Genomic DNA, 57,079 nt, shown 5'->3' on the forward strand with positions numbered 1-57,079 from the left:
CCGCGTCCGCGCACGCCGCCCTCGAATCCACCGACCCCGCCGACGGCAGCGTCCTCAAGTCCGCCCCCCGCGCCGTCACCCTCACCTTCTCCGAATCCGTCGCCCTGCTCGACGACTCCTTCCGCGTCTACGACCCCGACAACCGGCGGGTGAAGACGAGTTCCGCGCACCACGCGAAGGACGCCGGGGACACGGCGAGCGTCACGCTCCCCGCCAAGCTCGGCACCGGCACCTTCACGGTCGCCTGGCGCGTGGTCTCGGCCGACAGCCACCCGGTCTCGGGCGCCTTCACCTTCTCCATCGGCAAACCCTCCGCCACGACCACCCCGATCACCACGGCCCCGACCGAGGACCCCCTCACGGGCAGCCTGTACGACATAGCCCGCTACTTCGCGTACATAGCCGCGGCCCTCCTCATCGGCACGGCAACCTTCGTCACCCTCTGCCGCCCCCCGAACCCGGCCGTCCTCAACAAGCCGATCCTGATGGGCTGGTGGACCCTGCTGGCGGCCACCGTCGCCCTCCTGATCCTCCGCGCCCCCTACGAGGCGGGCACCGGCCTGGCCACGGCCTTCGAACCCTCCGCGATCCCGAAGACGCTGACTTCCCGCCCGGGCCTGGCACTTGCGGCCCGGCTCGTCCTCCTCGCCGCAACAGCCGCATTTCTCCTACGACTTCGGGGGCGGGAGCGGTTCGGGCGGGTGGCCCTCGGAACGGGTGCCGCCCTCGCGGTCGGGCTGGCGCTGACCTGGGCGTCGGCGGAACACGCGTCCGCCGGGATCCAGGTGCCGGTGGCGATGACGTCGGCGGTCCTGCATCTGCTCGCGATGTCGGTGTGGCTCGGCGGCCTGACGGCCCTGCTCACCGTCCTCTACCGCTCGTCGGACCTCGACGCGGCCCCGGTGGCCCGTTTCTCCCGCCTCGCCTTCGCCTCGGTGACCGTCCTCGTCGTCACCGGCGTCTACCAGTCCTGGCGCGGCCTCGGCTCCTGGAATGCCCTGACCGGGACGCCGTACGGCCGCATCCTGCTCGTGAAGCTCGGCGCGGTGACGCTGCTGCTCGCGGTGGCGGGGTGGTCCCGGCAGTGGACGGGGCGGATGGTGGGGGCGGACGTGCGGCTCCGGGTGCCGGAGTTGGTGCGCGCGGGGGCGGACGGGGCGTCGACTCCAGCGGGTGAGGGTGACGCTGTGGCGGAGGGTGGTGAGGACTCCCAGGACCGGTACCGCCGCGGCCTCCGCCGCTCGGTGCTGTTCGAGGTCGGCGTCGGTGTCGTGGTGTTGGTGATCACCACCCTGCTGACCAACACCCTCCCCGGCCGGGCCGCGGCGGACGCGCAGCGGACGGCGACACCGGCCGGCATACCGGCGGCCTCCGTCACCACCGTCCCCTTCCACGTCGGCAACGCAGGCGGCAAGGTGCAGATCACCCTCGACCCCGGACGCGTCGGCGAGAACTCCGTCGAGGCGGTGGTCTACGGCCCCGACGGCGGCTTCGCCACGGTCCCCGAACTCCGGCTCTCCTTCACGCTCCCGGCGCAGAAGATCGGTCCCCTCGACGCCGACGTCAAGGACGAGGGCGGCTATTGGGGGACCAACACCCTCAACCTGCCGATCGCCGGGACCTGGACCATGAAGGTCACCGTCAGGACGTCCGACGTGGACCAGGTGAGCGTGTCCCGGCAGGTGCGGATCGTGCGATAGGCGAGGCGATAGGCGGTAGACGGGCGGGATGCGGGGTCACGTCGTCTGCTTGCCGGCCCGCCACTCCAGCGCCTGGGGTTTCTCGGTGAACTCGATCAGGTGCTGGCCGGTGAACGGCTTCAGCGCGTCCCGTACTTCGGCCGGGGTGGCGTAGAAGAACTCCTTGCGGCTGTTGACCTGGTTCACCCGGCGCGGGGCGAACTGCCGGTGGAGTTCCGACTCCAGGCCGACCGCGTCCTTGCTGAAGATCAGCGCGTGGACGTCGAAGCGGAACGGCACCGCGGCGCCGCTCAACTCGTAGATCCGGTCGAGGGGTTCGAGCCTGCGGGTCATACCGATCTTCACGACCCGGTCGCCGAACGCGCCGACGTTCGAGATGACGTAGACATAGCCGGTGCGGATGTTCGCCGCGCGGGTCTCGACGTCCTGCAACGCGCCCTCGATCTCGGCGAGTTTGGCCTCCATCTCCGCGACGGCCGCCTCGTCGCCGCGCTCGCGCAGCCGGTCCAGAGCCGCCTGGTAGTGGCCGAGCTCCTTGTTCAACTTCTCGCGCTGGCGGTCGAGTTCGCGCTGGACGGCCGCCTCCTCGCGCTCCTTGGCACGGGCCTCGCGCTGGGCCTCCTTCTCCTCGTCCTTCTTCTGCAGGAAGTCGGAGGTGAGCTCCAACTCCCGTACCCGCGCGTTGTGGTACTCGTCGCTGATCCGGATCTGCATGGTGGCGCCGAGTTTGGCGATCGTCTCGCGGCTCTTGTAGAGGCGGTCGACGAGCGAGCGCAGCCGGTGCGGGCGCATGGTCCGCACCGCGTAGTCGGCCTCGGCGTTGTAGGCGCGCAGCATCAGCTTGGAGAAGTCGCGGACCATCTTCTGGCCCTCGCGCGTGGAGCCGTTGACCGTCCAGCCCGTGATGGCGAGGACGGCCCGGTCGGTGCGGGCGAGGTTCTTGATCTCGGTCTGCAGGGTGTCGAGCCGGCTGCGGTAGGCGATGGCGTCGTGCAGGGCGTGCCGGTAGGCGTAGACCCCGGCCTCCTGCAGCATCGCGGTCTCGTCGGTGACGACGATCCGGGCCTGCAGCTCGGCGAGCCGCCGCTCCCCGTCGAACACCTCCTTGCGCTGCCGGTCGGCGTCCTTGCGCGTCCGCTCGGTCTCCTTCGCCGTCCGGCGCGCGTCGTCGAGGATCTCCTTGGCGGTGTCCCGGGAGTCCTTCAACACCCCCTGCGCCTCCGCTGCGGCCTCGGCGGCGAGCCGCTTCCGCAGCTCGGCGGCCTCCAGCTCGGTCCGCCGCACCAGGTCGGCCACCTGCACGGCGTCCAGCCCCTGCGTCCGGGTGATCCAGCCCCGCAACTCGTCGGCCTCGGAGAGGGCGTCGGCACGGCGACGGCCGAAGAGGCCGCTTTTACGGGGCGCGGGTACGGCGGGAGCGGTGGGGGAGCCGGGGAAGTCGGGTGCGCCCGGCTCCGGTGCGGCCGCCGTCACGGTCCCGGGCGAAGCCGCCTCCGGCACCCACAACTGCCAGCCCTCCGGAGGCGTCGGCCACGTCGGGTCGGGCACCCACTCCGGCGGCGGCGCCCAGCCCGGAGGCGGCACGGGCCAGCCGGGCGGCGGATTGAACCGGTAAGCACTCATTGACCCCACCCCTGGCCCGGACGACGGAGCCCCGTTCCACGTCGTCGGAAGATCCCGGCACATACGGAGAGTCACACTCTGTCGCTGTTCCGCGACCAGCTCACCCGAGAGTTTCACCTCGTGATCATTCTGTGACCCTGCGTGAGGCCGAGCCGCTCCACCCAGCCCGATATCGCGGCCGCGATCAACTCGGGCTGGTCCTCCGGGGTGTGATGGCCGGCGACGGCGTCCGAGTGCTCGATCTCCAGGGCGGCGATGTTCGCCGCGCACCAGGCGATGGCGTCCTCGTCCATCATCGTCCCCGCTCCGGGCGTGAACGTGAGCAGCAGCTTGGGTACCTCCGGGCTGGCCGCCAGCCACCGGTCGTAGGCCTCGATCCTGGTCACGACGTCGGCGGGTTCGCCGCCCAGCGGCATCGAGCGCGCCCAGCGCAGGAGGGGGCGGCGGCTCTCGCGGGTGGGGTACGGCTTGCGATAGGTGGCGAGGTCGGCCGGGGTGAGGGGGGTGGCGGAGGCGGCGGGGAGTGCCTGTTCGATGAAGGCGTTCTCGTCGAGGATCATGGCCTCGCCGACCCCCTCCGTCTTGATCGCGCGGAACAACTCCCGGCCCCCTTGGGGGAATTCCGCCCAGCTCATCGGCTTGACGATGGTCTCGGTGAACGCGATGCCCCGCACCCGGTCCGGATGACGCGCGGCCCGGTCGAAGGCCAGGGCGCCACCCCAGTCGTGCCCGACCAGCATCACGTCCCGCAGCCCGAGTGCGTCGAACCAGGCGTCCAGGTACCGGGCGTGGTCGGCGAAGGAGTACGCGATCTCCGGCTTGCCCGAGTCGCCCATGCCGATGAGGTCGGGCGCCAGCAGCCGCCCGGAAGCGACACCCGGCATGACGTTCCGCCACAGGTGGGACGAGGTCGGGTTGCCGTGCAGGAACACGATCGGCGCCCCGGTGCCCGACTCCCGGTAGGACATGGTCGAGTCGAGGACGCGGGTGGAGTGGGTTGTGGTCATCGGAACGCCACCACGTTCCGCTCGGCCCATCCCGCGAACGCACCCGGCGCCCGCCCCAGGACCCGCTCGACGTCGGGACTCACCCGCTGCTCCTCCTCGGTCGGCCCGCCGAGCAGCGCCAACGTGCCCTCGACCACCGGCAGTGGCATGAACCGTGCCATCAACTCGTGGGCCTCCGCGCGCGTTTGCTCCGCGAAGGTCACCGGCTCACCGAGCGCGGCCCCTATCGCCGCCGCCCGCGCGCGGGGTGTCGTCGGCGCCGGGCCGGTAAGCGTGTAGGTCGCGCCGGTGTGCGTGCTCGCGTCGGTGAGCAGGACGGCGGCGGCGACCGCGGCCACGTCGTCCGGATCCACGAAGGGCAGGCCCACATCACCGAAGGGCGCCGCTGCCGTCCGCCCCGCGCGGATCGACTCGGCCCAGGCGAACGCGTTGCTGTCCAGCCCGCCCGACCGCAGGATCGTCCAGTCGAGCCCCGACTCCCGTACGGCGGCCTCGAATCGGCGCGGATGCGCGTACGCCTCCGGACGGGTCCCGGCGCCCTGCGAGGACAGCAGCACCACCTTGCGGACACCGGCGGACCTGGCCACGTCCAGAATGTCGTACGGCCGCTCGCCCGCGACCAGCAGGAACAGCGCCTCGGCTCCCTCGAACGCGCCCCGCAGGCCGTCCGGTTCGGCCAGGTCGGCGGCCACCGTGCCCGGTCCGCTGATGTGCCGGGCCACTGCCGTCACCGGGACCTGGTCCTCCGTGAGGATCCGCACCAGCGTCCGCCCCACGTTCCCGGTCGCACCCGTCACCACAATCATGCCGTTACCCCCGTCGTGTATGAGTTAGTTGGCTGACTAACTCCGTCGGGAAGAAGCTAGCACGATCGACCCCTCGGTTGTCTATAATTAGTCAGATGACTGACTCAAAGGATTCCCGGCCCGCCCGGCCCGCCGCCGCGGGCAAACGGCAGCGCCTGACGACCGCCACCGCCCGGGTCCTGCACGAACAGGGCGTGGAGCGCACGACCATCGCCGACATCGCCCGTGCCGCCGACGTCCCGACGGGCAACGTCTACTACTACTTCAAGACCAAGGACGAGCTGATCGAGGCAGCCCTCTCCGAGCACACCGGCAACCTGGAGACCCTGACCGCGCGGCTCGACCGGCTCCCCGACCCGCGCGAACGCCTCAAGGCCCTCGTCGGCGGCTGGGTCGAGCAGAAGGACACCGCGGCCCGCCACGGCTGCCCCATGGGCACGCTCGCCGTAGAGCTGGACAAGCGTTACGAGGACGGCCTCGATCTCGCCGCGGGCCAGGTCATACGGCGGTTGGTGGACTGGGTGACGGAGCAGTACCGGCAGCTCGGCGCGGCCGACCCCGAGGGCCGTGCGCTGGCCCTGGTCGGCGCCTATCAGGGCATGTCCTTGCTCTCCAACGCCCTGCGCGACCCGGAGATCATGACCCGTGAAGGGGCCCGGCTCATAAGGGAGTTGGACGCCCTGGACGCGGTGTGAGGAACGCCTACCGCTGTCCCCGGATGCGGTGCGCGACCTCGCTGTTCTCGGTCTCCCACCAGGGTCGTACGAGATCGGGCCCTTCAGTAGAAGTCCCTGTTTCAGCCCCCGTCGCAGTCCCCGTCGAGGCCTCCGCCGGCGTCGCCCGGACCACTTCCAGTTCACTGTCCAGTCGCCGGTCCAGCGCGACCGTCTCGGCGCGTTCGGTGCGGGCCCACTGGACGAGGATCGCGAGGAGGAAGGGGAGGGCGACCAGTTCGGCGATGCTGACCATCGCGCCGCCGCCGAGCTGCTGGTCGTGCTGGACGTCGGGGGCCCAGGACGGGGAGTGGCTCAGGTACCAGGCCCCGGCGATCAGCGTGCCGTGGGTCATCACCACGATCCCCGGCACCGCGTCGATGATCCCGTCGACGAACACCAGCCCCGCCCGCACCGGATGCGTGCACCACGCGGGCAGCGCCTCCTCCCGCGTGAGCACCGGCAGTACGAACAGGCTCCCGGCCAGCAGCAGATGGAGGTACATCAGCTGGTGAAGCCAGTTGTCGGCCAGGGCGGTCTCGAAGTACGGAGTGAAGTAGATCGTCAGCTCGGTCGCGAGCACCAGGGCCGTGCTGACCAGCGGGAAGGTGAGCAGCCGTACCAGGCGGCCGGTCAGCGCCCCTTGCGCGCGGGCGGCGCCGCGTTCGGGCAGGGCGCGCAGGGCCAGCCGTAGCGGATCGCCCAGGGCCAGGCCGAGCGGGGCGATCAGGTCGAGGAGGATGTTCTGGACGGCGGCGGGCCAGAACAGCACACGGTCGTACACGGCGAGCGCCGACATCGTGGCGACCACGAGCGTGCCGAGGCCGAGCAGCGCGAACGCGGCGGTCCGCGCCACCGGCCAGGCCTCGCCGCGCTGCCGCAGGCGCAGGACGCCCCAGCCGTACAGGCCGCCGAGGAGTACGACGACCAGCAGCGCGGGGACGTCCGCCTGCCACGAGGAGAACAGCCGTCCCATGGTGAGCTGCGGCGGGGTCTCCATCGCGATCTACCTCCACGGGCGGGCGGGCGGTTCTGTCGGATCTGCCGCAGCACTCTATGCCTCGGAGTACCGCGGCGAGGACCCGCCCCCGCGCGCCCGTGGCACTACAGCGACTGCCGCATGATCCAGTCCCGGATGCCGGGGATCGTGTACGCGATCTGCCAGGTACCCACGTGCGCGCTGGTGGTCGAGCCGGACGGTACGGTCGTGCCGGTCTTGAACGCGGCGAAGTTCACCGGCGTCCGCTGGGCCTTCATGCTCCGCACGTCCGCCGCGAACTCGGCGGCGGTGGACTGCCCGTCCCACAGCGCGGTGCTGACCTTCGTGCCCTGTTCCTGGATGACCTCGGTGATGGCCTGCTCGCCCGGGTACGCCTTGGTGTCGTCGGCCGAGACGAGGATCCACAGGTTCTTCTTGGCGAGGGGTACCGCCTGTGCCTCCGGCCACTGCCCGGCCACGATGAACGCCGCCGCGAACAGGTCGGGGTACCTGATGTTCAGGCCGAGGGACATCATCGCGCCCATCGACTGACCGGTCGTGTAGCGGCGGTCGGCGTCGATGCTGTACTGCCGCGTGACGGACTCGACGAGGTTCGCGGTGGCGTCGAAGCGGGTCGACGGCTCGTAGTCGTCGTCGATCACCACCGCCCCGTACTCGGGCGCGAGGACGAACGCCTCGTGCCGGGCCTGGTCCTCGGGGCTCGCCCAGCACACCGCGCCGAGGCCCTGCACGAGCGGGCCCTCGGTCGCCACGTTGACCACGCTCGCGTCGTGCCTGAACAGCACCAGCGGGTAGCTCTTGCGCGGGTTGTAGTGCTTGGGGACGAACAGGTTGTACTTGAGGGTCTGGCCGGTCGCCGGGTCGTCGAAGGTGAACTGCTGGAAGTCGTCGACGATCAGGTTCTTCACCGCGTCGGTCGTCAGCGCCGTAGTACTCGCGGGGTACTGCCTGCCCCGCGTGGTGGTGACCGTGCCGGCCTGGGTGAGCGTGGCTTTCGCGGCGACGATGGTTCCGCCGGGGGTGCTGTCGCCGACCTTCGGGCCGCCTCCGCCGGGGGCCTGACCGGAGCTGGACGACGAAGACGCCGTAGGGGATGCGCTGGGTGAGGAACTGGACGCGGTGCCGGAACCCTCCTGGGTCACCCACAGCGCCGCCGCCTTGTCGTCCGGGGACAGTTCGACGATGACGTAGCGGCCGTTGCTGCCGTGCGCCGCGAGGTCGGCGGAACGGTTCGGGTAGACCTTCGTGACCGTGCGGCCGGTGACCTTGAACGTGGACGTCGACAGGGCTGTTCGCGGTGGCGCTCCGGACGTGGCCGGTGGCCGACGTCGTCTCGCTCACGGCCTCGCCCTCGGCCTCCTTCGCCGTGCACGCGGCCGTCGCGCCGAGCACGGCCAGGGTGCCGACGGCACCGGACCCCACGATGAACCTGCGCCGGTCGACCACGACGGACTCCTTCTGTGTTGCCCGTATTGCCTGTGCTTCCCCCCTTCCCTCGCCTACCTCACCCCGGCCCCGGGTGACTCGTAACGGGAGCCGTCGACAGCAATCGATATATCGTGATAGGCCTGGAACGTATCGGCGATACAACAACTGGAGTGATGATGCCCGCGCAGAATTCCACCAGCCCCCTGCGGGACCCTCAGATCACGGCTGTACTGGACCGACTGCGGACCGAGAGCCGCCGCCCCGCGAACGGCGGCCCGCGTGGCGGCGCGGACACCCGCGATCCGCACGCGTACGCCGACATCGGCTTCTCGATCCACGCCGATCAGGGCGACCTCATCTATCTGCTCTGCCGGGCGATCGCCGCGACGAGGGTCGTCGAGTTCGCCACGTCCGTCGGCGTGTCCACGATCTACTTCGCCGCCGCCGTGCGCGACAACGGCGGCGGGACGGTGATCGGCTCCGAGATCGTGCCGGAGAAGGCGGCCACCGCCCAACGCAACCTGGCCGAGGCTGAGTTGGACAAGTACGTCGACCTGCGCGTGGGCGACGCCCGGGAGACGCTGCGCGATCTCGGCGGCCCCGTCGACTTCGCGCTCATCGACGGCTGGCCGATCAGCGACGGCGGCCCGACCCTGGCCCGCCAGGTGATCGAGCTCATCGCACCCCAACTCCGCACCGGCGCCTTCGTGATGAACGACAACGCCGAACCCGACTACCTCGACTACATCCGCGACCCGGCCAACGGCTTCCGCTCCGTCACCCTCCCGCTCAAGGGCTCAACAGAACTGTCCGTGAAGGTGAGTTGAGGTTCCCGGGCGACAGCTCACCTCAGCCGATCGCGTTCCTACGACGGCGCACGCAGCGCGTCCACCGGCTCCATGCGGGCGGCGCGCAGCGACGGATACAACCCCGCGAGGAGCCCGACGAGCGCACCGGCGAGCGGCGCGCCCAGCGCGAGCCGGAGGTCGAGCACCGGCGTCCACTCCTTGAACACGGCGACGCAGACCACGACCGCGATGCCCAGGGCCGCGCCCACAACTCCCCCCAGCAGCCCGATGGTTGTCGACTCCAGCAGGAACTGTCCGGCCACCTGCCGCCGTGACGCGCCCAGCGAGCGCCGTAGCCCGATCTCACCGACCCGTTCCATCACCGTCACCAGCGTCACGTTGGCGATGCCGATCGCGCCGACCACGAGGGAGACGAGGCCGAGGACGAGGAAGAGGCTGTTGGCGTCGTTCTGGACGCCGGCGCGGGCCTTGGAGAGGTCGGGCGGCGCGACGACGGCGAGCGAGTCCTGGTGCCCGGGCGCCAGCGCGATCGGTGCCTGCCGCGCGACCTGTTTGGCCGCGCCCAGCGCCGTGTCGACCAGCACGCGGGTGATGTTCCGCAGCCCGATCCGGTCGGCCGCGGTGGTGGGCGGCACCAGCACGGCGGTGGACAGCCGCGCCTCGCGCCGGATCCCGCCGAGGATGCCGATCACGGTGTACGACTGCCCGCGGAAGAAGACCGCCGGCGCGTCCTCCACCCGCTTGATGCCGAGGAGTTGGGCCGCCTGGTCGCCGAGTACGACGACGTGGTCGCGCCGGGCGATGTCCCCGGCGTCGTAGAACCGTCCCGCGGTCATCCGCCCGTGCACGGCCGCCGGCAGGCCCGCCGAGGCGGCGACCACAGCGAGGGTCTGGCCGGACAGGTCGCCGGGCGCGCTCACGTCATTGGCCCGCACAAGCACGCTGTCGGTCGCGTCGGAGTCGGCGAGCGCCGCCACCGACTCCACCCCGGCCAGCCGCGCCACGGCATCGGTCCCCGACCACGGCACCAACGGCCCGGCGTCCTCCGCACCGGGCAGCGGTTCCGGCACGGTCACGGTCACCGAGGTCGCGGTGAGCGCGTCGAAACGGCCGACGATCTGGTTGCCCGCGGTGGACGCGACCCCGATGGTGATGACGAGCGTGGTGATGCCGAGGACCGTGCCGAGCGTGGTCAGCGCGGACCGCACCGGCCGGGCGAGGACCCCGGCGAGGGCCTCCGTCCACAGGTCCCGTGGATCCATCCAGGGCCGCTCGACCCGCGCGGAACCCTCCAACTCCCTTTCTCCGACGCTCACTTGACCTCCTCGGCCAGGCGCCCGTCGGTGATACGAACGCACCGCCCCGCCCGACGGCTGACCGCCTCGTCGTGGGTGATCACGACCAGGGTCATGCCCTGGGCGCACAGGTCGTCGAAGAGTTCCAGAACGGACAGGGTGTTCTCGGTGTCCAGGTTGCCGGTCGGCTCGTCGCAGAGCAGCAGCGCCGGGTCGCTGAGCAACGCCCGTGCGATGGCGACCCGTTGACGTTCCCCGCCGGACAGCCGGTCGGGCCGGAAACCCACCCGGTGCTCCAACCCCACCTGCTCCAGGGCCTGACGGGCGCGGGCGAGCCGCCCACCCCGCCCCCGTTCGGGCCGCGGCCTGCGGTACGCCTCGGCCAGCATCACGTTCTCGTCGACCGTCCGGTACGGCAACAGGTGGAAGGACTGGAACACGAACCCGATGCGGCTTCCCCGCAGGGAGGTTCGTTCGAGATCGCCGAGCCCGGTGGTCTCCACCCCGTCCAGCAGATACGACCCCGCCGTGGGCCGGTCCAGCAGCCCGAGCGTGTTGAGCAGCGTCGACTTCCCCGAACCGGACGGTCCGACGATGGCCAGGTGTTCGCCACGCCGTACGGCCAAGTGGACGTCGCGCAGGGCGTGCACGGGCGGATCGGAGGGGAACGTCCGCTCCACACCGGTGAGTTGGATGACGGTATCGACCTCGGCATCGACCACGGTGTCGGTCACTCGCCCACCACCACCCTCTCGCCCGCCTGCAACGCGCCCCCGTCCGGCTTGACTTCGACGATCCCGGCGGCGGAGAGGCCGACGGTCACATGGACGTCGGTCACGGTGGCGCCACGCTCGACCTTGACCCGGGCCCGACCGTCGGACGAGGTGTGGATCGCGGCCATCGGCACGGTGAGCACTTTGCCGTCCGAGGCGCCGACCTTGATGGTCACCTTCACGGCGGCCTCGGCCTCACCGGCGAGTGGCCCGGGTTCCGGGACGGTGATCCGTACCTGGACGGCGGCGGTGGAGTCGGCGGCGGAGTTCGCGTCGTCGGTGGTGGAGGGGGTCGTAGCGGCCGAGTCCGTGGCCGCTGAGGAATCGGAACCGTCCGCTACGACGTCCACCGTTCCCTGCGCCGACTTGCCGTCCGCCGTGGTCAGTTGGGCGGTCATGCCGTGGCGGAGGAGTTGGGCGTCGGTGCCGGGGACGGCCGCCTGCACCACCACGTCGGAACTGGTCACCGTGCCGATCTGGGCGGACGGGGTGTCGCCCGTCTTCACGCTCACCTTGTCCAGCCGCGCGGGCAGCTTCGGCAGGAAGACGACCTCGCCGGCCGGGACCTTCGTACCGTAGGTGGCCTTGAAGCTGCTGAGCGCGTCGTTCGCCAAGTCGAGTGCCTTCTGGGCGGACTTGACCTGGATCTCGTGGACCTGCTTGTCCGTGCTGGACTGAGGGCTGGGGGTGCTGGACGACCCGGTCTCACTGGAACCGGCCGCTCCCGCACCACTGTTGGTCGTGAGGAGCGCCTCCTGCGCGGCGGAGACGGCCTGTTCGAGCGAGCCGAGCTGCTGCTGATCGGTGGGGCTCGGCTCCTGGGCGTCGTACCCCTCGCTCTTGTACCAGTCGGCGACGGCGGTGGCGGTCCCCTGCCCGTACGTCCCGCTGGTGCCACCGGGGTCGAACCCGAGCCGCTTCAAGGCTTTCTGAAGCTGCGTCACATCGTCGCCCGAAGTGCCCGGCCCCAGTGCGCGGTACATCGGTACGGAACCGCCGAGCGCGAACACCGGACGGCCGTTGACCGTCATCAGGACGTCGCCTTCCTTGATCTCCGTACCGGCCACCGGCGCCTTGGTGACCCGTTGTTCGGCACCCTCGCCGTCCGCACCGGCGGACGTCCCGCTGCCGACCGGCCCGGCCAGCGACAACGGCCGCGGTGACGCGAACTCGACCGACCCGGTCGCCACCACACTCGCGGTGAGCGACTGCCGTACGACGGCGACCGTCACCGGCCCGGCCTTCGGCGCCTGGTGCGCGGCGGCGGCGTCCGCCGGCGACTGCACCTGCGTACCGGCGAACCACCCACCCGCCCCGACCAGCACGACCGCCGAGACGACGACCCCAAGTCGCCTACGACCGCTGCCGATACGGCTGCTGATCCGGCTCGGGCCCTCTTCCTCCGGGCGGCTCATCCGTTCTCCCCGTAGTAGGGCTTGGCCTTCTCCTTGGGGAAGTACGCGGCGCGGAACTTCTTGCCGCACTCCAGGTCCTTGAGGGCGATGCCGATGTCCTTGTCGAGGAGGGGCAGCGCGTCCTCCTTGCTCAACGACACGAAGTTCTCCGGCAGTTGGCGGGAGATGTCGAGGCGGACCATGGACACCATGCCGGTCGGCTGGGTGGTGCTGACGGAGATGCCCTGGCCGGTCAGGCAGCTCGCGAACTGCTGGGCGAGCTGGACGAGTTGGGCGTCTCCGTTGAGCGCGAGCCCGTTGGCGTGGTTCTGGTCGTCGCGGGCCTGCTCCGCGTTCTTCTCGGCCGCCGCGCTGAGCGCCGGCCCGTGCGCCGCGGCCCGCCCCGTCTCCGTGCACCCGCCGACCTTCTCCTCGGCCTTGGTCTTGGCCGGGGGACCGGTCAGCGCGATGTCGTACGCCTTCTTCTGGGCGTCGGTCAGACCGTCCTCGTCCTGGTCCTGGGGTGCGGTCCGCTTGGCCATCGCGGCCTTGCTGAAAGGGACGTTGGGGTCGTTCGGGTAGACAGCGCCCGCGTAGTACCCGAAGCCGTACTTCTGCCGGAACTGCTTCGCCCGCGCGTAGTCCTCCCCGTCGACCGCGGAGAACGGGTCGGCCACGGTCGAGGACCGCACGTGCGGGGTGTAGGTGAAGCCCTGTTTCTTCATGCAGACCGCGATGGCGTTCTCCTGGATGTACTCCTTCTTCGTCGCGTCGTCCACGCCGTCCGGGACGGTGAGCTGGGTGGCGCCGTTGACGGTCGTGGTGGCCGCGCTCGCATCCGAACTCCCGTTGCTGGAGGATGACTTGCTGTCGGAGCCGCCGCCGCAGGCGGCGAGGAGGGGGAGTAGGCCGAGGGTGAGGGCCAGGGCGGACGTACGTATTCCGGGCGCGCCAAATTTAGGCATGCTCATGCCATGTGCTCCTTCGGGGGTGATCAAGGTGTGGGTGAGGGGTGTTTCACTCAGCCGGCGATGTCAGGTTCAGCCGCCGCCGTTTTCCTTCACGGCGTCGAAGATGCGGGGGTCGGTGGCGAGTTGGGTGAGCGGACCCGTGCGCGGACCACTGCCGCTCCGGCCGGTGGCGGCCTCGTCGAGCGTGCCCGCGATCACTGTCACCGTCCATCCGCCCGGGGTCAGATAGGTGACACCGGTGGCCAGATGTCTGTCGGCCACGTAGTAGATCAACAGGCTGCCCGACCCGCGCTCGGTCAGGGAGCACCGGGTGATCAGGCCGTTCCACGGGGAGGCGAGCACCCGGCCGTTGCTGTCCAGGCAGGCCCGGGTCGGGCGGGAGTACGACGGGTCCGTGGCGGTCCGACTGACGCTCACATAAAGGTCGTTCACGCTGCCGTCGGCGGTGGTCATCCTGAAGTACCGTCCGGGACGCAGGGGTTGGCGCGGTTGCTCGGCCGAGATGGTCGTGCCGGTGCCGTTCTCGGCGGAGAGGATCGACCGGACCAACTCCAGTGACGGAGACCAGACCGACGGCTGCCCGGCGGGAAGCGTCGGCGCGGGTTCCGGCCGGGGCGAGAGCAGCGCGTGCCCGCCGAGCACGATCACCCCGGCCATGACGGCGGCGCTCAGGGTCGCGCCGACCCGCCGCCGCCGACGGATCCGCGCACCGCGTGCGACGGCGCCCGGCACCAGGTCGGGCATGGGCGGTTCGACTCCGGAACCCAGCCCGCCCAGGGCATCGGCCAGTGCGGCCTCGTACGCGTACTGGTCCGTCCGGTCCGTCCGGTCCGTCCGGTCCGTCCCGTCCGTGTGGTCTGTCTGTTCCGTGAACTCGTCACCGGCCTTCCCGCTCATGCTCACCACTCCGCCCGCAGATAGCCGGTTCCAGTTCCCGCGCCGCCAGGTCCGAAGTCCTTGCCGGAGTCGGCCAGGATGGTGCGCAGGGTGCCGAGACCCCGGGAGGTCTGGCTCTTCACCGTGCCGACGCTGCACCCCAGCGCCGCCGCCGTGGCCTCCACGCTCTGGTCCTCCCAGAACCGCAGCACCAGCACCGCCCGCCCACGCGGCGGGAGTTGGCGGAGTGCGTCGAGCAGGGTCAGCCGCAGATCCGGATCGGAAGCGGGCGCCACCACGTCCTCCTGGTACGCCCCTGTACCCGTCCGCTCCCACCAGCGCCGTCGCCGGGTCTCGTCGATGAACGTCCGGTACAGCACCCGCCGCGCGTACCCGTCCGGCGACTCCAGCTGCCGCACCCGCCGCCACACCGCGTACAGCTTCGCCAGCGCCGTCTGCGTCAGGTCCTCGGCCAAGTGCCAGTCCCCGCACAGCAGATGAGCCGTACGCCGCAGATGCGCCTGCCGACTACGAGCGAAGTCGTCGAAGTCGAGCCCGGCACCACGGGCATCACCGGCATCGGAGACTTCCTGCCAGACCGGCGTCCGGATCACAGGACACCTCCGCCCGGCACCGGCGCGGCGCGCGGTGAGAAGTACTTCATGCCTGAGGAACGGGGTGCCGGGCCACGGAGGTTGTCACGTCCCGGGAAACTTCTTCGACGACAAACACAGCGGCAACGGCGACAATGGATCACCGCACGGGACAAGCGGGACAACAGCGCAACCGGACGAACGGACAACGGGGTGGCAGTGGTGGACAGTTCGCCGAGCGGAAGACCGTTGCCGACTGAGGTGCGCATCCGCGTGGCGGTGTGGCAACGGATAACTCCCCTCCTGCCCATGGCCGTTATGACAGCGGTCCTCTTCACCACAGCAGGGACGGAGATGCCACCGCCGGGCGGAGTCCCCGGCGTGGTGGCGTTCTGGGCCGTCCTGCTGTTTCTGGGCGCCGTCCTCCCCTCCCGCTTCGGCATCACCCTCACCCCGTCCGCGGCAGTGGTCCACAACGTGCGCCGCCGAACAATCCCCTGGGCCGACATCCAGGCCATCCAGGTCCAGTCCACCGCGGGCATCAAGTCGATCGTCCTCCACGAGGCGAACGGCCGCAGCACCGAACTCCGGGCACCCACCACCGGATTCCTGTCCTGGGACCGCCACTTCGAGAAGAAACTCCACACCATAGACACCTGGTGGCAGGCCCACCGAGGCCCCGACTGGACCCCGATCCCACCCCCACCGGCCTGGTGGAACACCCCACCGACCTCGGACCGGAACCCGTTCGCCCCACCCAAGTAGCCTGGCCGCGAACGGGGTTGAGCCGGCGGCACGAGGTGTCCAGCTCCGCGGAACGCTTGCCTGGCCAAAGACAGGGCGACGACCCTGCCGCCGGGCGGGCATCATTCGTAGCGTGGACGATGTACGAGACGGTGTCATAGGCGTCTGGCGGGTCAGCCGGTCCGACCGGCTCGGGGGCTACCTGCTGGCCGTCGGCCCGGCGTGCGGGTCGCTGTTGACCTGGTGGGGTGTTCTCTCCCATCCGGACAGGGAGAACGTGGACTCCGCCGGTACAGCGACCGCCGTCGCACTGGGCTTCGCTCTCTTCGCCTGGTGGCTGCTGCTGCGCGTACGTCTGGAATTCACCACGGACATGATCGTCATGTCGAACCCCTGGGGCACCCAACGCCTGCCCTGGTCGCGTGTCAGCGCGGTGACCCTCGGAAATTGGGGAGCGCGGTTCCACACGAAGGACGGCTTCACGTACACGGCGTACGCTCTGAGCGACCTGGCGGGCTGAACTCGTCAGGACGACCGGTTCGCCGACGTGAAACGAATGTCCGACGCCCAACTCCGGGGCGGACAGCCGCTGTAGGAGTCCGGGGCGCCGATGCGATGACGCGGAGATGCGCGAACTCGGTGAACTGATCAACGTCGGGGATCCGGCCTGGCCGCCCTTCCTTGCGGAACTGTCCGACTCCGACGGACCAGTTGAGATTCTTCCCGCCGACATGGACACCGGCGGAAGCCCGGACGATGCCGCCCACGAAGGATTTCCCGGCCTCGCGGAGATCAACGAGATGCCCCCGAAGTTCGACCCCGCATGGCAGCCGGACGCAGGTCTCGTGGTCGTGCACGATGTACTGGGCGGGGTCTTCGCCAGGGCACCCGCACGCGGCAGATCGGCCGGGAGACGGCCTTTGTGGATGAGCCACTGAGGTATGTGTCGGCCTGGTGGAATTCGGGGTCGTGAGGAGAGGGACGCCGAATTCCCGCAGGATCAGCGCTTCTTGGTCATCTTCTTCTGCGGCGGGGTCCAGCACCTCGGTGCAACTGGCAGCGGGAGTAGCCGATCATCGCCGGTTTCTGGCACCGCTTGCCGGTCTTGGTATCGGTCGACCCGCACTTGACCTGCTTACCCCTTCGTCCTCCCCTGTCCGGCCGAAGGCTTCGCATCCGGCTGAAGCTTCAACGCCGGCCAACGATGAAGGGCCCTGCTGCGAACAGCGGGGCCCTTCGGCATCGTGCCCGGTGAGGCGCTGGCAGGGGATACGAGATTGGAATTCCTGAGGGTTTGGTTTGCCCCCGACGCACTTTCCCGCTGTCCTCGCGGCCGTACAGGGACGTTCGTGGAAGTTCAGTCGGCAGGTCGGACGGGGTGCGCGTACAGAGGCGAATGGGTGCGACCGTCAGCACACTGGGCAACAACTGGACGCCAGGGTTACGTCAGATATGCGACGGAGAACGTCCCTTGTGTTGGTGGGACTTGCTGCGATGTGGTCGAGTACGGCCGCCCAGACGTCGGGGCGTTCGATCTGCCGGACGATCACCTCTGGCGCCATGGTGTCTGCCTGGTTCGGGATTGGCCGTGAGCCGATTGCTTTGCGGTACTCGGTTGCCGTGATCCTTTCCCGACCGCTAGCCGCCGCAGCATCGATCATTGTGCGAAGGACATCCCATCGCTGGTGGTCAGGCATGCCAGAGCGCTGGTAGCCGAACGCAGCTTCACGTAGAACTGAACCGCCCCGGGTTCGATAGAGATCTCAGATGATGGTTGTGACCTGGGGTTTCGTGGATTCCATGTAGTGGTTGGCTTCGTACTCGACGGGCGGAACGTGCCCTATCTCACCGTGGAGTCGGCGGTGGTTGTACCAGTCGACCCATTCTGCGGTGGCCAACTCGACCTGGGAGAGCGACTTCCAGGGCCGTCTGGGCTTGATCAGCTCGGTCTTGTACAGGCCAATCGTGCTCTCCATCAGGGCATTGTCGTAGGCGTCGCCGACCGATCCGATCGAGGCGGCGATGCCGGCGGCGTCCAGATGCTCGGCGAGCCGGAAACTCGTATATTGCGACCCGGCATCCGAGTGGTGGATCAACTCGCCTGGCTGAACTGGGTGTTGGTCGCGGTCACGTTGCCACACGGCCATCTGCAGGGCGTCCAGGACGAAGACCGTTTCCTTCACGGTGGCCGCGGACCAGCCGACGATCCGGCGGGAGAACGTGTCCACGACGAAGGCGACGTAGACGACTCCGGCCCAGGTCTTCACGTGGGTGAAGTCCGCGACCCAGCAGCGGTTGGGGGCGTCGGCGACGAAGTCGCGGTCCAGCAGGTCCGGCGCCCGTTCGGCCTGCCCGCCGGGCAGCGTGGTGATCACCTTCCTGCCGCGGACGGCGCCGGTGATGCCGAGTTCGCGCATGAGGCGCTCGACGGTGCAGCGGGCCACGTCATGTCCCTGCCGGTTCAGTTCGCGCCAGATCTTCCGGGCCCCGTAGACGCGGTAGTTGGGCGTGTGGACCTCTTGGATGCGCTCCTTGAGTTCCTCGTCGCGCACGGAACGGGCGGAGGGAGCTTCGAGGCGTTTCTTGTGGGCGTAGTAGGTGGAAGGGGGCGATCTTGCAGTCGTGCTCGGTGAGCGTCCTGCAGATCGGCTCGACGCCGCCGAAGCGGTCCCGGTGCTCGTCGATGAACGCTACGAGCGTGTGTGTGGCCGGTCGAGCTCGGCCGCGAAGAAACTCGCCGCGGCCTTCAGGATCTCGTTGGCCCGCTTCAGTTCGGCGTTCTCCTTCTTCAACGCCTTGAGCTGGGCGGACTCCTCCGTCGTCGCCCCCGGACGTGTCCCCGTATCGATCTCGTGCTGCTTCACCCAGTTCCGCAGCGTCTCGCGGGAGCCGATGCCGAGCTTCTCGGCCACCGCCTGCAGGGCGGCCGTCTCGTTCGGATAGTCGTCGCCTACCTCGGCGACCATGCGCACCGCGCGACGGCGGAGCTCAAGCGGGTAACGGGAAGGTCGTGCCATGACTCGATCCTTTCATCAAATCGAGTCTCCATTCGAACCGGGGCGGTTCATGGATCGGTCGAGGAATCCTGCCAGGTACGGCGATGCGGTAGGTCGCTAACCTCGCGCTTTCACCGAGCGGACGAGGGATGAGTGGCCAAGTAGGGAGGAAGGGGCGTTGAGCTGGGGTGACAGGTTAATACCGTCTCGTTGCAACGTCCTGTCGCTCTTCACTCTGAAAGTGTTCCCGGCCAACGCCCACTCGCGTGCGAGTCAGGCAGTTCCGGGTATCTACCGTTGCTTGGCCAGCATCCGCGCCGCTTGCGAGAAGCAGATCAACGCAAAGCCGAAGCCGACAGCCAAGGCGGCATCGCCCCTGCCCGCGTGCCCTCCCAGCAGAAACCAGGAACCTCCTGCAACGAGGAGGAGGGCTCCCGTTACCAGCAAGCCAATTGTGATTCTGCGGTCGTTCATCTCGGGCCTCGCGCCTCGTTCATCGTCGTGCCCAACAAGTGGCCAGAAAGGTGAAGAGTACTGCTGAGCTGCAACGATGGGACTTTCGAGGGTCCTGTCAGCTGCGAGGAAAGAAGCACTCTCCAGGTGAAGAAGCGTAGCGGGTCGTATCCGCGTGTTCGTGTCGAGGGCGGCGTTCGTGGGGTGGTCTCGCAGGCCGGGGCGGTGCTGCTGGTCGAGACAGTCCGCAAGTCCGGCCTGGACACCGCGATATCGGCTGCACTGGCGCCGTGGCGCAAGCCGCGGGCAGTGCACGATCCGGGGAAGATCCTGCTGGATGTGGCCCTGGCCGTCGCGCTCGGCGGGGACTGTCTGGCCGACGTCGGCATGCTGCGGGCCGAGCCCGACGTGTTCGGCCCCGTTGCCTCCGATCCGACGGTCTCCCGTCTCGTCGACGCTCTCGCTGCAGCCGGCCCGAAAGCTCTCACCGCGATCCGGTCGGCGCGGGCAGAAGTACGGTCGCGGGTCTGGGAGTTGGCCGGTGCGGATGGTCCGTCCGCCGATGGCAACGTGATCGTGGACATCGACGGAGTCCTCGTCCTGGCGCACTCCGAGAAGCAGGATGCCACCGCGACCTGGAAGAAGACCTTCGGCCATCACCCGTTCGTCGCGTTCGTCGCCCACGGCGAGACCGGCTCCGGGGAACCGGTGGCCGCGCTGCTGCGGCCCGGCAACGCCGGCTCCAACACCGCCACCGACCACATCGAAACCGCCCAGCTCGCCCTGGCCCAACTGCCGAAACACCTGCGGCGGGGCCGCCAGACCTTGATCCGCACCGACTCCGCCGGCGGCACCCACACCTTCCTCGACTGGCTCTCCCGCCGGGGCCGGTGGCTGTCGTATTCCGTCGGAATGACCATCACCGACGCCCTCCACCAGGCCGTCCTGAAGATCCCGAAGAAGGCATGGACACCCGCCTACGACGCCGACGGCACCGAGCGGCCCGGCGCCTGGGTCGCTGAGATCACCGACATGCCCGACCTGAGCACCTGGCCCACAGGCATGCGGCTGATCGTCCGCAAGGAACGCCCGCACCCCGGCGCCCAGTTGCGCTTCACCGACCTCGACGGACTACGGCTGACCAGTTTCGCGACCAACACCAACGGCGGCCAGCTCGCAGACCTGGAACTGCGTCATCGCAGACGGGCCCGCTGCGAAGATCGCATCCGAAACGCCCGCGCCACCGGACTGCGCAATCTGCCCCTGCACGACACAGCCCAGAACCGGATCTGGCTGGAGATCGTCTCCCTCGCACTCGACCTCCTCGCCTGGATGCCGATGCTCGCGTTGACCGGCGATGCCCGCCGCTGGGAACCCAAGAAGCTCCGGCTGCGGCTATTCTCCGCCGCCGCGCAGCTCGTGAACACCGGCCGTCGCCGCTGGCTCCGCCTGCCCGCCCGATGGCCCTGGACCGCCGTCATCAGCCACGCGATCGTCAGGCTCCACGCCCTGCCAAACCCCGGCTGACTAGCCACATCGACCGTCCCGACGACCCGCACCACCACACCGGCGAAGTGGAACCCGGCGCCCATCCGACGCGAAAGCCGGACCCTCGGCCTGCCCCAGCCCGAAAAGACCGCACCACACAAGCACAGAGTCCCCGTCAGTAAACCGACGAGGACTCATGAACGATCGAGGCTAACTTTCGTCGCCGATTCGGCCGTGATTTTGTACTGCCGGATCGGCGACGCTTCTTTCTCGCCAGACCGCAATTACTGGTGCCGTTCAGTGGCTGCCCGGATGGCTTGGCGTATTCCTAGATCTACAGCGCGATCGTCGGCCAGCTCGGCGAAATGACGTGCGGAATCCGGATGGTCACGAAAGGCAGGAGCCACGATCCTTGCGACGTCTCCTCTCAGCGTGCGCAGCCAAGGTCTAATGGCGTCTTGTGGGCGCCACTGATCCCAGTTTCCGTCCCACTCGCACATGGCACGGATGGATTCATCGAGGAGGTCCCATTCATCGCTACTGGCCGCGCCGATAGCTAGTCCGTGAAGCCAGGTGACGGCACGTGCTGCTTCAGCAAATTGCACCAGGTTGGTTCCGTTACCATCCACGTGCTTGGCCAATGCTCTCAATAGAGTAATGGCTTGCCTGGAGTTGCGAGACATCGATGGTACTGCGAGCTTTGGTTGCAGCCGAGGCAGAACATCTAGGTACAGTCCGTAGTCGTCCGGGTGGCTAGCGATGAGTTCAAGGAACGCGTCAGTGGTATGAGATTCTCCGGAGTTGGCAGCATCAAGCAATGTTTCGGCACGTGCTACGGCTGGCTCCTGAGGTTCGCTGAATTCACGATCGATGAGGTCTAGCAGCTCGTCGATGCTTTGTGGCCTGCGCTCGGCTTCCTGCTGTGTCGAGGCTCTGACGATGTTCCTCCAGGGCCCGGGTGGAGGAAGCAGTTCAACATTCGTTTGGGGCATCTCGCCGGTGAGAGCCCATGCGATCACTCGCCCGAGGCTGTAGATGTCGCTGGCCGCCGTGGCGTCTTCGTGAGGCTTTATAAAGAGCTCTGGGGCTGCGAATCCTTCGGTGCCAATAAAGTGGCCCGTCCGGCCGACTTTGGTCGTTTGCCCCCGCGGCCGCCGCACCACTCCCCAGTCTGCGAGGGTCCACCGGCCGTCGAGGAGGAGCACATTTGAGGGTTTGATGTCGCGGTGCATCCAGCCTTGTTGGTGCGCCTTAGCCAGAACGGAACCCATGGAACTTATCAGCTCGCGCAGGTGATCAGATTCTCGCAGTTGTTCACGCTTCTCCTCGGCCGTCGCTTCAGCCAGTGGCATAATGAACCATTTATGGTCCTGCTCGAAATCAAGGATCGGCATATAGTTCGGGTGGTTATTTAGTAGCTCGGCTATATCGATTTCTCTGCGCATTCGAGCGCTGGGGTTGTCTCGCTGAGACAGTCGCCGCTTGAATGCGACTTCGACGCTCGAAGTCTTATGTGAGGCGCGGAATACCGCTGCCTGGCCGCCTTCTTCGATGGGGATACGGTCAAGGCTGTAATCCTTCTTTATGCCCCGCCCTTCTCGAATCACCTCTCGGTAACGGTCAAGGTGCGGTGGAACTTTTGTCAGATCCCCCCACAACTTCAGGAGGGGGCTGAAGGAGTGCGACAGTACTCTCTTTGTGAAGCCCTCGATGAAGCCCTCGATGGACATATCGGTGCGAGGTTCGTAGAGCGATGGATTCTCTCCATTGGTGGAGGAGACGTAGGCGATTGTGTCGTAGAGTCCGTCGCTGTAAAACTGTGCAAAGGTCTCGGCTAGCCGTTGCTTGTGTGACGGTCCGCTGCGGGCGGCACCGCTTTCTCCCGGCCTTAGAGTGGGGGCGTTTACGCGGTCGCTTTCTTCAAGGATGAAGAAGAGTCCGAGGTAAGGTTGAAAATCGTCATCGTTGTGCTGCCTGACGGAAAAGGCCGTCGAGGTCAGTTCTTGGATTCGATTATTTATATTGTTTCTGGCGCTTGGACCGCCGAGCTGGGTAAATGTGGCGGCTGCGAGCGGAATCCCGTCCTTGCGCACCACCAGGTCCCAGGCCGAAGCACTCAGGCCGTACGCTCCCGGCAGCGTGGCATCGCGGCCGACCTGGATCCAAGAGCGATCGATACCACGCTCGACGAGGGCTTCGATCACATGCTCGGTGAGACGGGTCCAGGGGTGCCGCACTGCCGCGGCACTGGCTAGGGAGCCATCCGGTCCGGTAGCGGTGAGGCGTACTTCGCGACGCCTACGCTCCTCTGCCCAGAAGTTTCGAGCTGCCTCCCTTAGCGTCTCGGCCACCTGGCTACCCCCGCTCAGTGTTGATCGCGACCGTCGCCCAAGAGGCTACAGACGAGGGCTGACACTGGCCCGGGCCAGGGGGCGCTCAGGGGCCAGCCATGTATCGGGCAGAGGGTCAGAACTGTTCGTCTGTGCGCAGCTGGCCGGCGTTGACTGAGGGGATCCCCAGCGCCTTCATTTCCGCGAGTCGACCGGTGATTGCTGCGGAGAAGTGACGCCAGTCCAACGCTTCCTCGGGCTCTCCAGGGCTGGGGTTGTCCCTGGAGGAGGTGATGTAGCAGGCCGTGTTGTAGAGCCCTTCATCCAGGAGCCGCTTGCAGAAGATCGCGAAGCGGTCTTGGTAAGAAGTACCCTGCCAGATTTCCTCCGGGGGGTACGCGGGGTTTGAGGCCAACCGAACCGCGCTCCTGGACTTGGGGTGGTCTTCCATGATGAAGAAGTAGCCGAGCCAAGGTCGTGATCCGGGGTACCACTCCGTGAGGGCTGCACGTTGCAGGTCGATCGCGCTCCCTAGAGCTTCCTCGACCCGGTTGTTGTAGTTGTTCCCGAAGGAGGGGCCACCGAGAGCCTTGAGTTCGAAGGCGGCGATGAGGGTGTCTTCGTGGGCGACGACTATGTCCCACTTCTTCAATGGGCGGTAGTAGCCCGGAAGTTCGAGATCCTTGTCTACGCGGATCGCTTCCTTGGGGTACCCGGCGTCCAGGAAGAATTTAGCTATCAGACCGGCGATGCTGTCGAAGTGCTTACCGCCACGGACGGATCCCGCAGTGCCGGCGCCAACGGCATCCTTGATGGCTGACAGATCGTTCTGTGATGCCTTGGCGCCCCAGTACTGAGCGATGGCGTCCTCGAAGTCTTGGCGGGTGACCGTCAAGATCCGTTCCCTCCCTAGTCGGGCAGCTCGACGAGCCCGTAGACACGCAGGGCGGCCTCGGTGGCAGCCTGCACGTCGCGCTTGTCGAACGCTTCCGCCAAGGCCGCTTTGTCTTTCTCGCTGATCGCTTCCGGATCGGGCACACGAATCTTGCGGAGGTATTGCGCCTGGAAACGGAGCGTTCCCCCTCGCATCTTGACCGCGTACGCCTCCACGAATGCTTCCGCGACTTTGGACAGCAGCAGACCACCGAGTACCCGCATGTCCCAGACGTCCGAGACGATGAAGTACAGGTTGTGGTGAGGGTACAGCTGACCTTCGTCCAGGACCGGATGGATCGTCAGCTTCATGTCCGGAAACAGTAGCTTGGGGCGTCGCGTCAGGCGGTGGTCGACCTTGTCAATCGTCTTGAACCAGCGCTTGGGCTGCTTGACCGCGATGTAGCGCTTCCGTAGAGCGGCGCCGTGCTCCTCGAAGTACGCGGCGAGCCGCGGGTAGGCGGAGAGCTCGACCAAGTCACCTTCGGCCGTCCATGGGTTGACCAGGTAGGTACCGTTCCAGTCCAGTGTGCCGCTCGTGGTGTCGCGGACCATTGCCATGGGCAGCAGCCGTTCGCTCTCCACTAGGTCTTGGTCCCTCGTGAGGAAGACCTTGTCGGCGCCGGTGGCGATGCCGATACCGACACGCGTCCCGGTCTTGCCGTCCTCCAACAGCTGGAAACGCTCGGTGAGTTCCTCCAGAATCGCCAGCCTGGCTGGCGAGGCCGCCGGCCACGAGTCCTCGTCCGGGAACCAGTGCGGCATGCGGGTGGCCTGGAACGCCGCGGTGGTGATCGACTCTGATGAGTCCATCGCGTACCAGTCGGCGAACTCGCTGGCCTGCGCTCTGCCGAACACCCGAGTGGTGTCCGCTGCCACCGCCTTGCCCTGGGATCGGTTCGAGATGATCGTGATCGCTGGGTAGGCAGAAACTTGGTCGTCGAAGGCGTCGACCTCATGCATGACCAGAGCCACGTCCATGCTGAAGCTCTTGGTCACCAGCTGCCGGAGCTGGCGGCCGTATTGGTTGCGCATCCATCGGTCCGCACAGATGAAGCCCAGCTGTCCTCCTGGGCCTAGGCTTCGGAGCGCGACTTCGAAGAAGCCGACGTAGATGTCTGCACGGCCCCCCATGGTGGGGCATGCGTGACGGTAGACCGCCATTCTGTCGGCGGGGACGTCCTCCAGGCGGATGTAGGGCGGGTTGCCGACCACGTAGTCCGCGTGTTGGGTCGCTTCGGGCTGAAGCAGGTAGTCACCTTGGTCGATCCAAGATGCCGCTACCTGCTGGGCTTCCGCCGGTTGCCAGCCATCGTCGACCAGTTGCTTTTCGACAACTGTGCGGCTCTTTCGGACGTTGCGTTCCAGCAGATCGAGCGCGCGTACAGCTCCGCGTGCGTCACTGATGGGACGACCCTGCTTGCGGCAGGATGCGCTAATCCGTGACGCGACTGCTCCCAAGAATGCTCCTGAGCCGCATGCCGGCTCTACGAGCTTCACGTCGCAGAGGCCCTTGTCTGGCGTGTATCCCACGAGGTCGAGGATCAGGTCCACAACCCAGCGGCGGGTGAACACCTCACCGTGCTCCACGGCCTCGGCGGGGACTGAGGGGAGGGCGTGGAGAGCGGTGTCGAACAACAGGGGAGTGGCCACGTCTTGACATTACTAGGGCGGATCTCGGCCACGAGAGTTATCCACAGGTCGGCCCGCATGCGTCGCCGCTACCAGCATTTGACCGACCGCCTCTCTAAGGAAACAGCGGCCAAGGCCGGCGGGCTGCTTTGGACCCGGGCTGGCGAGCCACCCACGGCCTGATCCCACTGGTGCAGGTGGGCCATGCGGAGCGCGCCCGCAGCCCTACGAACTTTGAGGTCCGGCGCCCTTAGGCTTGAGCCTCTTATGCCTCCACGGTGAATGCCGCTTCGTATCCGTCGTCGATTTTGATGTCTTCGTACACAACGGTCTGGCATAGGCGGTTCCACCGGTTTCCCAGCAGAACAGCAAGTCCCATGGGGCAGGCGAGGAAGAGGTGCATTCGCCGGACCTTGCGGGTGGAGCGGCGGAGGTGGTCGCGGATGCCGACCGCTAGGGCGTTGGCGGCGGTGCTGTCGGGGATGGAGCCGTCGTTCGCTGTGCCGCTCGGCGGGGTGAGGACAATCAGCTTGCCGACAGGGAGGTTCTGTTCGCGCAGATACTCCAGGACGTCCTCGGTGGGGTTCATCGCGACGGCGATGGCGACGGCGATCTCGCCACCTTTGCCGATCTCGTGCTCGATGGCTCTCGGGGCCATGGCCGTCTCGAAGGGGTCGTTGGTGGACCAGAGCTGACTGCCGGCCCTCCCGCGTTGTACTGCCGCGAGGTCGGTGCCAGTGACCATGCGGAAGGTGGTGCCGACCAGGAAGGCAGGCGCGAGACGGATGCTGCCGGTGACGGAGACGGCGGTTGTCCCGGCGGGCAGACGTCCTGGTGCGGTCTCGATGTCTGCCTGCAGCTGGGCCCAGGTGTTCGGCGATAGGGGACGGCGCTTGGTGTAGTCGGAGTCGCCGTCGAAGCGGTCGACCCAGTCGATGGCGTGGTCGGCGTCCGGTGCTAGCGGGTCCGGCTTGAGAGTGGCGATCGACAGGACGGCCCGGGCGGGGCCGGCCTTCAGATTCAGCTCAGCGACGCCGGCCTCGATGACTGCCAGGGTGAGTTCACGTCGGCCGTCGCGGACCATTTTGGCGACCCAGCCGGCTCCCTCTTCAAGTGCCCGCTGGTCATGGCGAAGCCCGGTAACGGCCATCAGGAGTCGAAGATTCTCTTGATACCAGACCATGTCCAGAGGCAGGTCAAAGCGCAGCACCGACAGGAGGTCGATGAGCTCGGCCTCGGTCAGCCCTGCCTCCTTCGCCCACCGGGTACGAGCCTTGGCTCGGTCAGACCTGGCTCCGCCGACAGCTGCTTTGGGCATCAGGAGGCCGGTGCGGGCGTCGCGGTGGGCCACCAGGCCGTCCTTGGGGTCGGCCGCCCGGTTGGTGACCAGGCGCAGGTCGGCGCTGCCACCGTCCGAGGTCAATACCTTCCACGTCTTGGCGATCTTCCTGAGGATCGACGGGCCACCGGTGACGCTGGGCTTGGTCAAGTACTCCTCGTTGACCGGCGTGGCGCTGTCGACCGCGTACTTGACCTGCTTGTGGGTGTTCGGGGGAATGTCGCGCAACAGGACGACATCGTCGAGATTGCCCGCACCGTCGAGCTCGACGCCGATAGCGCGGACGGGGTTGTGCGAGCGGGCGGCGTTCTCGCGCAAGAGGGTCAGGCAGGCTTCCCAGGCGACGAGCCATTGGTAGTAGTCGCCGGTTGTGCGGACGCTGGTGGGGCCGGGGGCGGGGAGGTGGGCCATCAGCGCTCCTCGGTGAAGATAGGGGTGGGCTCCAGGTTCTCAGCAAGGACGAGCAGGTCCTCGTCCATGACGGGTCGGTCTGGGAAGGCGCGGAAAACTGCTGCCGGGACCAGGCGCTGGGTGAGGTCGGAGAAGGTGTAGCCGGGGCGGTCCGCGGTTGGGCCGGTGAGCTCGACGACCTTGCGGACGGTCTCCGGCCGGATGCCGAGTCCGTCGAGTGCTTGGGTGAGGACCGCGTGGCGCTGCTCGTCGCTGGGGCGGGCGAAGGTGAATGTGGCCGCGGCGCGGCGCATGACGGCCGGATCGAGAGCGCCGACCCGGTTGGTGCACAGCACGATGACGACTGGGAGCGCGGCGCCGGCCAAGCCGTCGATGCCGGCCAAGAACGCGTCGACGCCGGCCCGATCCTCATGGTGCATCTGCTGGGCCTCGCGGGACTGCACCAGGGCGTCGGCCTCATCGACGACAAGAATCTGCACTGCGCGTGCTCCCTCAGGGCCCGACGCGCGCTTGCCCATCGTGTGCATGTGGGTAAAGGCGTCTCCAATGAGGGAGGTCATCTCGCCGACCAGGCCGCTGCCGCGGGTGGCGAGCTTGAGCCGGTACAGGTACACCGGCAGATCGAGCCAGTCGGCGAGGTCGCAGCCGAAAGATTCGGCCAGGGCAGACTTGCCGGAGCCGACGTCGCCGGCGAAAACGAACAGCGGCGCCCTGTCTGCGAACAGAGCGAGAGCGGCGACATTGCCGCCGTGGTGCTGCGCGGCCCAGGACCGAAGTCGGCGCGGGTCCGCGAGGAGCGAGGCTTCTTTGCGTAGGCGCAGCTTCGTCTCGTCCAGGCCGACCAGACGGTCGTAGCGGGCGCGGCGGGTGGGCTCTGGCAACTCGATGACGGGGTGGAACAGGTCGTCCTGGCTGGTCACGTGCTCGTTCTCCTGCGGATAGCGCTGGACTAGTAGGCGACGTAGACGTCGCGTGAGACGCCAGTGCCGTTGCGGGCGTAGCCGTGCCCAGTGGTGCTGGTGCCCGCGACGGCACTCGGGGCGGTGCCGGTCGTCCGGGAGATCGGCAGGGCCTCCTTGACCCCGGTCTGCTGGCTGCTGGTCAGGAGCCAGAAGGTGGAGCTGTAGTTCAGGAAGCTGTGAAAGGTGTAGCCGGCGAGGTCGACGGGGTCCGGGAAGCTGCCCGGTCGGGAGTCGATGAGCTGGCCGCCGGCCGTGGCCTTGTAGCGCAGGCGGAACTTCCAGGCGTTGGCGGCGGTGTCACGGAAGCCGTAGTCGACGGTGTCGAGATATCCGTCTCGCAGAAGCAGGGTGACCTCTTCGGCGAACTTCTCGATCCGCTCGTGGAAGGGCTCGCCGTAGAGGTTGTACAACAGGCGCAGGTCGGCGGCGACTCTGCCTCCGACGTAGCGGGCATCCGTGATCGTGAACGAACCGGAAGCGGATCTGGAGTACGAGCCGGTCATGGTCACTCTCCCGGGAAGGTGGGGCCGAACAGCTCGCGCCAGAGGTCGAGCGCCTCACTCTTCGTGGCCGCGTAAGCGGCCGTCGTGAGGGTGTCGAGGGTGGTCTTGGCGTGGTTGACCAACCGCTGGCGGTCGAACTCGGTGTAGCCGCGAGCGACGTTGTTCTCCGGGTTGACCGGGTCCCAGACCTGGATGGGGTCTGTCGTCGAGCTCACCTCGTCGGCCGTGTAGTAGTCGGTGAAGACGATCGGTGTCTTCAGGCCGGTGCGGACGATGTAGGAGAGCACCTGCTCGATTGCCTGCGGATAGTCGTCGACCTGCAGTGGCTTTCCGTTCCAGCCGACGTCCCAGAGGTGCCCGACCAAGAGTTCAATCAGGAAGGACTTGCAGCGCAGCTGCGGATCGCCTTCCTTGCTCTCGCGGATCCACGCCTTCAGCAGGCGGATGAGCTCCCGGTAACCGTCGCCGGCCTCCCCCTTGCGCTTTTCGATGAAGCGCAGGTGCAGCGTGACCGAGGTGAGTACCTTGATGCCGCCGCTGGTGACCAGGTAGCCCTGGTCGTCCGGCTCGCCGGTGTAGAGCACCGGCACCACGTCGATCTTCAAGCTGGAGCCCCGCATAGTGATGCCGACCGCGTGATCGGAGGGCTTGAAGTCCTCCGCGATCTTCGTCTTGCCATAGACCTCTTTGCAGCGCTCCTCCAGCCAGGCCAATATCGTCGAGACGTCGATGTCGGGGTCGCTGACGCGCAGGTAGGCGGCGACATCCGCGTCAGACCCTGTGCCGCGCCTGCGACGGATCGCTGTGTGCTTGGCCGTGCTGCCAGACGCGCGGAGCTTCACCAGGTCGAAGTCCGGGTGGGCGGCGATGTAGTTCTCCAGCCGCTCCCGCAGGTAGTTCACCTGGCGGCGGCGTTCCTTCGCCTCCTCCTTCGGCACGTTCACCTTGTTCTTCGCGAATGCCTTGAGGACCTCGTGGTCGACGTAGTTCTCCCCCGCCATGGCTGTTCACCCTTCACCCGAGGAGCCGATCGGTAGGAGAACAGGGTTACCACGCACCACTGACAAACCCGGTCGAAGTTGCGCGGGATGCCCAGGAGCCGATAGCGGACTGTCTGCCGGGCCCTCCGGTTGCGCCCGCCGCACGAACTGCAACCAAAACTGCAACCACGCACGAAGAAGGGCCCCACCGCGGACGGTGGGGCCCTTCGACATCGTGCCCGGTGAGGCACTGGCGGAGGATACGAGATTCGAACTCGTGAGGGGTTGCCCCCAACACGCTTTCCAACTGTGGTGGTTGGGCTTGCGCCTTCGGACGGGGCCGTTCACCTGCGTTCATGGGCGTTCGACCGTGGGCGCGGCTACCGGCTTCGGTCTGGTCTGAACGGCGTTGAACGCTGCTGAATGAGACGGAAACTGAGACGGGCGTTGCCGTACAGCCGCTACAGGCCGTCTTTCAACACCGCGTATGCGCGCTCGACTTCACTCAGGTACTGCTCCAGGCGGAAGCGAATCTCCTCGATGGGCCTGCCATCAGGGCCCGGGTACATGAGGTCTGACCAGATGACCGTCTCGCCCCGGAGCCGGACCTGGATGGCCAGCCTGCCCGGCCCTGGCTCGGGCTGCTCCTGGGTTGCCACATCCACTGTGCGCGGCGTATCCGTCGGATAGAGCGGTCCGCCTGGGCGGAGCAGCCGTCTCGGATCGAGGCCAGCCATTCTGCTGTCGCTGCGCGTGACCATGTCGAGCCCGTCGACGAAGAGGTACGTGTGAACGGCAGCGCACGTTGGCGGCCCAGGACACGCGCTGATGAGCAGTGTGCTCACTGCATCATCGCTTTGCCCATCGGGCGCGGTGGCTCTCACCTCGCGCGGGGACCTACGCGGCATTCGCCTGATGTGACGTCATGGGCGGATGCTAGTGGCCACGCCTCCGTACGTCCCTGTTGATATCAGTGACGGAGCCACCAACTTTCGTGCCCTCACGGGACCTCAGCCTGGGAAGCTTGGGTCATAGATGGACGGTTGCTGAGCTGACGTGCGGCGGATCTGGAACGGGGGCCGGGTGGTTGCCGACTGGTTCCCCGCTGTTCCCCGTGGTTCTCCGCGAGATCTGGCACGCATCTGGCACGTCCGTCCGGTACCTCGCCAGCAGTTGGCAGGGCGCGCGAGTTCTACGAGTCGGTCCCTAGGATGCAGGCCATGGGGACCTCCGAATCCGCACCACTCATACGTGCCTGTTGGCTCTCATGGCTCGCGGTCGCGACCGTCGATCAGGCGAAGGTGGAGAAGGCCCTCGGTTTGACGGAGGTGCGGGAGATTACCTGGGCCGACGGGGTGGAACTCATCGACGAGGTGGCGCACGACGAGGAGGAGCCGTTCTCCGCAGTCGTCGTCATCCCACCCATGCGGGGGTGGACCCTGGTCGTCGGACCGTACTTCGGCCTGCCCTATCCGCAGCAGACAGCGCACGTCTCCGAGCTATGCCGAGAGTTGAGCGCGCAGTTCGGCAAAGCCCAACTCTTTTTCCACGGTGAGCAGAACGACGGGGAGGCATGGCTGATCGCCGAACGCGGGCAGATCGTCAGGCGTTGGATCAGTGAGTGCCCGGAGCTCGCTCTGGGCGAACCGTTCGGAGTCGAGCGACGGCTCCTCGACGCGTACGGCATCACGGGCAAACCCGAGGATCTCGATCCCAACAGCGACCTGGCCGGCGACTGGGTGGCGACTTGGGGGGATTGCTGGGCAACGACGATTGCAGAGGAGTCCAGCATCGACCCCACCGCAGTAACCGTCGATACGGGCTCGATCAGCAGTATGTGGGTGGCAGTCGCTCCACCTTTCGAATAGGCGCGCCACCTGCCATCGAAAGGAAAGCTGCAGACCATCGCTTAGCTCGATCGTTCATGAGGGTCCCTCAGTAAGCTGAGGGACCCTCATGAACGATCGAGCCAGTGCAATGAGCCCAGGCTGACCGCTTGCTCGCTCACGTTTTCTGCCCCTTGAGAACGCTCGCGGCAAGGTCGTCGACGGACCGACGCAGCTCTCGTTCCGACAGCGAGTCTTTGGGGCCGAACCGCTCGACGTACAGCGTTGCTCCAGCACCTACGTCAACGGTGAGCTGAGCCTTCCAAGCGTCGCCGTATAGGACTTGGCGAGCAGCAGCACGCCCCTCGATCAACAGCGGCTCTGCCTTCTCAGGGATCACGTCTGTGCCATCCACCGTCTGCTGCAAGGATGCTGTGGTGGGGTAGAAGGCGACCACGAACCCGGCCGGCTCAGCTGCGCCGTCCTCCGTCATCGTCAGATAGCAGGAGGCACCACCCTTCTCCTCAGCCATAGGAGATGCCTGTCTGATGCTGAGTTGCTGTTGCATCGCACCGCTCACGAGTTTGCAGACAGTCTTCTTGCTGACCCCGGTAATGAGTGGAGCGCCTCCGGACGCAGTGGTGCTTCCAGACTTGGAAGAGTGCGCAATGGCGTAGCCAAAGCCAGCGCCGACTGCCAGGGAGGCCACTGCGGTGAGGGTCAGCATGCTCGTTCCTGGGTTACGACGGCGCTTGGTGACGGCCGCAGTTACTTCCTTGGCAGAGACGACGGTCGGGTCGCTCTCGTGCGTTGAGGTTTCCTCGCTGACCATGGCGAGAGCATCACATCGGCGTCGTGGCCGATGCCGTGGTGATGCCTGATCGTTACGCATCGAACGGCGAGCGATCAGCTTGGGAAGCTGTGGGCATTTGGGGTGGGCAAGGCTGCTGAACTGGGCGTTCGCCTGGGACCTGGTCTCATTGCCCTTGGTCGCTTTCCCCGTGGTTCCCCGCTGTTCCCCGCTCTATCTGGTGCGCTTGTGGTGCGTCGGTCGTGCCCTGGCCTGGTGCTGTCGACTCGCCGGCTCCGCCGTAGAGATCAGTGCGGAGACGCTCCTTGGCCGTTTCAAGGCGCGGCCCGTAGTCGGGCATGAAGATCTCGCTCAGAGTTTTGTCCAGCGTGCCGGAGATCGCGTAGATCGGCGACCACACCGCTCGGTCGTGCACGATCCCTTCAAGGTCGTCGGACTGGAACATGACTCGGTAGAGCCAGTCCGACAGCACGAACGCTTGATCGCGCGTGAGCCTGATGGTGATCGCTTCCTCGTCCACGCCCTCAACCTAGCTGCCGCGACTGGCGATGCTGTGGGTCGGCGCTGTCGTGAGGATCAACACGCTTCCAACTGTGGTGGTGGAGTGGTGGGCTGTGCGCCAGGACGTTCACCTAGGCTTCATGGACGTTGGCTTGTGAGGCGAGCTTGACGTGCGTGCTTTGATGAACGGCCGTGAAGGGGGCTGAAATGAGACGAAATCTGGGTGACATAGGTTAAGCAGGAACAAACCGCACGCGAGGCATCTTGTCGGTTATGTATTCGCGAAGATCGGGGTTCCTACTCACATTATGGAATACATAGCAACGGTCAGGAAGTCGCGCTACTAGCTGTTTGGTCAATCTTCCCGCGTCACTGAAAGAGAATATTTTGGAGCGGATGTATATGTGGACTTCGGCGCATCCCTGAACCCTATTAAAATCTCCACCCTCAATAGTGCTCCTAGTTAGCTGCAGGCCGCAAGGGTGCCTGTGATTTAGGCTTCTGGTTAGGTCTATCAGGATCCATTCGCTCATTCCATCTAGGTGACGATATGCAAGCTCCATGAACCCGTCACACTGTCTCCGGAACGATTTGAGCGCTGCGGCGCCACCGCGGCCCTTAGATACCTCTAGATCCAAAGGGCCAAAATCCTGAGCCTCATAGAATATGTGTAGGCAACCTTTCCTTGTTTTCATTGACAGAGTTTCCGACCGTCCGTGGGTGAGAGCGTTTAGGGCTATCTCATACACTAGGAAAAGAGTCGAATCGTATACCTCCTGGCTCCATGATTGGATCGCCCCAGTATCCTCGAAAAATTCCTGTACATACTGACGCGGGTCTCCCTTCGGTACGATCACCTCGTGGTCAATGAGGAGGCTTTGCGCGCGCGATCCTGTAGGTTGACCAACTCGGATACGGGCATTCCGCTCGGCGCTCTTCTTCCATGATTGAAGGAGCTTCTCCGTATAGCGGTCTTCATTGTCGTCAATTAGTTTCGCATGGTTCCCGCAGAGCCAAATTCCGTTATCGTATGAGGCTCGCTGCTGCTGCTGCGGTAATGTGGGCACCAACGCCGATATTTGTGACTCCGCTCTTCCGTGAATCTGATGGCCCAACCGTATCTGTATTGCACGACGGAGCGGAGCATCGGAAGGAAACTCGCTTTGCTAGCTCGTCCAATGTTCTTGCGCTGAAGTCGTCGCGTTGGCTCACAATGGCTCCCGATGCTTGTGAAGTAGCCGCGTCGCGCTGCAGCGGCACTTAAATAGAAATATAAGCTATACATCAGCGCACAAGCGATGAACGGATGCGCTGCCCTCGATGGCGGCTGGCGGCACAGATTTTTGCTTAACCTTCTTCTGGTCTGTCGGTTGGGCTGCACTAATGAAGACTGCCGACAATCACAGGCAGAACCAGCCTCCTCTGCCAACCACCGGTCAGGTACTCACGAATGCGCCAAGGACGCCGGCCCCCCTAGCGCCTTAGCGAGCCCGTAGCTGTTGTCACACAATAGACGACAATGCCTCGCTCGCGTAGGGCCTGATACTGGCCGCTGCATGAATTGAGTGATAGTAGACGTCAAGTAGGCGCGTCCGTGGGGGGCGGAGTAGCTTCCAGTTTCTCGACGTCACCAATTAGATCGCGCACGCTCTGGTACCGATGGGCAACATCGTGCGCCGTGCATTTTCGCACAATCTGGCTCGGGGTATCTTTTTGGGCCATCAGGGCCTCCTTTCCGCTGAAGATATAGGAAAGCACCCAACCTATCGAGTAGATCTCGTTGCATACGCCGTATTCCTTGAAGCTGGCCAGCAGGGGGTCCCGAATTGTTCCACGCATCTCTGTCTTTGTTCGCGTGTACTCAGAATTCTTATCCTTGGCGAGTCCGAAGTCCGAGAGCTTTACAAGGACGGCGCCACCATTGAAGGTCTTGACTAGAACGTTCTGAAGGCTGACATCGCGATGAAGAAGGCCTTGGCTGTGGATGTAATTGATGCCGTAAAGGAACTGTAGCGCAATCCTCTTTCGCGAAGAAAACGGCAACGTATTATTGCGCTTCTTGATAAAGTTTCGGAGTGTGGACTCACAGAACTCCATTAGGTATTCGTGGCGGTCGCTGTCGTACTGAAATACCTCAACAATGTAGGGGAATCTTAAACGCTTGAGGATGTCGAACTCTTGCCGGAATCGATAGAGGTCCCTTTCATTCAGGTCCTTATTGGCGCGCTTGAGTGCGAATTTTACCCCGTAGTCAGGGTCAATAAATGAGAACACTTTCGCGTATGAACCCTCGCCGATAAGTTGCAGCTGGGTTCGTTGTCCAGACTTCTTCAACTTGATCTCGGTGTCTGGGCGTGAGAAGACAGGCTCGTACTTGATGATTTCAATCTGCTCAAAGTCATCTGGAACGGTGCTGCCTCCACTCCGTACAAGCCATGACTGGCAGCTCTCTATCGCGGCCACGTAGGATTCCGCGAGGTGAACCTGAACGCCTGCATGCTTGAGGGACTGAAGTAGGTTTTCCACTTCGTTGGCAAGTGCGAGCATTTCTCTGCTCGATTCAGCCCAGTAGTGGCGGGTCGTCTCCGCCCTGTCGTTGATAGATTCGAAATGCCCATTCAACCGCTCATGAAGACTAGCGAAAGCGCGACCGAAGTGAGTATCACTCTCGTATAGGCGCAGGAATGCATTCGAAACTTTAATGTCCGCATACGACTGCGAGAGGTCGGCCAGCATTAGCTCGGTAGGGTCAGCCACTGCTCTACCTCCTGACGGCTACTTACCGCATGCCGCCCTCTTTTGATGTGTAGTCAGGTTAAGGTCTGATTGAGGTTGCCGGGATGGGAATCCAGGAAATGGCGATAGCAAGGGGCCCTCCAACACTCACCCCCCAGCTTCCGTCCCGTCTGCCGTCGACCCACACACCGTGGAGCGGGCGTGACCCATGGCGTCCAGGTGGAGCGCGCCACTGTACGAACGACCTGGACGCCATGGGTCACGTCTGCTCGGCTTCGCCTGGGTCGATGGCAGACGGGACGGAAGCCTCCGCGCACACCACCACTCGGCCGACACCCGCGAACGGTGCCCCCGCCATCTCGGAGCCCGAGCGCCCCCGCCGGAGGCTGGTTCTGACTGTGGCCCCTCTGCACGATGATCGGCGGCCCTGCCCACATGTGCGCGGCACGGGCGCCGGCCGGGCTGGAGCGGGGCGGAGACAGGAGCGCAGGCCCGACCGGGGGTCGGGCCGCGCGCGGGGAGCGCAGCGAGCCGCCTTGAACCAGTAGAGAAAGTTGTAACTCAGTAAGGCTGATGGGGCTGTCGTGCCTCGGTTGATGCTTGACGCCGCGCGCCTCGGCCTCGACTTATGTCTCGGTGGGCATGGGGATCATCCTGGCAGGATGCCGTCATGGGGAACACGTGTGCGTGGCCAATACTGCGGACCACTGACCTGGCTGGGGCGTTGACGCTCGCGGAGAAGTTGCTCTCGGTCGCGTCCTGGTACAACCCGAACGCCTGTCACTTGAACGCATGGGTGCACGATGATGGTGAGCTGCGACGCCTGACCCAGGCTCTTCCAGGTGCAGGGGTCAGGTGGTACGGCAAGGGTCCTGGTGACTTCCCTGCGACTGTGAGCCTGGGTGCGACCGCCTTTGCGCAGGCAGAGGAGGCGCTGACGACTTGGGCGGACATCACCAGGTGCTACGTCCTGTGGCATGACATGAAGTGGCCGGCCGTGGCTGAGCTTGGGCTGGATGAGGAGTACAAGTACGCCGAGTTGCAGGTTGCGTGCAACAGCCACGACATCCATTGCCAGGAGTGGGCGGCTGAGCACACCGTATTCATCCATGCGCGGCCCGGACATGAGGAGCGTGCCGCCTGGCTGGCGGCGCGAGTTGACGCCCGAATCGTCGGGCCCTCTGAGGAGGGGTGGTAGCCCATCACCCGACGCTGGCCCGTCAACCACCTTGCCGGGGCTTGAAGTCGTGCGCGCACGTTGGGAGTTCGGTGCCGTGGCGGTGTGCCATCGGCAGGAAGAGTGCTGGTCGGACTGTCCACGTGATGCGTGTGGTGATGTGGGTGACGGACACCGCCCACGGTTCCCTGCGCAAGAGGGCTCGTCGCGTGTCGATGCAGTGGTCGTAGAGCCGCTCCCACGATTCTTGAGAAGCATCGGCGTCGAGGGCCGGTGAGATGGTGCGCAGTGTCGTCGACACCCAACCGTCCGCCTCGCGCTCCGAGTATGCGTCGTAGGAACCGAACAGGGTCGGCGGCAACTGCCCATCCAAGCCCTCCGTCCAGCATTCGCACCAGAACCCGCTCCTGGTCGTGATCCTCAGCACGGGTGTCCTCCTCGGCGTACGTCCGTGAAGAGTTCCGCGGTGACCGTGTGGCCGCCGTCGCTGTCGTGGACCACGACCCGGTGGGCGATGGCGCTGACCATGCCCAGCCCCCGGCCGTGTTCCGCCTCCTGGTCCTGGTGCTCGGCCTTCGGAGCCGTCCCGGCGCCTCCGCTATCCGTCACCGACAGAGCGACCACCTGCGAGGACACCGCGAGTGCCAGATGGAAGCTCCCGGCCTCCCGCCCACTGGCCGTGTGCAGGATCGCGTTCGCGCTCAGCTCGCTCACGATCAGTTCCGCGTCCTCTGCCAGCGGCGACCCGCGCAGGATGTCCCGCGTCCAGCGCCGCGCCCTGCTGACCTCTTCCGGGAAACCTGGGCAAGTGAGTCCCCAGACCCGCGCAGTGCTCGTATACTCGTGCATACAAGTTCCTTCGTGCTGGTAGGCCGCCATGTGCAGCGGGTTCGGGCTAGACGAGTTTCACGCCGTCGTGGGCGCGGATGGCCGGCGGGGACGCCGCGTCGAGTGCGTCGATGACGCGGATCGCGTATGCCTCGTCGGCGAGTTCGGGTACTTCTTCGCGGGTGGTCCAGCGCAGTGCGCGGGTCTCGTCCCCGGTGGTGGGTGTGCCGTCGGCGGCCTGGCAGCGGAAGACCAGGGAGACGATCAGTCCGGTCATGTTCTTGTAGACGCCGGTGAGGGTCGCGGGAAGTGCGATCTTGATGCCGGTTTCTTCGAGGACTTCGCGCTGGAGGGCCTCGGGGAGGGTTTCGTCTCGCTCAACGACGCCACCCGGAGGTTCCCACTTGCCGTTGTCCCGGCGCTTGATCAGGAGGGCGCGGCCGTGGTCGTCGACGATGACTCCGGCGACGCTCACGGAGTGCGGACGGTCAGTGCTCACGTTCCTCGGCCCTCCCGGCTGGCTAGGCTCTCCACCGTAGCAACAACACTCGCCCACTCGTCTAGATACCTAAAGGAGTACTCAACGTGAGCCCTCTCCGTTCCGGCCTGCTCGGCGATCTCGACCCCACGAGTGATCGTGCGGTCTTCCGGCAGATCGCCGACCAGCTGCGCGAGGCCATCGACCGTGGGCGGTTCAAGGAGGGCGAAAAGCTGCCCTCCGAGGCTGACCTCGTGGAGCACTACGGGGTGTCCCGGATGACCGTCCGCAACTCCTTCTCCGTCCTCCAGGGCGAGGGTCTGGTGCATGCCGAGCACGGCAAGGGCGTCTTCGTCCGGCCCCGGCCGCCCGTGCGGCGTCTCGCCTCCGACCGGTTCGCGCGACGGCGCCGCGAGCAGGGCAAGTCCGCGTTCATCGTCGAGGCCGACGCGGCTGGCAGCCATCCCCAGGTCGACAGTCTGGAGGTCAAGGAGGAGAAGGCCAGTCAGGACATCTCCACCCGGCTCGGTTCCGTACGGCGCGTGCTCGCCCGCCGGCGCCGCTACCTCCTCGACGGGAAGCCGGTCGAGTTCGCTACCTCCTACCTTCCGCTCGATATCGCGCGCGGTACGCAGATCGCCGAGCCCAACCCGGGCCCCGGCGGCATCTACGCCCGCCTCGAAGAACTTGGCCACCACCTCGACCACTTCGAGGAGGAGATCCGCGCCCGGATGCCCTCGCCCACCGAGGTGAAGACGCTCCGGCTGGCCTCCGGCGTGCCCGTGATCCACCTCATCCGTACCGCGTACGACACCGGAGGGCGGGCTGTGGAGGTCTGCGACACGGTCATGGCGGCGGACGCGTACGTGCTGTCGTACCAGCTGCCGGCGACCTGATCGCGTGAGGGGCGGTGGTGCGCGGGGGACGTTTCCCGAACCCGTACACCTCAACATGCATACTCGTATAGACGAGTGGGCAAGTTGTGCGGCAGGGTGGTCCGCACGAACCCGGAGATCGGGTTCGCGGATCGCTACATGTATAGACGAGTAGATAGGGAAACTTCCTTGCGTACCATCCGTGTTGAGACCGCCGCCGCGACGATCCTGCTGACCGAGGCCCCGGAGCCGAAGGTCCGCGACCGTCAGACCGGCGAGATCGCCAAGGACGCCGTCAGCGGCGAGGCGCTGATGACGCTCGGCGTCGTCTACATCGAGGAGGGCGAGTCGTCCCTCATCAAGGTCACCATCCCCGAGGGCGGTGTGTCCGAGGGACTGGCGCTCGGCGCCCCGGTCTCGCTCCCGGGGCTCGTTGCCCGGCCGTGGGAGAGCGTGTTCAACGGGCAGCAGCGCCACGGCATCGCCTTCCGCGCCGCCGCCGTCACCCCGGCCGCGTTCCCGGTCACCGCCGAGGCCGCCGCCTGATGACTGACCTGACGACGCTCCTGGAGGTGGGTGGTCCCCTCGCCGCACTCGGCGGAGGGGCCGCCTACACCCGGGCCAAGCACCCGGCCGCGTACTGGTCCACGGTCGGCCTGCCGATATCCACCACCCGCCTGCTCAGCTCGTACGGCTCGGTCATGGAGGCCTGCGGCCTGACCGTTGCCCCGTCCCGGCTGCGCATCCTCGCTGTCAAAGCCACCACCCGCCGCGAGGTCCGGCCCGTACCGCCCCGCCGGGGCATCATCCGCCCCACCACGACCGGACTGCGGATACGGCTGCGGCTTGCCCCGGGCCAGGAGCCCGCCGACGTCGCCGCCTCCGCCGAACGGCTGTGCCACGCCTGGGGAGTTCACGCCGTCTACGTCACCACCCTCAAGCCCGGCGTCGTCGAACTCCGGCTCGTCGGTTACGACGTACTGCGCCGGGTGCGGATGCCTCGCAAGCTCCCGTCCGGCCTCCTCAAAGTGCCGGTGGCTCTGCGGGAGGACGCCACCCCGTTCGTACGGGACTACCGCACCGTTCCGCATCAACTCACTCTCGGCGCAACGCTGTCGGGTAAGTCCATGTACCTGCGCCACCTGGTCGCCGGACTCGCCCGTCAGCCGGTCGCTCTGGTCGGCATCGACTGCAAGCGGGGCGTGGAACTGTCCCCGTTCGCTGCCCGCCTCTCGGCCCTGGCCACCGACCCCGACCAGGCCGCCGACCTGCTGCCCGCGCTCATCGACGAAATGGAGGACCGCTACGACCTGATCAAAGCGCGGCAGGGCATCGCCCCCAACACCCCTGACGAGGAGATCACTTCAGACATCTGGGGCCTGCCTGAGAGCGAACGCCCGGTGCCGATCGTGCTGTTCGTCGACGAGGTGGCTGAACTCTTCCTCGTCGCCACCCGCAAGGACGAGGAACGGCGCGACGAGATGGTCACCCAGCTCATCCGGCTCGCCCAACTCGGCCGCGCCGCCGGCATCTACCTCGAAGTCTGCGGCCAGCGTTTCGGCGCCGAACTGGGCAAGGGCGCCACCATGCTCCGCGCCCAGCTCACCGGCCGCGTCTGCCACCGCGTCAACGACGAAGCCTCCGCCAAAATGGCTCTCGGCGACATTGCCCCCGAAGCAGTCGGCGCCGCCTGCGCCATCGCACCCGAACGCCCCGGCCTGGCCGTAGCGGGCGACACCTCCGGCGGCTGGTCCCGCATCCGCACCCCGTACCTGTCCCTCGGCGACGCCGCCGCAATCTGCCGCGACTCCGCGCACCTGGTGCCCGACCTGCCCGCACTCAAGCGCTTCCAGCCGTACGCACCCGCGCACCCGGTCAAGGCCCCGGGCCCCAACGTCCAGCCGCGCCCGGCCACCAACTGACCTTCTCCCAACTCGGTTTGGCGTGACCGCCTCGCGCCACGTCCCTACCCCTCCCATGCCCGAACCCGGAAGGAGCCGCATCATGCGCGACCAACTGGCCCGCGTCGACGCGGTACTCGTCCAAGCCCTCATCGCCGCCGCCCTCTCCTTCGCCCACCTGCACGACATCGCCTCGGCGGCCGGACAGGACGGGTGGAAAGCGTGGGCCTACCCCATCAGCGTCGACCTGCTGCTCGTCGCCGCCTGGCGCCGACTGCGGACCGGCGACGCGAAGGCCTCCGGCTGGTGCTGGTTCGTCATCGCACTGACCGCATCCCTCGGCGCGAACGTCGCCACCGCCGGCCTGCTCGACCTCGGCGACGTCCCCGCCTGGCTGCGCATCCTCGTCGCGGGCTGGCCCGCCGTTGCCTTCCTCGGCGGAACCCTCCTCGCTCACACCGCAACACCCGCAGAGATCAACGAGATTGAGGACGCCGACGTCCAGGAGGATGCGCCCGAACCCCCGCCTGAGACGCCTGCGCAACCGGCCATTGAGGCACCACCCAACCGCCCCTTCGTGCCGGTCCCGGCCGCCCTCATCGAGCACGCCCGCAAGGTCGCCGCCGAGCACCACACCCGCACCGGCGCCCCCATCGACACCCCGACCCTCCGCGTCCGCCTCGGTGTCCCCGCGCCCATGGCCGAAGCCATCGCCGCCCACCTCACACCGACAGGAAGTTGACCCGTGCCCCTCACCTTCAACACCGCCGCCGACTACCTCGACGCGGCCCGAGAGATGGCCCGTAGCAGCCGGTGGGCACTGGCCCGGCTCCTCGCCGAGGAAGCTGCCGACCGGACCTCGGACCCTGCCCAAGCTGCCCGCATCCTCGCCGAGTTCCCCGCCCCCAGCCTGCGACAGGAGAACCAGCCGTGACCCCCAACCGCTGCTTCCGCAACGTCATCCGCATCGGCCCCGTCCAGGTCGCCACGTCCTACGACGACCGGGGCCAGGAGAAGCACACCGCCGCCTGCACGGCCCCGCGCTGCGGCGCCTCGCACGACTACGACAGCCGGGCCGCCGCCGAGCTGGCGGCCCACACCCACCGTTGTCCCGTCCGCTGAAAGGGAGTTCCACTCCGTGACCGTCAGCCTGCCGCTCGTCGTCGTTCTCGGCTTCTTCGCCTGGGGAGCGGTCAAGTTCCTCGGCGTCCGTAGCTGGATCGTCGTGCTGATCGCCCTGTTCGGCTTCTGGCTCTCGCACACCTTCCTCGCCCCCGCCATCGAGTCCGGCACGCGTTCCGGCGTGGGTGTCGTAAACGGCTCGCATGACTAGACGAGTAGATGAGAAAGGGTTCGCCGTGTTCCTGCCCAAGTACCCCGCCAACCCGACCCCGCCACCCGCACACACCCACACCCCGGCCGACCCGACGCCCGTACGGCGCTCGCTCCCGCCGGTCGCCATCGACCGCAACACGGTCCTCGCCCTGGTCGTCGGCGGAGTCGTCCTCACCGCGCTCCTGGCCGCCGTCGCCGTAACAGCCATCTCCGTAGCCATCGCCGCCGTGGTCCTGCGCTCGATGCTCCGCGACCGCCACCGGCGCTGAACGACCCCCCGACTACCCCTGGCCTCCGGGGCGGCGGCACACGACCAAGCATTTCGCCGCCCCGGGGCCCGTCTCTCCTGACCGAGCCAGCCAGAAGGAGCAAGTCATCTTCACCCGCCCCACCCCGGCCCCACTCCCCGAACTAGCGAACCTGGCCGCGCAAGGCACCCTCCCGGGTATCCTCCGCCAACTCTCCGGCCTCGGCGGCTGCACCAACCCCATCCGCCTCGACGGCCACCGCACCGAGTACGACGTCGACACCACAACCGGCGAGATCGGCACCGTCCTCCACCACCTCAACTCATCAACGCTCCCGGCCGGCCAACTCCTCGTCCGCTGCAACAACCGCCGCACCACCCGCTGCGCGGCCTGCTCCGAGGTCTACCGCCGCGACACCTTCCACCTGATCACCGCAGGATTGCGCGGCGGCAAGGGCACCCCCGAACACGTCGCCACCCACCCCCGCGTCTTCGCCACCTTCACCGCCCCCGGCTTCGGCCCCGTCCACAACCGCCGCACCGACAGCCGTCCCTGCCGCTGCGGCACCCATCACACCCAGGACGACGAGCGACTCGGCACCCCACTCAACCCGGACACCTACGACTACGAAGCCGCCGTCCTCTGGAACGCACACGCCAGTCCCCTCTGGCGCCGCTTCTCCACCTACCTGCGCCGAGAGGTCGCCAAGCGGGCAGGCCTCTCCCAGCGCCGGTTCCGCGACCACGCGCGCGTGTCCTTCGCCAAGGTCGCCGAGTACCAGAAACGCGGAGCCGTCCACTTCCACGCGGTCATCCGCATCGACGGACCCACAGGCGGCGACGCCTCGCCTCCGCCCTGGGCCACCGCCGAGCTGCTCACCGACGCCATCCGCACCGCGACCGCCAAGGTCCGCGTCGACGGCCCGACCATCGACGGCCGCACCCACACCTTCACCTTCGGCCGCCAACTCGACGTCCGCACCATCCGATCCGCCGACTTCAACGACGGCCAGGAACTCACCGAACGAGCCGTCGCCGCCTACATCGCCAAGTACGCCACCAAGGGCGCCGAAACAGCCACGGGAGCTCTCGACCGCCCGCTCAAGTTCGCCGCCGAACTCGCCCAACTCGACATCAGCGACCACGCCCGCCGCCTCATCCGCACCGCCTGGACCCTCGGCGCCCGCAAGAGCCTGGAACACCTCCGCCTGCGCGCCTGGGCCCACATGCTCGGCTTCCGCGGCCACTTCTCCACCAAATCCCGCCGCTACTCCACCACCCTCGGCGCACTCCGCAACGCCCGAACCGAATGGCGCCGAGCACAAGCCACACCCGCCAACGGCCCCACCACCAACACCACGTACGTACTCGCGCACTGGGTCTTCGCCGGAACCGGCCTCTCGTCCACCGAAGCCTGGCTCGCCGAATCCCTCGAACCCGCCCCCGGCACGGAAGGAGAGCCCACCCGTGGCTGAGCCGCGAGCCCTGACCGCTGTCCCGGAACTGGCCGATCCGTCCTTGGTCCTGCTGACCGTCGAAGAGGCGGCACGGCGACTCCGTATCGGCCGTACAACCTGCTTCAAGCTCGTGCTCGCGGGCGAGATCGAATCGGTCACGGTCGGCCGACTCCGCCGAGTTCCGGCTGAGGCGCTGCCCGCCTACGTCACCCAACTCCGCCGCCGTCCCGCCGTAGCGGCCTGAAGGGGGGAGACATGGCAGAGACGAAACGCACCCGCCAGCCCAACGGCGCCTCGTCCATCTACCTCGGCAAGGACGGCAAATGGCACGGCCGCGTGACGGTCGGCGTCCGCGATGACGGCAAGCCTGACCGCCGTCACATCGAGCGGAAGACCAAGGCCGAAGTGACCAAGGCCGTCCGCGAGATGGAGCGGGCCCGCGACGACAAGAAGCTGCGGAAGCCGGGCAAGGGATGGACAGTCCAGAGCTGGCTTGAGCACTGGGTCGAGAACATCGCCAAGCCGTACGTCTCCGAGAACACGTATGACGGGTACGAGGTTGACGTACGCGTTCACCTAGTCCCCGGCCTGGGCGCTCACAAGCTTGACCGCCTGGAGCCGGAGCACCTCGAACGCTTCTATCGGAAGATGCAGGCGTCCGGGAGCTCCGCCGGCACCGCCCACCATGCTCACCGGACGATCAGGGTTGCCCTCGGCGACGCGGTCCGTCGTGGGCATGTCGTCACCAACGCCGCCGAGATCGCCAAGGCTCCCCGCCTCGAAGAGGAGGACATCGAGCCTTACACGATCGAGGAGGTACAGAGTCTGCTCGTCGAAGCGGCCAAGCTCCGCAACAGTGCGCGGTGGGTCGTCGCCCTGGCGCTCGGTCTCCGCCAGGGTGAGGCGCTCGGCCTGCACTGGGAAGACGTCGACCTGTCCGCTGGGTACGTCCGCATCCGCAAGAACCGGCTCCGCCCGAAGTACGCGCACGGCTGTGGTGCCAACCCGTGTGGCCGGAAGGCGGGCTACTGCCCCAAGAAGGAGCAGACCCGCCGCGAACACAAGTCCACCAAGTCCCGAGCCGGACGGCGCACAATCGGCCTGCCCGATCCGCTGATCAAGATTCTCCGTCAACACCAGGAAGCCCAGGAGCGGGAGAGGATCGCGGCCGGTACCGACTGGGAGGGCAAGGGGTACGTCTTCGCCTCGCCGGTTGGCGGTCCGCTGAGCCCCAACACCGACTTCCACACCTGGAAGCGGCTGCTGCGGGATGCCGACGTACGGAACGGCCGTCTCCACGACGCTCGCCACACCGCCGCGACCGTTCTCCTGATCCTCGGGGTCCCTGACGTCGTGATCGACTCGATCATGGGCTGGGAGCCCGGGGGAGCGGCCCGGATGCGCGCTCGCTATATGCACGTGACGGGGACCATGCTCCGCAAGGTCGCGCAGCAAGTCGGAGACGCCCTTTGGCAGTCACCCGGCACCGAAGAAAAAACCAACTGAGACGGAAACTGAGACGGACAACGTCGAAGGGCCCCACCGCGAACGGTGGGGCCCTTCGACATCGTGCCCGGTGAGGCACTGGCGGAGGATACGAGATTCGAACTCGTGAGGGGTTGCCCCCAACACGCTTTCCAAGCGTGCGCCCTAGGCCACTAGGCGAATCCTCCGCGGCAAACAATACAAGACGTTGAGGAGTGCTCGCGAACTCGTTCCCCCCGCTCAGATCCTGTAGCCTGTGCGGAGCCCCTCACGCGGCGCTATCTGACTGAACTCCCCCAGGGCCGGAAGGCAGCAAGGGTAGGTTGGCTCTGGCGGGTGCGTGGGGGGCGCTTGCGTTTCCGGGGTCGGGTTCCAGGGGCGGGACAGTCGCCCGGAGTCGGGACAGTCGCCCGGGGGTAGGGCCAGTCGCCCGGAGTCGGGACAGTCGCCCGGGGGCAGGGCCGGTCGCCCAGGGGTCAGGGCGGTCGCCGGACTCACACGCGGCCCCCGTTGTCAGTGGGCGCCTATAACCTCGTACGCGTGTCGTCTCTCGCGCTGTACCGCCGTTATCGCCCGGAGTCGTTCGCCGAGGTCATCGGGCAGGAACATGTCACCGACCCGTTGCAGCAGGCGCTGCGGAACAACCGGGTCAATCACGCGTACCTGTTCAGCGGGCCGCGAGGCTGCGGCAAGACCACGAGCGCGCGCATCCTGGCCCGCTGTCTGAACTGCGAGAAGGGCCCCACGCCGACCCCCTGCGGGGAGTGCCAGTCCTGCCAGGATCTCGCTCGCAACGGCCCGGGATCCATCGACGTCATCGAGATCGACGCCGCGTCGCACGGTGGTGTGGACGACGCCCGTGAGCTGCGCGAGAAGGCGTTCTTCGGACCCGCGAGCAGCCGGTACAAGATCTACATCATCGACGAGGCCCACATGGTCACGTCGGCCGGCTTCAACGCGCTGCTCAAGGTCGTCGAAGAGCCGCCGGAGCACCTCAAGTTCATCTTCGCGACCACCGAACCCGAGAAGGTCATCGGGACGATCCGGTCGCGCACCCACCACTACCCCTTCCGGCTCGTGCCGCCCAGCACCTTGCGCGAGTACCTGGGCCAGGTCTGCGGGCAGGAGAACATCCCGGTCGAGGACGGCGTCCTGCCCCTCGTCGTGCGCGCCGGCGCCGGTTCCGTGCGTGACTCCATGTCCGTCATGGACCAGTTGCTCGCCGGCGCCAGCACCGACGGTGTGACATACGCCATGGCGACCTCGCTGCTCGGCTACACCGACGCCTCGCTGCTCGACTCCGTCGTCGAGGCCTTCGCCACCGGCGACGGCGCCGCCGCCTTCGAGGTCGTCGACCGCATCATCGACGGCGGCAACGACCCGCGCCGCTTCGTCGCCGACCTGCTGGAGCGCCTCCGCGACCTGGTGATTCTCGCGGCCGTCCCCGACGCCCTCGACAAGGGCCTCATCGACGCCCCCACCGACGTACTCGAACGCATGCAGGCCCAGGCAGGCACCTTCGGCGCCGCCGAACTCAGCCGCGCCGCCGACCTCGTCAACACCGGCTTGACCGAGATGCGCGGCGCCACCTCCCCCCGCCTCCAGCTAGAGCTGATCTGCGCCCGCGTCATGCTCCCCGCCGCCTACGGCGACGAGCAGTCGGTCATGGCCCGCCTCGACCGACTGGAGCGCGGCGTCAACTTCGCGGGCGGCGGCGGCGCGCCCGCCATGGCCTACGTCCCCGGACCAGACGCCCACCCGCAAGCCCACGCGCAGCCCCCTGCCCAGGCTCACGCCCAGGCCCCCGTCCCCCCGGGCGGTGGTGCCGCCGCCGCGCGCGCAGCCGTACGAGGACCAGGGGCGCCCGGCACCCCCCCGGCTCCCGTCGCGACCCCGCCCGCGATGCCGGCGGAGCAGCCCCCCGCACCCGCACCCGCCTACGTCCCGCCCACTCCAGAACCCCAACAGCCGCAGCCCCAGGCACAACCCCAGGCCCCCGCCCCCACCCCCGGCGCCTGGCCCACCGCCACTGCCGCGGGCAGCGGTCGCCGCCCCGGAGGCTGGCCCACTGCGGCACCGGCGGGCGGCGGACAACCCCCGGCCCCCGCCCACAACACCCCCGCCCCCACCCCCGTACAGGCCTCCGCACCTCAGACCGCGGCCCCCGCCCAAGCCGCCGCCCCACCCCCGGCCGGCGGCCCCGACCCCCGCATGCTCTGGCCGAACATCCTGGAAGTGGTGAAGAACCGCCGCCGTTTCACCTGGATCCTGCTGAGCCAGAACGCGCAGGTCACCGGTTTCGACGGCACGACCCTCCAGCTCGGCTTCGTCAACGCCGGTGCGCGGGACAACTTCAACAGCAGCGGCAGCGAGGACGTACTGAAGCAGGCGCTGTCCGAGCAGTTCAACGTCCAGTGGAAGATCGACGCGGTCGTGGACCCGTCGGGCGGCGGCACTCCGCCCCCGCAACCGGGCGGTTCCTACGGCGGCGGTGGCGGCGGCGCGGCGGGCGGCTACGGCGGTGCGGCGTCCGGTGGCTACGGCGCCCCGGCCCCCGCTGCGCCCGCACCCCGCCCGGCATCCCCCCAGCCCACCCCCACCCCCGCGCCCACGAACACACCCAACTCACCCTCGGCCCAGGCCCCGGCGCCCACCCAACCCCCCGCACCCCCAACCCCCGCCCCCCGCACGGTCTCCGCCGAGGACGACACCCCAGAGGACGACGACCCCGACCTCGACGAGTCAGCCCTCTCCGGCCACGAACTCATCGTCCGAGAACTGGGAGCCACGGTGATCGAGGAGTTCACCAACGAGTAGCAGCTCCGGCTCCCTACACCCCGCCCGTTCACCCCGCCCCGCCCCACCCCCTAGGGGCGCGGGGAACTGCGCGACCAGCCCCCACCGACCCGCACCCCGCGAACAACCCAAGCCACCCACCCCCGACTCGGGCCGTAACCCCGGCCAACCCCCACCCTCACCGTGACCTAGGCTGACCCCGTGAAGGTCCTCGTCATCGGTACCGGTGCCCGCGAACACGCCCTGTGCCATTCCCTGTCCAACGACCCCAACGTCACCGCCCTGCACTGCGCCCCCGGCAACGCCGGCATCGCCGAGGTGGCCGAGCTGCACCAGGTCGACCCCCTCGACGGCGCAGCCGTAGCCGCGTTGGCCACCGAACTCGGTGCCGAGCTCGTCGTGGTCGGCCCGGAGGCACCCCTCGTCGCCGGGGTCGCCGACGCCGTGCGCGAGGCGGGCATTCCGGTCTTCGGCCCCTCCGGGGAGGCTGCGCAGCTGGAGGGCTCCAAGGCCTTCGCCAAGGAAGTGATGGCGGCGGCCGGTGTGCCGACCGCCCGCTCCTACGTCTGCACGACCCCGGAAGAGGTCGACGAGGCCCTCGACGCCTTCGGTGCGCCGTACGTCGTGAAGGACGACGGACTGGCCGCCGGCAAGGGTGTCGTGGTGACTGACGACCTCGACGCGGCGAAGGCGCACGCCAACGCCTGCGAGCGGGTCGTCATCGAGGAGTTCCTCGACGGCCCCGAGGTGTCGCTCTTCGCGATCACCGACGGCGTCACCGTCGTACCGCTGCAGCCCGCGCAGGACTTCAAGCGCGCGCTCGACGGCGACGAGGGTCCGAACACCGGCGGCATGGGCGCGTACTCCCCGCTGCCGTGGGCCGACCCGAAGCTGGTGGACGAGGTCATGCAGACCGTCCTCCAGCCCACCGTCGACGAGATGCGGCGTCGCGGCACCCCCTTCTCCGGCCTCCTCTACGCCGGCCTCGCGATCACCAGTCGCGGTGTGCGGGTCATCGAGTTCAACGCCCGCTTCGGCGACCCGGAGACCCAGGTGGTCCTGGCCCGCCTGAAGACCCCGCTGGCCGGAGTCCTGCTCGCCGCCGCCGACGGCACCCTCGACGACCTGGCCCCCTTGCGCTGGAGCGAGGACGCGGCGGTCACCGTCGTCATCGCCTCGCACAACTACCCCGGCACCCCGCGCACCGGCGACCCGATCACCGGTCTCGACGAGGTGGCCGCGCAGGACGCCCCGCACGCGTACGTGCTGCACGCCGGCACCAAGTACGACGGCGACGACGTCGTCAGCGCGGGCGGCCGCGTCCTCTCCGTCACGGCGACCGGCACCGACCTCACCCAGGCCCGCGAGCGCGCGTACGCGGCCGTGGCCCGTATTCGTCTCGACGGCTCCCAGCACCGTACGGACATCGCGGCGAAGGCTGCGACGGGCGAGTAATCCCAAGCGCTTCCGCGCACCGATAAACCCGACAGGCCCCGAATCCGTCTCACGATTCGGGGCCTGATCCTTGCCCTCTGTCATCCACCTTTCCCCTGAGCCATTCCATCGAGTGACCGATGCCCCAACCGGCTGACGGGGACCGGGGCCCCAACTATGGTGCGGCGCAAGCGTTCCGGCACTTGGCCCACCGGCATTGCGATGTCAGTGGCGGGTGCCACAGTGGGGGAGTGAGCAACGCCAGCAAAGCGGGACAGCACGGAGGGGGTGAGGTCCGGTCGTGACCGGTATGGGTGTGGAGGCGGGCGCGCAGGCGGCGCGTTCCCGGGCCTTGGCCGTGCTGCGGATCCGCAGCCGGGCGCTGGCCGTCGCCCTGTTGCCCGCCGCCGTCGCGGTGATCCTGCTCGCGGGCGGTTCCACCGGCCATCTCGTGGGCCGGGGCTGGGACCTCTCCCGCTGGATCATGGCCGTGGCCGCGGTCGTCGTGCTGCTCGCCGCCGGCGCCATCGCGCTGGTCGTCGCGCGGGCCCGCCCGGCCGTGAGTCCCACGGTCGCGATCGCCGAGGAGTCGGCCCCCGACCTGTATCGCCTGGTGCGCGATCTCGCCGACCGCCTCGACGTCCCCGCGCCGTCCGCGATAGCGCTCACCCCGGACTGCGACAGCTGGCTGGAGGACCGCACCCACCCGGCCCACGGCCCGCCCCCGCAGGAGAACCGCGACGAGATCACCGGCGTACGCGGCCTCACCCCGGGGCGTTCCCGTCGTACGGCCGCCTCGCCCGTCCTCGTCATCGGCTCGCCGTTCCTGTGGTGGATGCGGGTGGGCGAGCTGCGCGCGGTGCTCGCGCCGGTCGTCGCCGGTACGGGTCCCTCGGCGCACCCGGACATAGCCGCGGCCCGCCGTTTCGTACGGGGGCTGGACGCGGCGGTGGCCGTGACCTCGGCACCGCGCGGTCCCGTGTTCCGTTCGGTGCTCGCCGGTGTCGGCTGGGTCGCCCGGCTGCTGCTGCGGAGCTGCCGGGGGCACGCGGCCGAGATGGAGCGGGGCGTGGCAGCCGCGGCCGCCGAGCGTGCACAGGCTGTGGACTACGGCCTGCGAATCGTCGCGCAGGAGCAGGTGGGCCTGGCGTACGCGGGCTGGGACCGGCTGCTGACCCGGGTCGCGCTGCCCGCGTGGCGGATGGGCCGCTGGCCGTCCCGGCTGGACGCGGGCGTCGTCGCGGCGCTCACGGAGCTGTCCCGGCGCGACCGCCTGGCCGAGGGCTTCGCCTCCCGGCTCGGCGAGCGCCCCGCCTGTGACCTGCTTGAAGAGCCCGGCACGATCGACGAGGCGACCTCGCTCCTCGCCGCCCGCCTCTTCCACGGCGGCCCCGCCGAGACCGGTCCCGACTGGGCGCCGGTGAGCTGGCAGGAGTACCCGGAGGAGGTCGTCGACCGCAAATGGCGCACCGACGCGGCCCGCCTCCACCGCGTCCTGGACACCCTCGGCGTCCGCCGAGCCCCCGGTCCGACCCCGCCGCACCACGACGCCCCGACGCTGGCCCGCGTGGTGGACCACCTGACGGACCCGACGGCGACGGCAGCGGCACCGGGCGATCGGTACGGGGAGGTCGATGCCGTAGATCCGTATGCGCCGGACGCCACCCTCGGCGACCCGTCCACCTCCGCACAGCTGGAAGCCCAAGCCGCCCACTCGGAGCCGGAGTCGGACCCGGTGCCCGCGCCCTACAAGGCGATGGCAGCCGACGACGACGAAGAGCTGGGCGAAAGCTGCTCGCCGCACAGCGCGGCCCTCGCCGCAGGCCTCACCGCGGAGTTGGCGCGCGAGGAGGCGGCGACCCCGCCGACGAGTTCGGCCCCATCCGGGCAGGGGCCCGACACCGGGCTCTGGGACGACACCGCGCTCCCTCTCTTCCCGCTCCAACCGCCGCGCACCGGGCGGGAGTTGCTCGCCGATCACGTCACGGCGATGGTGTGCTGCGCAGCGATGGACACCGCCGGCGCGCTGCCCGGCCTGGACTGGCTCGACGGACCGACGCTGCTCGTCAACGGCGAAAGGGCGGCCGATCTCGCCCCGAGGGTGCTCAGCCTCGTCGAGGACGGCGACCCGGCACCCCTGCACGCATGGCTGATCGACCTGGGCATACGCCCCGAGAAGCCGGTCCGGCTCGTCTGACGCCGAGGCCCCCGCCGCACGGCCACCACCCACCGATATCGGAACCTCGTGCTCCACTTTTGGTCAATCGGCAACGACCAGTGACAGAGTGCGTGCTTAATGTGATGTGCTGGGGCCGATCCCGTACGCCGTCCGTCCATGGCAAAGGCTTACGGCATACGACAGTTGAACGAAGGAACACCACGGGGGCACGAGGGAGGGGAGAGACCATGAGGTCGGAGCAGATCCGCCGCTGGGAGTCCGGAGCGCTGGCGCACGCCGTCACGGACCCCTTCGGGCTGGGCCCCGTCCCCTGGCTCCGGGGCAGCGAGACCTACTTCGACGACACCGGCCACGTCGTCCCCTGGTACGTGGACCCGACCCCGGCCCACACCCCCGGCGGGAACGCCCCCAAGGTCCCCGCCCCGCGCGCGTCCGGGGGCGGCGGCCCGCGCTCCGCCGACGACGTACGCCGCCAGATCAAGGGGTTCACCTCCGCGAGCGCGGTCGCGCCCGGCGAGGCGCTCGACTTCCATGTCACGGTCGACCCGCCCCAGGAGTTCGCCGTCGACGTGTACCGCATCGGCCACTACGGCGGTGACGGCGCCGCGAAGATCACCACGAGCCCCCGGCTCTCCGGCATCGTGCAGCCCCCGCCGCTCACCGCCGACCGCACGGTCTCCTGCCACCACTGGTGGCTGTCCTGGCGCCTGCAGATCCCGAGCTACTGGAGCATCGGCGCCTACGTGGCCGTCCTCACCACCGCCGACGGCTACCGCTCGCACATCCCGTTCACGGTCCGCGACAGCCACCCCGCCGACCTGCTCCTCCTCCTGCCCGACATCACGTGGCAGGCCTACAACCTCTACCCGGAGGACGGCCACACCGGCGCGAGTCTCTACCACGCCTGGGACGGCGACGGCCGCCTGCTCGGCGAGTCCGAGGCCGCGACGACGGTCTCCTTCGACCGCCCGTACGCAGGCGCGGGCCTGCCCCTCCATGTGGGCCACGCCTACGACTTCATCCGCTGGGCCGAGCGCTACGGCTACGACCTCGCCTACGCCGACGCCCGCGACCTGCACTCCGGCCGCGTGGACCCCACCAGATACCGGGGGTTGGTCTTCCCGGGCCACGACGAGTACTGGTCGACAGAGATGCGCCGTACCGTCGAACGCGCCCGCGACCACGGCACGTCCCTCGTCTTCCTCTCCGCCAACACCATGTACTGGCAAGTGGAGTTGGGGCCGTCCCCGTCCGGCGTCCCCGACCGCCTGCTCACCTGCCGCAAGCGCCGGGGCCCGGGCAAACCGGTGCTGTGGCGCGAAGTCGACCGCCCCGAGCAGCAGTTGGTGGGCATCCAGTACGCGGGCCGGGTGCCCGAGCCGTACCCCCTGATCGTCCGCAACGCCGACCACTGGCTGTGGGAGGCGACCGGCGCCGGCGAGGGCGACCCGGTCGAGGGCCTGGTCGCGGGCGAGGCCGACCGCTACTTCCCGCGCACCCAGCTGCCCCCGCACGAGGAGCGCATCCTGCTCGCCCACTCCCCGTACGCGGACGGCGAGGGCGCCCTCCGCCACCAGGAGACGTCCCTGTACCGGGCGCCGTCCGGTTCCCTCGTCTTCGCCTCCGGCACCTTCGCCTGGTCACCGGCCCTGGACCGCCCCGGCCATGTGGACGCCCGTGTCCAGCGCGCCACGGCCAACCTCCTGGACCGCATCTGCAAGCACGACTGACCCCGTGACCGTAGGCCGGCCGCGCATACGGGACAATCGAGCCAGTTGGACAGACCCACTGGAGGAACCCGTGTCCGGATTCGTAGAAAAGCCCGAGCCGCCCCAGGTTCCGGGCCTGACGCACCTCCACACCGGCAAGGTGCGCGAGCTGTACCAGAACGAGGCGGGCGACCTCGTGATGGTCGCCAGCGACCGCCTCTCCGCGTACGACTGGGTGCTGCCCACGGAGATCCCGGACAAGGGCCGAGTCCTCACCCAGCTCTCCCTCTGGTGGTTCGACCAGCTCGCCGACCTGATCCCCAACCACGTCCTCGGCACCGACCTCCCGCCCGGCGCCCCCGCCGACTGGGCGGGCCGCACCCTCATCTGCAAGTCCCTCCAGATGGTCCCGGTGGAGTGCGTGGCCCGCGGCTACCTCACCGGCTCCGGCCTGCTGGAGTACAACGCCTCCCGCACGGTCTGCGGCCTCGCCCTCCCCGAGGGCCTGGTCGACGGCAGCGAACTCCCGGCCCCGATCTTCACCCCGGCGACGAAGGCAGCCGTAGGGGAGCACGACGAGAACGTGTCGTACGAGGAGGTCGCCCGTCAGGTCGGCGCCGACACCGCCGCGCAGCTGCGCCAGGCGACCCTCGCGGTCTACGGCCGGGCCCGGGACATCGCGCGCGACCGGGGCATCATCCTCGCGGACACGAAGTTCGAGTTCGGCTACGACGGCGAGACGCTGATCGCGGCCGACGAGGTCCTCACCCCGGACTCGTCCCGCTTCTGGCCGGCCGAGACCTGGGAGCCGGGCCGCGCGCAGCCGTCGTACGACAAGCAGTTCGTGCGCGACTGGCTCACCGGCCCGGAGTCCGGCTGGGACCGCAGGAGCGAGCAGCCCCCGCCGCCGCTGCCGCAGCAGGTCGTGGACGCGACCCGCGCGAAGTACATCGAGGCGTACGAGCGCCTCACGGGCCTGAACTGGGCCTAGAGGGTACGAAAAAACCCCGGTCCACCCGGACCGGGGTTTTTGCTTGGAGCGGACGACCAGGTTCGAACTGGCGACCTCAACCTTGGCAAGGTTGCGCTCTACCAACTGAGCTACGTCCGCGCTGCGCCGTGGCGCGAGAGCAACTATACCCAACCTCGCTCGCGTGCGAGACGCACTGCCGCATGACGGTTCTCGGCCCCGAGTTTCGAGACGGCGGAGGAGAGATAGTTCCGTACGGTCCCCTGCGAGAGCGCGGCCCGTTCGGCGATCTCCGCGACCGGCGCCCCATCAGCGGCCAGCTCCAGCACCTCGGCCTCCCGCGCGGTCAGCGGCGAGTCCCCGGCGGAGATCGCGTCGGCGGCCAACTCGGGGTCGACATAACGATTTCCGGCATGCACGGTACGGATGATCTCGGCAAGCCGCTGCGCACTGACCGTCTTGGGCACGAACCCCCGCACCCCGGCCGCCAGCGCCCGCTTGAGATGCCCGGGCCGCCCGTGCCCGGTCACGATCAGCACCCGGCACCCCGGCAACTCGGCCCGCAACGATGTGGCCACCTTCACACCGTCCGCCCCCGGCATCTGAAGATCCAGCACCGCCACATCCGGCACATGGGCGCGAGCCATGGCAAGCGCCTCGGGCCCGGTCGCGGCCTCGGCGACCACCACGAGGTCGTCCTCCAGCCCGAGCAACGCGGCGAGCGCACCCCGGATGAGGTGCTCGTCATCGGCGAGCAGGAGTCGTACGACGGGGGCGGTCACGCGACGGCCCCGGTCACGTCCGGCAACGGCACCGTCGCCACCACCCTGAACCGGTCCCCGCCCACGGTCCCCGCCTCCAGTTCTCCGCCCACGGCGGTGAGCCGCTCCCGCAGTCCCACCAGTCCTGACCCGCCGTTCTCCCCGGTGAGCCCCACCGGTCCGGGCCTCTCACCCCCGTCGCCCACCTTCGCCCCGTCGTTCTCCACGGTGAGCACAACCCTCCCTTCAGCCACCAGCACCCACACCACGCACCGCCCCGCATCCCCGTGCCGCAGCACATTGGTCGTCGCCTCGCGGACCACCCAGCCGAGCGCCGACTGCACCTCGACCGGCAGCCCCGCCGCGTCGCCGGTCACCTCGCACTCGATGCCGGCGGCGGTCAACACACCTTGCGCGCCCGCCAGTTCGAGTCTGAGGTCGGCCTCGCGGTAGCCCCGTACGACATCGCGCACCTCCCGTTGGGACTCCCGGGCGATCCGCTGGACCTCGATCATCTGCTCCACGGCCTCGGTGCGCCCGCGCCGGGCCAGTTGCACCGCCAATTCGCTCTTCAGCGCGATCACCGACAGGTTGCGGCCCATGACGTCGTGCAGGTCGCGCCCGAACCGGAGCCGTTCCTCGGCGACGGCGAGGCGGGCCCGGGTCTCGCGGGCCTCGTCGAGTTCGTAGACGGCGTCGAGGAGCCAGACGGAGAACGCGGCGGTGAAGGCGAGACCGCCGCCGGTGAGGAGGACGGCCAGCGCGGTGCCGAGCGCGGCCGGGGCGGCCACGCCCAGCGGGAGCTGCGCGAGCAGCGTGCCGCCGACCGCACCCGCGACCACCGCGAGGACCTGCCGCCGCCCGCGCATCCCGAGCGTCAACGTCCCGGCGCCGAAACTCAGCACCCCCACGAAGAGCGTGCTCGCGGCGGCCCGCACCTGGTCGTCACCGGGACCCCGTTCCCGTAGGACCAGCGCGACGACGGCGATCAGCGCGGTCACCGAGCCGAGGAACCACATGAGCCGTACGGGCCGCACGCGCCGGCCGCGCGTCCAGTCGAGCGCCCGGGACGCGGTGGCGGAGCAGAGCGCCGCGTGCACGGTCACGACGGCCGCCATCCAGCCCGCGGTATCCACCCCGACCTGCGCGAACAGCGGCAGCCCGATCGATGCGACCTCGATCAGGGCGAAGAAGTGGAAGGACCACCGGGTGTACGTCTCGACCTTCCCCGGCGTGCTCTTCCGCCCCCACCAGCCGCCGGATCCGCCCGTGCCCCCGCCTGCCGCGCCCGATCCTCCAGGTGCCCGCATCTCCTGGTGCTCCCCGTGCTCCCGGTACCTCAGCGCCGCGGCTCCCACCGGAACCACCGCCGTACAGCAAACACCGCGAGGACGGTCCAGGCCAGTGCGGTCAGGACGGCGCCGAGCGCGTCGTAGCCGGACAGGTCGCCGTTCCAGCCGCCGCTGATCAGCCGGATCGCGGGGGAGAGGGGCAGGAACTGGCAGACATCGGCGACCCGGTCGGGCAGGAGCTGCAGCGGGATGATGATCCCGGACCCGAGCATGGACGCGAACAGCACCGGCAGCGCGGTCACCTGCGCACTCTCCGCCGTCCTGGTGACCGTCGCCGTGAGGGCGGCCAGCGCGGCGGACAGGAAGAGGCCGAACAGCAGCCCCAGGACGACGAGTTGGGGCAGCGCGGGCGCCCCCGCGTCCAGCAGCAGCACGCACGCCACCGCCAGCAGCACGGACTGCGCGAACCCGAGACACACCGACGGCAGCGCGGTCCCCGCGAGGATCTCGGAGTCGCCCAGC

The 57,079-nt window shown here is 68.0% G+C and carries 53 protein-coding genes, 2 tRNA genes, 1 other RNA gene and 1 pseudogene (2 of these 57 running past the window's edge); 26 read left to right on the forward strand and 31 right to left on the reverse strand.

Translation table 11 applies throughout. The features are described 5' to 3' along the window. On the forward strand, positions 1-1,700 hold the 3' portion of the coding sequence (locus tag ACGFY9_RS45910; protein ID WP_393764650.1) for a copper resistance CopC/CopD family protein. 49 nt of this gene lie to the left of the window's left edge; 1,700 of the gene's 1,749 nt are visible here — the last part of the coding sequence; its start codon lies off the left edge, out of view; it ends in the stop codon at positions 1,698-1,700. 36 nt (positions 1,701-1,736) lie between these two features. Here the strand turns inward: ACGFY9_RS45910 and ACGFY9_RS45915 are convergent, their stop codons facing one another. The 3 genes from ACGFY9_RS45915 to ACGFY9_RS45925 form a co-directional block, all read right to left on the reverse strand. Next, positions 1,737-3,323 (reverse strand): DUF4041 domain-containing protein, encoded by a 1,587-nt coding sequence (locus tag ACGFY9_RS45915; RefSeq protein ID WP_393764652.1) that lies wholly within the window; start codon positions 3,321-3,323, stop codon positions 1,737-1,739. Positions 3,324-3,436: 113 nt separating this feature from the next. Next, positions 3,437-4,330 (reverse strand): haloalkane dehalogenase, encoded by an 894-nt coding sequence (locus tag ACGFY9_RS45920; protein ID WP_393764654.1) that lies wholly within the window; start codon positions 4,328-4,330, stop codon positions 3,437-3,439. Continuing rightward, positions 4,327-5,136 (reverse strand): SDR family oxidoreductase, encoded by an 810-nt coding sequence (locus ACGFY9_RS45925; protein WP_393764656.1) that lies wholly within the window; start codon positions 5,134-5,136, stop codon positions 4,327-4,329. Before ACGFY9_RS45925 ends, ACGFY9_RS45920 begins: the two co-directional genes overlap by 4 nt. Before the next feature lie 95 nt (positions 5,137-5,231). On the opposite strand from ACGFY9_RS45925, the gene ACGFY9_RS45930 reads away from it, so the two are divergent. Continuing rightward, the gene (locus tag ACGFY9_RS45930; RefSeq protein ID WP_393764658.1) at positions 5,232-5,831 is read left to right on the forward strand and encodes a TetR/AcrR family transcriptional regulator; all 600 of its coding nucleotides are present in this window, start codon (positions 5,232-5,234) and stop codon (positions 5,829-5,831) included. Positions 5,832-5,838: 7 nt separating this feature from the next. Here ACGFY9_RS45930 and ACGFY9_RS45935 read toward each other — a convergent pair whose 3' ends face one another. Both ACGFY9_RS45935 and ACGFY9_RS45940 read right to left on the reverse strand, forming a co-directional pair. After that, complete coding sequence (locus ACGFY9_RS45935; protein WP_393764660.1) at positions 5,839-6,849, reverse strand: cytochrome c oxidase assembly protein; 1,011 nt, start codon at positions 6,847-6,849, stop codon at positions 5,839-5,841. A gap of 104 nt (positions 6,850-6,953) precedes the next feature. Further along, on the reverse strand, positions 6,954-8,135 hold the full coding sequence (locus tag ACGFY9_RS45940) for an alpha/beta hydrolase-fold protein (RefSeq protein WP_393764754.1): 1,182 nt from the start codon (positions 8,133-8,135) through the stop codon (positions 6,954-6,956). A 318-nt stretch (positions 8,136-8,453) separates the two neighbouring features. Here ACGFY9_RS45940 and ACGFY9_RS45945 point away from each other — a divergent pair, with 318 nt between their 5' ends. Beyond that, a complete protein-coding gene (locus ACGFY9_RS45945; RefSeq protein WP_393764662.1) occupies positions 8,454-9,104 on the forward strand; it encodes an O-methyltransferase in 651 nt (216 codons plus the stop codon). Between the two features lie 38 nt (positions 9,105-9,142). Here the strand turns inward: ACGFY9_RS45945 and ACGFY9_RS45950 are convergent, their stop codons facing one another. The 6 genes from ACGFY9_RS45950 to ACGFY9_RS45975 form a co-directional block, all read right to left on the reverse strand. Further along, positions 9,143-10,402: an ABC transporter permease gene (locus tag ACGFY9_RS45950; protein WP_393764664.1), complete on the reverse strand. Its 1,260-nt coding sequence runs from the start codon at positions 10,400-10,402 to the stop codon at positions 9,143-9,145. Next, positions 10,399-11,115 (reverse strand): ABC transporter ATP-binding protein, encoded by a 717-nt coding sequence (locus tag ACGFY9_RS45955; protein ID WP_393764666.1) that lies wholly within the window; start codon positions 11,113-11,115, stop codon positions 10,399-10,401. Before ACGFY9_RS45955 ends, ACGFY9_RS45950 begins: the two co-directional genes overlap by 4 nt. Further along, the gene (locus ACGFY9_RS45960; protein WP_393764668.1) at positions 11,112-12,569 is read right to left on the reverse strand and encodes a peptidoglycan-binding protein; all 1,458 of its coding nucleotides are present in this window, start codon (positions 12,567-12,569) and stop codon (positions 11,112-11,114) included. The genes ACGFY9_RS45955 and ACGFY9_RS45960 overlap by 4 nt, the downstream gene beginning before the upstream one ends. After that, positions 12,566-13,519, reverse strand: a complete 954-nt coding sequence (locus ACGFY9_RS45965) for a hypothetical protein (protein ID WP_393764670.1) — start codon at positions 13,517-13,519, stop codon at positions 12,566-12,568. The genes ACGFY9_RS45960 and ACGFY9_RS45965 overlap by 4 nt, the downstream gene beginning before the upstream one ends. A 69-nt stretch (positions 13,520-13,588) precedes the next feature. Then, the gene (locus ACGFY9_RS45970; RefSeq protein WP_393764672.1) at positions 13,589-14,416 is read right to left on the reverse strand and encodes a hypothetical protein; all 828 of its coding nucleotides are present in this window, start codon (positions 14,414-14,416) and stop codon (positions 13,589-13,591) included. 2 nt (positions 14,417-14,418) lie between these two features. Then, positions 14,419-15,009: a SigE family RNA polymerase sigma factor gene (locus ACGFY9_RS45975; protein WP_393764673.1), complete on the reverse strand. Its 591-nt coding sequence runs from the start codon at positions 15,007-15,009 to the stop codon at positions 14,419-14,421. A 288-nt stretch (positions 15,010-15,297) separates the two neighbouring features. Between ACGFY9_RS45975 and ACGFY9_RS45980 the strand changes: the two genes are divergently transcribed. The 3 genes from ACGFY9_RS45980 to ACGFY9_RS45990 all read left to right on the forward strand — a co-directional run bounded on the left by ACGFY9_RS45980 (position 15,298) and on the right by ACGFY9_RS45990 (position 16,670). Then, complete coding sequence (locus ACGFY9_RS45980) at positions 15,298-15,753, forward strand: hypothetical protein (RefSeq protein WP_393764674.1); 456 nt, start codon at positions 15,298-15,300, stop codon at positions 15,751-15,753. 112 nt (positions 15,754-15,865) lie between these two features. After that, positions 15,866-16,252: a hypothetical protein gene (locus ACGFY9_RS45985; RefSeq protein WP_393764675.1), complete on the forward strand. Its 387-nt coding sequence runs from the start codon at positions 15,866-15,868 to the stop codon at positions 16,250-16,252. Between the two features lie 106 nt (positions 16,253-16,358). After that, a complete protein-coding gene (locus ACGFY9_RS45990; protein WP_393764677.1) occupies positions 16,359-16,670 on the forward strand; it encodes a hypothetical protein in 312 nt (103 codons plus the stop codon). Between the two features lie 825 nt (positions 16,671-17,495). On the opposite strand, the pseudogene ACGFY9_RS45995 reads toward ACGFY9_RS45990, so the two are convergent. Next, positions 17,496-18,749: pseudogene (locus ACGFY9_RS45995) on the reverse strand (IS3 family transposase). 579 nt (positions 18,750-19,328) lie between these two features. Between ACGFY9_RS45995 and ACGFY9_RS46000 the strand changes: the two are divergent. After that, positions 19,329-20,708: an IS1380 family transposase gene (locus ACGFY9_RS46000; protein WP_393764679.1), complete on the forward strand. Its 1,380-nt coding sequence runs from the start codon at positions 19,329-19,331 to the stop codon at positions 20,706-20,708. A 245-nt stretch (positions 20,709-20,953) separates the two neighbouring features. Here the strand turns inward: ACGFY9_RS46000 and ACGFY9_RS46005 are convergent, their stop codons facing one another. The 8 genes from ACGFY9_RS46005 to ACGFY9_RS46040 form a co-directional block, all read right to left on the reverse strand. Further along, positions 20,954-23,020: a PaeR7I family type II restriction endonuclease gene (locus tag ACGFY9_RS46005; protein WP_393764681.1), complete on the reverse strand. Its 2,067-nt coding sequence runs from the start codon at positions 23,018-23,020 to the stop codon at positions 20,954-20,956. 115 nt (positions 23,021-23,135) lie between these two features. Beyond that, the gene (locus tag ACGFY9_RS46010) at positions 23,136-23,894 is read right to left on the reverse strand and encodes a PaeR7I family type II restriction endonuclease (RefSeq protein WP_393764683.1); all 759 of its coding nucleotides are present in this window, start codon (positions 23,892-23,894) and stop codon (positions 23,136-23,138) included. 14 nt (positions 23,895-23,908) lie between these two features. After that, the gene (locus ACGFY9_RS46015; RefSeq protein ID WP_393764685.1) at positions 23,909-25,585 is read right to left on the reverse strand and encodes an Eco57I restriction-modification methylase domain-containing protein; all 1,677 of its coding nucleotides are present in this window, start codon (positions 25,583-25,585) and stop codon (positions 23,909-23,911) included. 244 nt (positions 25,586-25,829) lie between these two features. After that, entirely contained in the window at positions 25,830-27,314 is a 1,485-nt protein-coding gene (locus ACGFY9_RS46020; protein WP_393764687.1) for an SAVED domain-containing protein, read from the reverse strand. After that, positions 27,314-28,234 (reverse strand): AAA family ATPase, encoded by a 921-nt coding sequence (locus ACGFY9_RS46025; protein ID WP_393764689.1) that lies wholly within the window; start codon positions 28,232-28,234, stop codon positions 27,314-27,316. Before ACGFY9_RS46025 ends, ACGFY9_RS46020 begins: the two co-directional genes overlap by 1 nt. 29 nt (positions 28,235-28,263) lie before the next feature. Next, on the reverse strand, positions 28,264-28,779 hold the full coding sequence (locus ACGFY9_RS46030; RefSeq protein ID WP_393764691.1) for a hypothetical protein: 516 nt from the start codon (positions 28,777-28,779) through the stop codon (positions 28,264-28,266). 2 nt (positions 28,780-28,781) lie between these two features. Continuing rightward, the gene (locus ACGFY9_RS46035) at positions 28,782-29,780 is read right to left on the reverse strand and encodes a CBASS oligonucleotide cyclase (protein ID WP_393764693.1); all 999 of its coding nucleotides are present in this window, start codon (positions 29,778-29,780) and stop codon (positions 28,782-28,784) included. Positions 29,781-30,220: 440 nt separating this feature from the next. Next, positions 30,221-30,604 (reverse strand): hypothetical protein, encoded by a 384-nt coding sequence (locus tag ACGFY9_RS46040; protein ID WP_393764695.1) that lies wholly within the window; start codon positions 30,602-30,604, stop codon positions 30,221-30,223. A 375-nt stretch (positions 30,605-30,979) separates the two neighbouring features. On the opposite strand from ACGFY9_RS46040, the gene ACGFY9_RS46045 reads away from it, so the two are divergent. After that, positions 30,980-31,627, forward strand: a complete 648-nt coding sequence (locus ACGFY9_RS46045; protein ID WP_393764696.1) for a hypothetical protein — start codon at positions 30,980-30,982, stop codon at positions 31,625-31,627. A gap of 136 nt (positions 31,628-31,763) precedes the next feature. On the opposite strand, the gene ACGFY9_RS46050 is transcribed toward ACGFY9_RS46045, so the two are convergent. The 3 genes from ACGFY9_RS46050 to ACGFY9_RS46060 all read right to left on the reverse strand — a co-directional run bounded on the left by ACGFY9_RS46050 (position 31,764) and on the right by ACGFY9_RS46060 (position 35,654). Further along, positions 31,764-32,417, reverse strand: coding sequence for a hypothetical protein (locus tag ACGFY9_RS46050; RefSeq protein WP_393764698.1), 654 nt, complete (start codon positions 32,415-32,417; stop codon positions 31,764-31,766). A gap of 145 nt (positions 32,418-32,562) precedes the next feature. Then, on the reverse strand, positions 32,563-32,916 hold the full coding sequence (locus ACGFY9_RS46055; protein ID WP_393764700.1) for a hypothetical protein: 354 nt from the start codon (positions 32,914-32,916) through the stop codon (positions 32,563-32,565). Positions 32,917-34,475: 1,559 nt separating this feature from the next. Further along, positions 34,476-35,654: a protein kinase family protein gene (locus tag ACGFY9_RS46060; RefSeq protein WP_393764702.1), complete on the reverse strand. Its 1,179-nt coding sequence runs from the start codon at positions 35,652-35,654 to the stop codon at positions 34,476-34,478. Positions 35,655-36,303: 649 nt separating this feature from the next. Between ACGFY9_RS46060 and ACGFY9_RS46065 the strand changes: the two genes are divergently transcribed. Beyond that, a complete protein-coding gene (locus ACGFY9_RS46065; RefSeq protein ID WP_393764704.1) occupies positions 36,304-36,831 on the forward strand; it encodes a hypothetical protein in 528 nt (175 codons plus the stop codon). A 22-nt stretch (positions 36,832-36,853) separates the two neighbouring features. Here ACGFY9_RS46065 and ACGFY9_RS46070 read toward each other — a convergent pair whose 3' ends face one another. The 3 genes from ACGFY9_RS46070 to ACGFY9_RS46080 are packed head-to-tail and all read right to left on the reverse strand — an operon-like array spanning position 36,854 to position 38,113. Then, complete coding sequence (locus ACGFY9_RS46070) at positions 36,854-37,237, reverse strand: hypothetical protein (protein ID WP_393764706.1); 384 nt, start codon at positions 37,235-37,237, stop codon at positions 36,854-36,856. After that, positions 37,231-37,659 carry an ATP-binding protein gene (locus ACGFY9_RS46075; RefSeq protein ID WP_393764707.1) on the reverse strand — a complete coding sequence of 143 codons (429 nt, stop codon included), beginning with the start codon at positions 37,657-37,659 and terminating at the stop codon, positions 37,231-37,233. The genes ACGFY9_RS46070 and ACGFY9_RS46075 overlap by 7 nt, the downstream gene beginning before the upstream one ends. A gap of 46 nt (positions 37,660-37,705) precedes the next feature. Beyond that, complete coding sequence (locus ACGFY9_RS46080; RefSeq protein WP_393764756.1) at positions 37,706-38,113, reverse strand: NUDIX hydrolase; 408 nt, start codon at positions 38,111-38,113, stop codon at positions 37,706-37,708. Positions 38,114-38,223: 110 nt separating this feature from the next. Between ACGFY9_RS46080 and ACGFY9_RS46085 the strand changes: the two genes are divergently transcribed. From ACGFY9_RS46085 to ACGFY9_RS46135, 11 genes are all read left to right on the forward strand, one after another. Continuing rightward, positions 38,224-39,012 (forward strand): GntR family transcriptional regulator, encoded by a 789-nt coding sequence (locus tag ACGFY9_RS46085; protein ID WP_393764709.1) that lies wholly within the window; start codon positions 38,224-38,226, stop codon positions 39,010-39,012. A gap of 168 nt (positions 39,013-39,180) precedes the next feature. Beyond that, positions 39,181-39,537, forward strand: coding sequence for a hypothetical protein (locus ACGFY9_RS46090; RefSeq protein ID WP_393764711.1), 357 nt, complete (start codon positions 39,181-39,183; stop codon positions 39,535-39,537). Then, on the forward strand, positions 39,537-40,913 hold the full coding sequence (locus ACGFY9_RS46095) for an FtsK/SpoIIIE domain-containing protein (RefSeq protein WP_393764713.1): 1,377 nt from the start codon (positions 39,537-39,539) through the stop codon (positions 40,911-40,913). Before ACGFY9_RS46090 ends, ACGFY9_RS46095 begins: the two co-directional genes overlap by 1 nt. Positions 40,914-40,995: 82 nt before the next feature. Next, on the forward strand, positions 40,996-41,634 hold the full coding sequence (locus ACGFY9_RS46100; RefSeq protein WP_393764714.1) for a DUF2637 domain-containing protein: 639 nt from the start codon (positions 40,996-40,998) through the stop codon (positions 41,632-41,634). Positions 41,635-41,637: 3 nt separating this feature from the next. After that, positions 41,638-41,826: a hypothetical protein gene (locus ACGFY9_RS46105; protein WP_393764716.1), complete on the forward strand. Its 189-nt coding sequence runs from the start codon at positions 41,638-41,640 to the stop codon at positions 41,824-41,826. Then, positions 41,823-42,014, forward strand: coding sequence for a mobile element transfer protein (locus ACGFY9_RS46110; RefSeq protein ID WP_393764718.1), 192 nt, complete (start codon positions 41,823-41,825; stop codon positions 42,012-42,014). The genes ACGFY9_RS46105 and ACGFY9_RS46110 overlap by 4 nt, the downstream gene beginning before the upstream one ends. A 16-nt stretch (positions 42,015-42,030) precedes the next feature. Next, positions 42,031-42,225: a hypothetical protein gene (locus ACGFY9_RS46115; protein WP_393764720.1), complete on the forward strand. Its 195-nt coding sequence runs from the start codon at positions 42,031-42,033 to the stop codon at positions 42,223-42,225. A gap of 25 nt (positions 42,226-42,250) precedes the next feature. After that, entirely contained in the window at positions 42,251-42,496 is a 246-nt protein-coding gene (locus ACGFY9_RS46120) for a SpdD protein (protein WP_393764758.1), read from the forward strand. Positions 42,497-42,647: 151 nt separating this feature from the next. Next, positions 42,648-43,949 carry a replication initiator gene (locus tag ACGFY9_RS46125; RefSeq protein WP_393764760.1) on the forward strand — a complete coding sequence of 434 codons (1,302 nt, stop codon included), beginning with the start codon at positions 42,648-42,650 and terminating at the stop codon, positions 43,947-43,949. After that, a complete protein-coding gene (locus ACGFY9_RS46130) occupies positions 43,942-44,175 on the forward strand; it encodes an excisionase family DNA-binding protein (protein WP_019075273.1) in 234 nt (77 codons plus the stop codon). The genes ACGFY9_RS46125 and ACGFY9_RS46130 overlap by 8 nt, the downstream gene beginning before the upstream one ends. Before the next feature lie 11 nt (positions 44,176-44,186). Continuing rightward, positions 44,187-45,437, forward strand: coding sequence for a tyrosine-type recombinase/integrase (locus tag ACGFY9_RS46135; RefSeq protein WP_393764722.1), 1,251 nt, complete (start codon positions 44,187-44,189; stop codon positions 45,435-45,437). Between the two features lie 79 nt (positions 45,438-45,516). On the opposite strand, the gene ACGFY9_RS46140 is transcribed toward ACGFY9_RS46135, so the two are convergent. Then, positions 45,517-45,604: transfer RNA gene (locus ACGFY9_RS46140), tRNA-Ser, on the reverse strand. A gap of 71 nt (positions 45,605-45,675) precedes the next feature. Here ACGFY9_RS46140 and ffs point away from each other — a divergent pair. From ffs to ACGFY9_RS46170, 6 genes are all read left to right on the forward strand, one after another. Then, positions 45,676-45,774: signal recognition particle sRNA small type (ffs, locus tag ACGFY9_RS46145), an RNA gene on the forward strand. Positions 45,775-45,956: 182 nt separating this feature from the next. Then, positions 45,957-48,233: a DNA polymerase III subunit gamma and tau gene (locus ACGFY9_RS46150; RefSeq protein WP_393764724.1), complete on the forward strand. Its 2,277-nt coding sequence runs from the start codon at positions 45,957-45,959 to the stop codon at positions 48,231-48,233. Between the two features lie 180 nt (positions 48,234-48,413). Beyond that, the gene (gene purD / locus ACGFY9_RS46155; RefSeq protein WP_393764726.1) at positions 48,414-49,667 is read left to right on the forward strand and encodes a phosphoribosylamine--glycine ligase; all 1,254 of its coding nucleotides are present in this window, start codon (positions 48,414-48,416) and stop codon (positions 49,665-49,667) included. A 289-nt stretch (positions 49,668-49,956) separates the two neighbouring features. Further along, a complete protein-coding gene (locus ACGFY9_RS46160; protein WP_393764762.1) occupies positions 49,957-51,843 on the forward strand; it encodes a hypothetical protein in 1,887 nt (628 codons plus the stop codon). 209 nt (positions 51,844-52,052) lie between these two features. After that, positions 52,053-53,555, forward strand: coding sequence for a N,N-dimethylformamidase beta subunit family domain-containing protein (locus tag ACGFY9_RS46165; RefSeq protein WP_393764728.1), 1,503 nt, complete (start codon positions 52,053-52,055; stop codon positions 53,553-53,555). A gap of 70 nt (positions 53,556-53,625) precedes the next feature. Beyond that, positions 53,626-54,525, forward strand: coding sequence for a phosphoribosylaminoimidazolesuccinocarboxamide synthase (locus tag ACGFY9_RS46170; RefSeq protein ID WP_393764730.1), 900 nt, complete (start codon positions 53,626-53,628; stop codon positions 54,523-54,525). 44 nt (positions 54,526-54,569) lie between these two features. Here ACGFY9_RS46170 and ACGFY9_RS46175 read toward each other — a convergent pair. The 4 genes from ACGFY9_RS46175 to ACGFY9_RS46190 form a co-directional block, all read right to left on the reverse strand. Further along, a tRNA-Gly gene (locus ACGFY9_RS46175) sits at positions 54,570-54,645 on the reverse strand. Between the two features lie 23 nt (positions 54,646-54,668). Beyond that, complete coding sequence (locus ACGFY9_RS46180) at positions 54,669-55,286, reverse strand: response regulator transcription factor (protein ID WP_366497736.1); 618 nt, start codon at positions 55,284-55,286, stop codon at positions 54,669-54,671. Beyond that, on the reverse strand, positions 55,283-56,575 hold the full coding sequence (locus ACGFY9_RS46185; RefSeq protein WP_393764732.1) for a histidine kinase: 1,293 nt from the start codon (positions 56,573-56,575) through the stop codon (positions 55,283-55,285). Before ACGFY9_RS46185 ends, ACGFY9_RS46180 begins: the two co-directional genes overlap by 4 nt. Positions 56,576-56,604: 29 nt before the next feature. Then, positions 56,605-57,079 carry the 3' portion of an ABC transporter permease gene (locus ACGFY9_RS46190; RefSeq protein ID WP_393764734.1) on the reverse strand. The gene runs 290 nt beyond the window's last position, so 475 of the gene's 765 nt are visible here — the last part of the coding sequence; its start codon lies beyond the right edge, outside the window — the gene reads right to left on this strand; it ends in the stop codon at positions 56,605-56,607.

The organism is Streptomyces sp. NPDC048504 (assembly GCF_043200035.1).
Taxonomy (GTDB): domain Bacteria; phylum Actinomycetota; class Actinomycetes; order Streptomycetales; family Streptomycetaceae; genus Streptomyces.

Excerpts from the sequence above, each read along its gene's own strand:
- ACGFY9_RS45915 (WP_393764652.1), bottom strand. The coding sequence starts at position 3,323 with ATGAGTGCTTACCGGTTCAATCCGCCGCCCGGCTGGCCCGTGCCGCCT.
- ACGFY9_RS45920 (WP_393764654.1), bottom strand. The coding sequence starts at position 4,330 with ATGACCACAACCCACTCCACCCGCGTCCTCGACTCGACCATGTCCTAC.
- ACGFY9_RS45925 (WP_393764656.1), bottom strand. The coding sequence starts at position 5,136 with ATGATTGTGGTGACGGGTGCGACCGGGAACGTGGGGCGGACGCTGGTG.
- ACGFY9_RS45930 (WP_393764658.1), top strand. The coding sequence starts at position 5,232 with ATGACTGACTCAAAGGATTCCCGGCCCGCCCGGCCCGCCGCCGCGGGC.
- ACGFY9_RS45935 (WP_393764660.1), bottom strand. The coding sequence starts at position 6,849 with ATGGAGACCCCGCCGCAGCTCACCATGGGACGGCTGTTCTCCTCGTGG.
- ACGFY9_RS45945 (WP_393764662.1), top strand. The coding sequence starts at position 8,454 with ATGCCCGCGCAGAATTCCACCAGCCCCCTGCGGGACCCTCAGATCACG.
- ACGFY9_RS45960 (WP_393764668.1), bottom strand. The coding sequence starts at position 12,569 with ATGAGCCGCCCGGAGGAAGAGGGCCCGAGCCGGATCAGCAGCCGTATC.
- ACGFY9_RS45965 (WP_393764670.1), bottom strand. The coding sequence starts at position 13,519 with ATGAGCATGCCTAAATTTGGCGCGCCCGGAATACGTACGTCCGCCCTG.
- ACGFY9_RS45970 (WP_393764672.1), bottom strand. The coding sequence starts at position 14,416 with ATGAGCGGGAAGGCCGGTGACGAGTTCACGGAACAGACAGACCACACG.
- ACGFY9_RS45980 (WP_393764674.1), top strand. The coding sequence starts at position 15,298 with ATGGCCGTTATGACAGCGGTCCTCTTCACCACAGCAGGGACGGAGATG.
- ACGFY9_RS45990 (WP_393764677.1), top strand. The coding sequence starts at position 16,359 with ATGCGCGAACTCGGTGAACTGATCAACGTCGGGGATCCGGCCTGGCCG.
- ACGFY9_RS46020 (WP_393764687.1), bottom strand. The coding sequence starts at position 27,314 with ATGGCCCACCTCCCCGCCCCCGGCCCCACCAGCGTCCGCACAACCGGC.
- ACGFY9_RS46030 (WP_393764691.1), bottom strand. The coding sequence starts at position 28,779 with ATGACCGGCTCGTACTCCAGATCCGCTTCCGGTTCGTTCACGATCACG.
- ACGFY9_RS46035 (WP_393764693.1), bottom strand. The coding sequence starts at position 29,780 with ATGGCGGGGGAGAACTACGTCGACCACGAGGTCCTCAAGGCATTCGCG.
- ACGFY9_RS46045 (WP_393764696.1), top strand. The coding sequence starts at position 30,980 with ATGGGGACCTCCGAATCCGCACCACTCATACGTGCCTGTTGGCTCTCA.
- ACGFY9_RS46050 (WP_393764698.1), bottom strand. The coding sequence starts at position 32,417 with ATGGTCAGCGAGGAAACCTCAACGCACGAGAGCGACCCGACCGTCGTC.
- ACGFY9_RS46065 (WP_393764704.1), top strand. The coding sequence starts at position 36,304 with ATGGGGAACACGTGTGCGTGGCCAATACTGCGGACCACTGACCTGGCT.
- ACGFY9_RS46075 (WP_393764707.1), bottom strand. The coding sequence starts at position 37,659 with ATGCACGAGTATACGAGCACTGCGCGGGTCTGGGGACTCACTTGCCCA.
- ACGFY9_RS46095 (WP_393764713.1), top strand. The coding sequence starts at position 39,537 with ATGACTGACCTGACGACGCTCCTGGAGGTGGGTGGTCCCCTCGCCGCA.
- ACGFY9_RS46100 (WP_393764714.1), top strand. The coding sequence starts at position 40,996 with ATGCGCGACCAACTGGCCCGCGTCGACGCGGTACTCGTCCAAGCCCTC.
- ACGFY9_RS46135 (WP_393764722.1), top strand. The coding sequence starts at position 44,187 with ATGGCAGAGACGAAACGCACCCGCCAGCCCAACGGCGCCTCGTCCATC.
- ACGFY9_RS46160 (WP_393764762.1), top strand. The coding sequence starts at position 49,957 with ATGGGTGTGGAGGCGGGCGCGCAGGCGGCGCGTTCCCGGGCCTTGGCC.
- ACGFY9_RS46165 (WP_393764728.1), top strand. The coding sequence starts at position 52,053 with ATGAGGTCGGAGCAGATCCGCCGCTGGGAGTCCGGAGCGCTGGCGCAC.
- ACGFY9_RS46185 (WP_393764732.1), bottom strand. The coding sequence starts at position 56,575 with ATGCGGGCACCTGGAGGATCGGGCGCGGCAGGCGGGGGCACGGGCGGA.